Genomic DNA, 57,671 nt, shown 5'->3' with positions numbered 1-57,671 from the left:
GATGTATTAGACCTGATCCAGAAAACCAGCCAGAGCATAGCAGAGTATGAAAAGACATTAACGCCACTTGCTGAGGCCCGTAAAAAATGGGATGACGTTGACAAACAGGCAAAGAATCTTCTTAGCAATATTTACAACCAATACGACCTTGTTGCGCAAGCACTTAAGAAGAACAATGATCAGAACAATGCGTCAGAAGTGCTAACCATTGAAACTAGTTTTTATTCCTTAACGTCTTTTATTGATAGCATTATCACAAAAGGACAACCTATTCCTGTGGATGAGGTCACCTCTAGACTAAATACAGTTATCGAAAAAACAAAAGCATTACAGCTACCTGATAATTTACAAAGCCATCAGCAAAAAATATTAACACTGCTTGATCAATATCGTGAAATGGGCAAGCGTAATCCTGAGGTTACATCCAAGCTTTACTCAGTTAAAGACCAATTGTTAGCCCTATCCAAAAGCATGAATAACAATATTGATGCCATCACTCATCTACAAGAGCAAAAGAGCAAAGCGGATGGTTCTGAAATTAACAGTCTAGTGATTGCCGTCACTGTCATTGCCATTCTCATTGGTATCTTTTTTGCCTTATTGATTCGTCACATGATCACCAAACCTATGAGCACAGTGATTCAAGCGGTCGAAAAAATCTCCAGCGGGGATCTCACTCAACAGCTTCACACTGAAAGAAGGGACGAGCTTGGTAAACTGTTAAATCATATCGGTGATATGAGCAAAACCCTAAACAGCTTGATCTCCGAGGTCGTCTCAGGGGTGATGAACTTAAGCTCAACCAGTGAGCAACTGGAAGCCATTTCGAAGCAAGGGCAATCCATGATGCAGTCACAGCGGGATGAAACGGATCAAGTGGCCACAGCCATTAATGAAATGGCCTCTACGGTCACCGAGGTTGCGCGCAATACTGAAACCGCTGCTGAGGCCTCTACAAAAGCGGATGAAATTGTCGGGCAAGGTAATGTCATGGTCAATAGTGCGGTCAAACTCATTGAGTCTTTAGCGGAAGATCTAAATGTAACCAGCCAAGCGATGGAACAATTAAAATCCCGTACCGATAACGTTGGCAATGTATTGGAAGTCATCAAAGCGGTTGCGGAACAAACTAACCTGCTCGCCCTAAACGCGGCCATTGAAGCCGCTCGGGCTGGGGAGGCTGGACGAGGGTTTGCAGTGGTTGCTGACGAGGTGCGTGGACTGGCCAGTCGCACCCAAAGCTCTGCAAAAGAAATCGAAGATTTGATCATTGAACTGCAAAATGGCGCACAAGAATCTCTAACCAGAATGATAAGTAGTCGCGATATGTCAATGGAAAATGCGGAAAAAGCCAAAGGCGTTCTAACCCTATTCAAAGACATAAATGAACAAGTAGGCTATGCCCAGGACATGAACCAACAAATTGCGACGGCTGCTGAAGAACAATCTCATGTCTCCGAAGAAATCAGCCGAAGCGTTGAAAATGTTCGAGAACTGGCTGATCGCACTAACGAAGGAGCACTAGAGTCTGTTCGAGCGGTTACCAATTTAAGGACCATCAGCCATCAATTAAAAACCTTAACAGACCGCTTTAAGATTTGATCTCACTCTGTTTTCAGCGATGACCCCATCGTCATTAAACAAAAAGCCGCTGTTCGATTACTAGACAGCGGCTTTTTACTGTTAAATCGTTTAACAGGCATCATCATTTATTGTCAGTAGCACTCTACTAATAGACCAACGGCCCATGTTCTTTTGCTAAACGGTGACGCATTCTTTCCTCACATTGATGCCGATGCTCTCTCTTCAGTTTCATATATTCTGCCTTTTGCTCCGGTGTTAATATATGAAGTATTTTGTATTGTCTTTCCAACATCGCAACTTTGCGGTCAATTCGTGTGCTCTCCATTGCAGTAGCAAGTTCCCTTGCAGCCACTTTATCAAACTTATCAGCATTCAATAGACTATTGAGCCTCTTTTCATGGTCTATTTCGATTGCTCTCATCTCTTTTATTTCAGCAAGACGAAACGCTCTCAGTTCCTTTTGTTGAACCTCACTAAAATGCAACTCTCTCATCATATGCGGATCTAACCCAACCATCATATCAGGTCGGCACATTGGCGGCTTGGGGCCTCCCAGGTGTCCTGGAGGAGCCTCGGCAAAAGCACTAGCTGCCCCCATCATGAAAGGTAATGTCACCGTCGCTAATATCAGTTTTTTCGTCAGATTTCCCATACCCTATTACTCCTAACTATAAAGTGGTTAATTTGCTGACGCTATCGTCAACCTGTAGAAGTAGCATAGAATCTGACGAGTAAAGTGGCGTATAGCTAAGGTAAAGCTAAGTAAAAACGTCACCGTTTGATACATTTAACAGTAAAATACGAGTAATCCTATTATTCTTGACACATCATTTTTCAAGGAATAACGATGCCACATATTTTGATCATCGATGACGATACAGAGCTAAGTGACCTACTTAAAGAACTGCTAGCCTTTGAGCATTTTACCGTCACCACCGCTTATGATGGAGAAGAAGGGCTAACACTCATGAACGAATCGGTCGATATGATTCTACTGGATGTCATGATGCCCAAACTGAATGGCTTTGATACCCTCAAAAAGTTACGAGAACAATGGGACATCCCCGTTCTTATGTTAACTGCCAAGGGTGATGAAATAGACCGAGTGATAGGATTAGAACTAGGAGCAGACGATTATTTACCCAAACCCTTTAGTGAGCGTGAATTACTCGCTCGCATTCGGGCTATTTTACGGCGTACCAATGGCAAAAGTGACAAGGAAAAGACTGGCAAAGGCCAAGGTAGCCAAGACAAAATAGAATACGATGATCTTGTCATTTACCCAGGCAAACTAGAAGCGTACCACAAACAAGAACTGATCGACCTTACCAGCACGGAATTCGCACTATTGCACTATTTTTTATTGCATCCTGGACAAGTTGTCACAAAAGAATCTCTCAGTCTTGAAGTGCTGGGAAAACGGCTCGCCGTCTTTGATCGTGCCATCGATATGCATGTCTCTAACTTACGCAAAAAACTGCCAGACTCTGTCGACAACAAACCACGCATTAAAACATTACGTGGACGTGGTTATCTGCTGGTGGCTGAATGATTCGCCTACCGAAAATAACCAACCTTTATGGTCGAATTTTTGCCATTTTTTGGTTTACCATGCTATTGGTATTGCTTACGGTACTATCTTTGCCCCATTTAGACCCTAGAAAAATCCATAATATCGACAGGGAACGGCTAAAGCACCTTCAAGCCATCAAACATCGCCTAGAGAAACGCTTTGCCGCACAAACAGATATCAGTCACATTCTACTCAAAATGGAACCCAAACCACCAAAACGACATCCATCTCCTCCCCCACCACCAGCGCAAAAGGACGATCCACAAGGTGTGGAACATGATTCCAAACACATCAAAAAACCGGAGCACATTAGAGAACAGCCCATTTTATTTATAACCAATCTCAACGGATTGATTTTGTCTCCTATCAAGGGACCCGACTTTATTTTTCGCGCTCTACGAAATTTCATTACTTCGATGGACAGTCCAAGTAATCCGCAACAAAAGCTTTATGGTCGATTGATGCTATCTGGGCCATTATCCATCCATCTGGCAGGCAATGACTATCTGTTGTATGTTGGCCAAGAATGGCACCGTCCACCACCATTATTATTACGTTTATTTGATCATCCGTTACAACTTCTTCTGGCTGTCATGCTCGTCAGTACCCCCTTGTTACTATGGTTAGCTTGGGCTCTTAGTCAGCCAGCTCGGCGTCTAGAGAAAGCCGCACAACGCGTTGCTAGAGGTGAATTTGAAGTGGATCCTACCTTAGAAAGAGGCAGCTCGGAATTTCGTCAAGCTGGTGCCAGTTTTAACAAAATGGTTGAAGCAGTGAATGAAATGATCAGTCGGCAACAACGCCTACTTTCTGATATATCCCATGAACTGCGTTCTCCGCTTACCCGACTTCGTATGGCACAAGCTATTGCTATTCGAAAACAAGGAGAGAGCCATGAGTTAACTCGCATCGATACCGAAGCCCAGCGCCTCGAAATCATGATCGCAAAACTATTAGAATTAGCTCAACAACAAGTGAATAGCCACAATCATTGGGAGGAACACGCACTGGATAGTTTGTGGGAAGCGATGCTCGACGATGCGCAATTTGAAGCAGAACAATTGGGAAAACAGCTAACCTTTACTCCCATTCCAAGCTACCGAATTCGTTGTTATCCAGCATTGCTCATTAGTGCTTTAGAAAACCTTGTGCGCAATGCCATTTATTACAGCCACCATGCCATCCACATCTCAATACACGAACAAAATAGCTCAATACAAATTGTAGTAGAAGACGATGGCGAAGGCGTACCGGAAGGAGAGTTGAGTGCAATATTCCGTCCGTTTTATCGTGTGTCTACTGCCAGAGACAGGCATAGTGGTGGTACGGGGTTAGGGTTGGCAATATGTAAAAATGCCATCATCCAACACAATGGCACGATTAGCGCATCGAAAAGCCCTCTGGGAGGCTTACTGGTCAAGATCCATTTACCAAAGTGAAAGTTCAAATCCTAAGTCGATTAATTCGTCGATGAAACGTCATAGCTCATTGACATCTATACGGCCTTATCAAGGTGATGCTTTGCCAATCAAAGCCTCACTAAACACACCACCATCTACTAAAGTAAACACTTCATTCGACTTAATATGGGTTTGAAAGTACACATGATCACCATAATACTGGTAACCATTCTTCAATACCTTTTTGTTCCACCACTTTTTAAGCATTTTACCAACTCGCGGCTTACTTCTTAGATCATGCATCGTATCAAAAGAGACAACTTTTTCCTTTTGCGTTGCGATATCCAACTGATGGCTATAACAAGAAAACGTGCCAAAAACAGACGTTTCATCAAACCAAGGTGGTAAGGCTGTTTTGGCATGCTCAGGACCATAAGGAAAGGTCTTTGTGTGACGCAGGTGGTTCACATACATTAGTACTCGCTCTGGCGTATGTGTACTTTCACGAATCGCCAATGCCAAGGCATGAGCAGACATAATATGCTCTGGATGCGGGTCGATTTCTGGCTCTGTCACCAATACAGTGGTGGGTTTGATTTGTTCTAATAAGCTAGTCAAATCCATGACTAGGGCTTCCCCTGAACTCTTATTCGACAAATCATTCGGTAAGAAAATGCGATTCCATTGACGACTCACTTGCGGCGTTAACTCCGCCAAGACCGGATCCGTTTGAGGCTCTTTCGCGGTATCATAAAGCGCATTTTTGGTTAGCCCAAAGTAGCCAAGGGAAGATAGCTGCTCTAGAGGAACACCTGCAAGCAGCGGTGTCGTCATACTGTTCCAGGCTCTAATGGCCGCTTTGCGAGCAACTGCCGCATGCATGCTATCGTCCAAACTAGGAATATACTGTTTCTCTAGTTTCTGAACATTTTGCCCGGCATTAATGGTTGTTATCCAAGTCGACTCAGCAAAATCATGATAAAAACCGTAAGCCGCCAACTCCGCATCATCGGCATGTGGGGCTAGAATTAAAATTGGTCCATCACTAAAATCCGGTTTTTTAAACGCCAATAATTTTCCATAATTAGGCATATGGCAATGTTTAAATACCAAGGTCGCCACCGATTTGGCATTATTGTTCAACACCCCACTCAAATTGAGATAACGAACCCCCTCCTCACCCGACTCAAAATACTGAGTATTGAAAACCGACACCACTGAATCATCCGACTCAACAATCGCAATAGAGCCTTGCTTTTTCTTATGAGTCGACTGATAAGAAAACGCTAATAGCCAAGTGAAATCCTCAATATTTAACTCACTAAAGCCTCCGCCATCCGCTAAATTAATAGTGACGCAGTGTTGATGTTTCGATTGGGTGTTTTCCAGTATCACCTCACTTTGCCAATCAGGCTGTAAAGCGTATTGATAATCCGTTTTCTTCATAGCTAACTCGTATCGGTGCAATCATCTCATCGCGTTACAGGGTATTCTCTGTCGCGAAGTAGGCTTGGATATATTGTTCAACAATGTGTGCTTCATCAAACTGCTGTAATGCTTTGGCAATGTCTGCTGTCAACTCTGGGGTTCTCTCTTCTTGTAGCGCCAAGACCATTTTCTCTGCCAAAGACTTCGGTGTTTGCTGCGCTAAAAAATCGCTTAACTTACCTTGCATTATATCGCTCACGCCGCCAGGACAATTTGTCGCCACCACGGATGTGCCACAAGCCAACGCTTCAATCAACACCATCCCTAAACCTTCGCTCGTTGAACTTAATACAAAAAGGTCCGCTTGCTGATACCAAGGAAACGGGTTGTTTTGTTGGCCTTTTAAAAAAACATAATCTTCTAAAGCAAACTGTGTAATGGTCTGTTTGATTTTTTCACGTTCACGGCCTTCCCCAACAATTACCAAATCATGCTGTATTCCATAGTGTTGACGAGCGTAATGATACGCCTCAATCAACAACGGAAAGTTCTTACCCGGCACCAAGCGTCCGAGCCCTAAAATATAGGGTTTTTTATGATAATCCACACCATCAACTAGACGTGCCGCTTCCTGACGAATTTTGTCATAATCATTAGGATTGGTAATCGTGTGAATGCTCTGACAAGGAATCTGGAAAGATTCAATTAAGTCCTCAAAAGACTCACGCGCCCCATCCGACACACACACCATACGACGATGAGAAAACAATAAGGTGAAGATACGTTTAGAATACGCACCAAAATGCACTTTGTTTTGTGTGCTTTCACAGACAAACACGAAACGCTTGTCTTGCAAAGGCCAAACATGACTGAATGTTCCATGCCCTCGAAATACAATCAGATCAAAACGGCCAATACGTTTTTCCAGCCGACTTAGTTTATAAGTAAACACCGCCGCCTCTGCATAAGCAAAAAACATAGCAAACGTCTTACGAAATAGCACATTCAATAAGCGACAGATCACTAGCCAAATGAGACCTATACCACTCAATAACACCCATTTTTTTAAATCAAATAAATGCATCGTCGTATTGGGATGACTGGGGGTAACCTCGACTTGACGATTTTTAAGGTAGATTAGATGAGCATCATGGCCTTGTTTTGCAAACGCATCAGTCAAACTGCAAGCCACCCGTTCCATACCGCCCAATTTTAAAGAATTAACAACTACTGCGACTCTCATCCCACATCCTAAAGATCACTATCATACCAATGCATCCGCTTGCAAGTTTCACTATCACTCTATAGAACACTATAAATTGACCAAAAGAGAGCATAGTTTAGCGGTTTGTCTTGTAGAGATCTAACTTAAATGCGACTCACAAAAAAAGCACGATAGGATCATCGTGCTTTTTCAAGGCAATGTTTATGGCTCAGCTTATATGAGCGGCGTCGACAGCATTAGCCATCCATGGTTATTCCGTTACTAAGTTTCTGTCAGTGGAACGTTTACCAGTAACAATAAAGCTAAATATTAGCATAATCGCGGTTACGCCAACGGTTGCAAAGGTTTCTGGTCGGTAGTCTGGAGAAATACACATATAACCCAAAACCACCGCAATCACACCAATAGTTAACCAAGTTAACCCTGGAAACAGCCACATTTTAAAGGCAGGCGATTTTCCTTCTTTTTCTAGCGCACTACGCATTCTCAACTGAGATACAGCAATAACCAAATAGACAATAAGAGCGATAGCCCCCGTGGTTGATAAAAGGAAGCTAAACACTTCACCAGGGAACACATAACTGGCAAAACAGCCAGCAAATCCTGCCAACGTTGAAGCAATTACGGCCACACGAGGCACACCAGTAGAAGAAAGTGTTGTTGCTACCGCTGGCGCATCACCACGACAGGCCAACGAATAAAACATACGAGAAGCGGTATACAACCCTGAGTTCATACAGCTACATACCGCAGTCAATACGACAATATCAACCAATAATTTTGCATGAGGTAAATGAAGTGAACTGAGAACAAACTGGAAAGAGCCCGCTTTTAATGCAGGATCATTCCAAGCCACCAGAGACACAATGACAAAGATAGACAAGAGATAAAACAGCGCAATTCGATACACAACCAGTTTTGTTGCTTGGCGAATCTTGTCTCCTGGGTTTTTGGATTCTGCCGCCGCAATGGTCACAATTTCCGCTCCGAAGAAAGAAAAGATCGTCACTAATACACCAGCAAGCACGGTGCCAAACCCTTTTGGCATAAAGCCTCCATGAGCATACAGATTCGACACACCGCTAACATTCTCAGCTAATGGCCAAACACCGAAAATCGCCATGCCACCAATAATGATAAACGCAATGATCGCGACTACTTTAATCAGCGCGAACCAAAACTCAAACTCACCATAGCTTTTTACATCCCATAAGTTTGAGATTGTCAGAATCACCATGATCCCTACCGCAAATTCCCATGAAGGAATATGTTGGAACCAAGCATGCAGTATATTCGCCCCAGCAATGGCTTCAACAGGGATAACCAATACCCAGAACCACCAATACAACCAACCAATAGTGAAACCAGCCCATGGACCAATGGCACGGGACGCGTATGTCGAGAAAGACCCTGAATCGGGATTAGAGACCGCCATTTCGCCCAACATACGCATGACAAGCAGTACGAGTACCCCTGTCATCGCATAGGAAATCAGAATAGCAGGCCCTGTGGTTGCAATGGCATTGGCGGAACCAACAAATAGCCCCGCTCCAATGATCCCCGCAATTGAAATCATGGAGACTTGTCGATTTGACAACCCTGCCCCCAAATGCTTTGCATGTGTTTTACTCATAGTTACCCCCAGTGATTTATAATCTATTTATTTTATAAAAGTGGATTCATCCACATGTTTCGGTACACCGCCATTGCTATGTTTACAGACTCCTCAGTGGTTTGAAGCATCTATAATACGGAAATGACAAGGTACTGAAGTGATATCCTTGTTTGTAATCATTAGTAAATTTTTGGAGTGAAAGCCCCTCGAAAAATCGAATAGGAAAGATGTTTCACAAAAAGTACAATCTTCAGTAGTACATTTTTTTTTGATCCATCTCAAGTAACAGCAATGTTAACCACACCATTACACCATCCCAAAAACCAGCATCTTGACGATTTCTTTGTAATTGACTGACTTACATTTGACCGGTGCAAAGCATTCAAAGAAACGAGGGGAGTGTATTCTCTTCTAAAAATTTATATGGACTATTGAATCATGTATAAACAATCAAAAAAGTCTTTTTAAAACAATAAAATAACAGAAAATTTATAAAAAAATATAATGATGTTGAAGACCGTAGCAGAAAAAAGTACTTCAAACACGAAAATACTACCCATTTTTATTGCAAAATAGTCTGGTGAAACTTTCAAAAAAATCTTGCTAGGAGTAACGATTATGGTTAACAAAGAGAAAATTAAGAATGGTTCATTTTTATCTTAGTGAATCGTGGATATATTAAGGATAAGAACTAGAATTTCATTAAATCGTCATAACTGAACAAAATCCAAACAAAATGAATATTGTTCATTTTTTAATAAACAGCCTATTATCTAGAAGACTAGGCAATTATCTTGCAACGCGGCAATCCTAAAGCTCTGCTTTTAATAATCAAGCCACTTATAATGATTTAGGAAACGTGCTAACCAACCACTCTGACGAGGCAAATAGAACGATCCATGATTCCCGCCGCCAAACCTAACAACAACGTTGATAAAAACATGTTAGGTGTTTTTCGATATAGTCAGCGTGCCATTGAACTCGTGTGGCAAACCTCACCTGCTCTTACCATCGGGTTAGCTATTGCCACCTTAATCGCTGGTATTCTTCCTGCCGCCATGGCCTATGTGGGACAACTCATCGTTGATGCCGTGATGAGTGCAATGCATACCTATAAAGAAAGCCAGATTATCCATTATCAGGCCGCATTTAATTATGTGGTGTTGGAAGGGGTTCTGGTACTTACTATTGCTGGTGCACAACGCTCAATCACCGCACAACAAGCGATCTTAAGAACCCTGTTAGGACAAAAGGTCAATATGCTTATTTTAGAAAAAGCACAGACCTTAACCTTAGCTCACTTTGAAGACTCAGAGTTCTACGATAAATTAGTGCGAGCACGCCGCGAAGCCTCTAGTAGGCCTCTCGCCTTAGTCAATAAAACTTTTTCGATCATTCAAAACACCATCTCCTTAGCCAGTTTTGCAGTCTTACTTTGGCAATTTTCTCCTTGGGCCTTGCTTATACTGATTCTCGGGGCTTTTCCTTCGTTTATTGCTGAAGCAAAATTTTCAAGCGATGCCTTTATGATGTTTCGCTGGCGTTCACCAGAAGTGCGCCAACAAAACTACTTAGAAACCTTGCTTGCTCGTGAAGACAACATTAAAGAAGTGCGCCTTTACCAACTAGGGGAGCGCTTTCTAAAGCAGTATGGCAGCATTTTTGCTGTCTTATTTAAAGAAACCAGACAACTTATCCTACGTCGAGAAACCTGGGGGTTTGTACTGGGAATTATTAGCACATTGGTTTTTTATGGCGCTTACGCTTGGATTGTTAGCGATACCATCATTGGCGCGATTAGCCTCGGCCAAATGACCATGTATCTTTTACTTTTTAAACAGGGCCAAGGTTCGGTATCGGCCTCGCTTACCGCCATTAGTGGTATGTATGAAGATAACCTTTACCTCTCCAATCTATACGAATATCTGGAACAACCAACCAATCAACGGCATCAAGGGTTACAGGCTGGCCCAACCCCTAACGACGGTATTCGTTTTGAAAATGTATCTTTCCAATACCCAGGTAGCCACCAGTTCGCTTTATTGAACATAAACTTACATATACGCCCAGGTCATAGTCTAGCAATTGTGGGAGAAAATGGCTCAGGCAAAACCACACTCATTAAATTGCTAACTCGCCTTTATGAACCTAGCAAAGGCCGCATTTTACTGGATGGTCTAGACCTAAACCAATGGGATGAAGCGACGCTACTGCAACGCATCGGCGTCATTTTTCAAGACTTTGTTCGCTACCAATTCACCGTTGGCGAAAATATCGGAGCGGGAGACAATGAGCATTTTAATAATGAAACGGGCTGGCAAATGGCAGCAGAACAGGGCAAAGCCACCGACTTTATCAACCAACTAGATAAAGGCTACCAAACCCAATTAGGACGCTGGTTTAAAGACGGACAAGAGCTCTCTGGCGGTCAATGGCAAAAAATCGCTCTAGCACGAGCATTCATGCGCAAAAGTGCGGATATTTTAGTACTTGATGAACCCACCGCTGCCATGGACGCTCAAGCCGAAGCCTCTATTTTTCAGCACTTCCAGGAACACACCAAAAACAAAATGGCCATCCTCATCTCCCATCGTTTTTCAACAGTACGTCTTGCTAACGAAATCATCCTCATAGAGCATGGTGAAATTAAGGAACGAGGTACACATCAAAGCCTACTAGAGCAACAAGGACGATACGCTCACTTATTTACACTACAAGCTCAAGGCTATCAATAGAATCCATACCAACCTAAGAAGACAACCAGCTATTTTCGATGACGTGCCCCAACATACTCAAACGAGCTGTGTTTAACGCCATATACTCCAAAAGTATCTTTACAAGATATATAGCATTTATTTATAAGCTTAGTAGATAATTACATATAGAAGTAAATGCTAGGACATCCTAATATGTTTAACACAAGCTTAGGCTTGTTTCGTACTTCAACCAATATTAAGGAGAATCTAATGTCTTTACGCATTAACGATACTATTCCAAACCTAGAACTTGAAACGGATCAAGGGACTTTTAAGCTTCATGATTGGATAGGTAACAGTTGGGCAATTTTGTTTAGTCACCCTAAAGACTTCACACCAGTTTGTACTACGGAGTTTGGAGCAGTAGCCCAGTTGTCTTCAGAGTGGGAAAAGCGTGGTACAAAAGTGATTGGTTTATCTGTTGATGGCATTGAAGAACACAAAGAATGGAAAGCCGATATCGAGTCTTTCTCTGGTGCAAAAGCAAGTTTCCCTATTATCGCGGATGAATCTTTAGAAGTCTCTAAAGCATTGGATATGTTACCTGCTGACGCTTACCTTCCCGATGGCAGAACCGCAGCGAATTCAGCCAGTGTTCGAGTCGTTTTTATCATTAGCCCAGACAAAAAAATACAACTATCCATGACATATCCGATGTCAGTTGGTCGTAATTTTGCAGAGGTTTTACGAGCCCTTGATGCGTTACAATCGAGCTATGGTGTACCGATTGCAACGCCTGCAAATTGGGTTGCAGGCCAAGATGTTATTGTTGCTTTGTCTTTAAATGATCAACAGGCGAAAGAAAAATTTGGTGAAGTTAATACTATTTTGCCCTACCTTCGTACCGTTAAGATGCCATCATAATTATTTCTTGCACTGGCGATCCACTCTCTAAGTTCATTATGGACCGCCTTTAGAAAGCTATAAATAAAGCCAGACGACAGACGACGTCAGGCTTTATGCATCATTTTGCCAGTTCAATCCCTCTTCTAGGGTCGGTACTTCAAAATACTTGGTCACTTGATGGAATACCGATTCAGTATCAAACGCCGCTCGCGTGGGCTCTTCTTTGCGTCGCTGCGCAATGCGTTTTAAACACTGCTCATCACTGACATCTAAATAAAAGAATTCATGAGGTGCATTGATTTTTGCGACTAAACTTAAAAACCATTTACGCTGTACAACAGTATTAGCAGGAAAATCCATGACGACATTGGTCCCGGTGGAGAGAATATTCTGAACATGTTCTCTTATTAAGGGTTTTAACCGTGCCGAATAAGTTAAATAGTCCTTAAAAGAAAGAATCAAATTCGGATAAAGTGCCGCTAACCACACATCTTCTGACAGCAAAACCGCATTTCTTTTTTCAGCCATTTGCTTAGCTTGTGTTGACTTACCGGCCCCCATTTTCCCACAGAAAAATACTAAACAGCCCTTTTCTTTCATACCGGCTCCATCCTTATCGCACCTCTTAATATCATCTTTAATCACTATTAAGAGACTAGAACCAAGAAAAGCAAGGCGCAAGATATTTTCACTAGGATCGTCGCATTACGCCTCCTAAAGTTTAGCTATAATCATCAAAATCCCCACCAAAGTCATCAAAACCACCGGCATCGCCAAACCCGCCTTGGTCAAATCCCCCTTGGTCAAACCCACCTAGATTTGAATTAAACCCATCGGGATCCATGCCACCTTGGTCAAAACCAGCTTGCCCAAATCCACCTTGCCCCATACCATTGTCAGCGAAGCCCCCTTGATCCATGCCATTATCAGCAAAGCCATCTTGGTCCATGCCATTATTAGCAAAATCTGATTGCCCCATATCTTGTGGAGGTGTTTCATTAATAATATCGACCATCTCTGTTGGCGAATGGTGACTAAACATATCCATCAACATATTCCCTACAACCAAACCGCCAGCCACGCCTGCCGCTGTTTTTAACGCTCCGCCTAAAAAGCTGCTACCGCCGCCACCGCCAAACATACCACCCGCAGCCGTTCCTCTTGCTCCATTCCCTTGGTAGTTAGCTTGTTGCCCATAAGCCGAACCAGCGCCATAACCCGGTCCCGCTTGTTGTGCACTTCCGCCCCAACCAGCCCCAGAGTTGCCTTGTCTGCTTTCCTGTTCATTTCGAGTGTTTTGGCTTCCACCACCAAATAAGCCGGATAAAAATCCACCAGAACTTGGCTTGCTAGCCACTTCTTTTTCCAGCGCTTCGACCTTCGCTTTTAGCTGTTTTAATCCAGCTTCTTGCATAATAATGGTTTGCGCCATGTAGTAAGGCGCGGATGGGTTATTCACTAGATGTTTATTAATATGAGCTTCAGCGTCCTTATCCCGCTCGCCAGTTTGCTTTTCTGCTTGTGAAATACGTTCAAACAAATTGTCGATTAAACGTTTTGCATCATCACTCATGGCATAGGCCTCTTTGTCTAACAATTCAATTGGATCAGTTTATAAATACAACCCTGTTACCCTCATGATAAGGTCAGCAACAGGACTAACAAGCCATTAAAAAGTCAGGAAAAAGGAAAAAGTTAGTGGTTAAAATCGCTCTTTCATGGCTAAGTAGCCTTCTCGAATATGTTCAATGAGCGCTTGTATGCGTTTAGAGGGCGTCCGAGTGAAGGGGTAGACAGCATAAATACCAACAACTTTCCCAACATGACCTGCTAGTATTTCGACGAGTTCGCCCTTTTGTAGTTCGTCATAGACGAGACAAGTGGGAAGATACGCCACCCCATTACCCGCCAGCATAGCTTTTTTTAATGCGGCGGCATTATTAGAGGCAAAATTTCCCGACACTTTATGAGTGTAAAGGCGATTGTCATGAGAAAACTGCCAGTCAAATGTTCCAGTACTTTGATGGGTATAACCCAAGCAGTTATGCCTTGATAACGCCACAGGCGTTTGAGGAACTCCATTGCGGTCAAGATAAGCAGGCGACGCACAAATCACCCAACGGGAATTGAATATATGTCGAGCAATCAGGCTGGAATCTTCCAGATACCCAGTTCGGATAACCAAATCATAATTTTCCGCCACAAGATCCACAAAATGATTGTCCATGGACATATCCACCGTCAATCCAGGGTGGCGATTACAGAAATCGGAAACGACATTAGCCAATAACAGTTCACCAGAGATAGTTGGTACCGACATCCGTATATGCCCCGACATGGATTCACTGTAACCTGTAATCGCATCAAAGGCAGATTGCGCCACTTGATTAAGATTCTTCGCTCTACGGTTCAGTACTTCTCCCGCTTCAGTAAGAGACAATTTTCGAGTGGTACGATACAGCAATTGAACACCTAGCTCTTTTTCTAACTTGCTGATGCGCTTACTCACTACGGATTTGGTAATACCGTTTAACTCAGCAACCTTACTAAAAGAACCGTGTTCAATAACTTGGGTAAACAGGATTAAATCGTCTATTGCGGGCATGCGAAAGATACTCTTTTATAAGCCGTTTCAGAGTGTTTATCATCGAATGATTATTGATCATCCAAAATAATATAGGTCGCAAAAATGGGACCATGAACTCCGACTACTTTAATTAACTCTATATCCGCCGTCGAGCTTGGCCCTGAAATAAAGTTAATGCAGGATGGCATCCGCTTACCAGCTTTGGCTTTCTCGGTCAGTACTGCTGTCGCCTGAGTTAACCTTGGCACAATGGCACTTTTTGGTACGATAAATACCGACGCCTCAGGCAATAAACTAATCACGCGTCCCTGTTCAGCCTGACTATAGAGTACCATAGTGCCTGATTCTGCTAAGGCTTGTTCTGCAAACACAACCCCCACCTTAGCTCGCTCACAAACACGGATATTGGCGTCGTATCCAAGAGATGAATCCCATACATATAGACTTAACCCTGCTTGAGTAAGCTGGTTAATATCGATGCCGGCCTGTAATCGAACGTCAGCAGATAACACAACATCTTTACCATCATCCGACAATGTATTTTGTTGATAAGCGAGGCAAGCCTCAGACAACACCCGACTCAACTGGGCTTTTGTTGTGACAATGGCCTCAGCACCCAGTGCATTTTCGGTGTAATCCACCAAGCGATCTCTCAGTTGATCTGGCGACCACCCAGCCATAACTTCTTGATGACAGCGGTATTTAAGAGCAGGCCGAACCGGTGCCTGCGTGCGTCTAGGCCGATCTAATACCTTAGCAATGTTCTCCAAAAAAGCGGTACGGTTCTGTAATCGCGCTGGGTTAGTCATGATGATCTCCTGCCTCATTTTTCTGCTGATCCCCTTTTGTTTGATGTCGGTTTTTAAACCAACTTCGGAAAGATTCACCATCGGGTTGAGGCAAATCTCGTGAATCCGTCCAATCTTTTAAGGGCCCCACATTAAAAGGCATTTTACCGTCTTTTATCGTCGCGTTAGCCACTTTGGCACCCGCTTTAACGGTTTTACCCCACAATGCTGGGCGAGCATTTACATAGTTAAAGAACCCTGCTGCGGCACGTTCACCCAGCGGAGTTAATTTACTTTCCGCCATAACTCTACGATGCTTGAGCAATAAATCGGATAAAGGAATTTTCACAGGACAGATGTCATTACAGGACTGGCATAAACTACACGCATAAGGCAATTCTTTAAAATCTTCATAACCCCCTAATAGCGGTGACAACACCGCCCCAACCGGACCTGAATAAATGGAACCATAGGATTGACCACCAATGTGGCGATAGGCTGGGCAAGTATTCACACACGCCGCACACCTTATACAACGCAGAATGTCTTTAAACTCAGAACCTAAAATGGCGGAACGTCCATTATCGACTATCACCAAGTGGAATTCCTCTGGTCCATCACATTGATCACTCTCTCTTGGGCCAGTCAGGGCCGTCACGTAACCTGTTAACGGCAATCCCACTGCACTTCGGCATAACAAGCTCACCACAATATCCAATTCTTCAAAAGTGGGTACCAGACGCTCCATGCCCATCACCGCAATATGTGTTTTCGGTAAACTGGTAGCCAATCGTGCATTACCTTCATTCGTCACTAAACTGACCGTGCCCGTTTCTGCCACGGCAAAGTTACAGCCTGTAATACCGATATCAGCTTCTAAAAAATCATGACGAATATGTTGACGTACAAAGCGCGTCATCTCTTCAGGGTCATTTGTCCCTTGATACCCCACTTTCTCTTTGAAAATATCGCGAATCTGAGTACGGTTTTTATGTAATGCAGGCACCACAATATGGGAAGGCGGATCGCAATCATCTACTTGTAGAATATACTCACCAAGATCCGTTTCAATGACTTCGCAGCCAAGGCCTATAATAGCCTTATTTAGATCAATTTCTTCGGTCACCATGGATTTGGATTTAACGATTTTTTTTGCTTTTTTCTCTTTGAGAACGCCTTCAATGTAACCTCTAGCCTCTTCGGCCGTGCTAGCAAAAAACACATTGCCACCGTTTTCCACGACCTTGTCACTCAATTGTTCTAAATAGTAATCAAGATTCTCCAAAACATGCTGACGAATCTCTTTCCCCATTTCTCGCCATTGCTCCCAATTACCTAATGCCTCGGCGGCTTTAGCACGGTTAGTGAACATTCGCTCTTGAGCATTGGCAACAGATTGGCGCATATAATCATCTTGCATCTGAATATCAATGCGCTCTTTAAACGTCGCATGACTGGTTTTCATCGACATGTCTATCCCCTTATCAACTAACGGCTCGCCAACACTTCTGCAATGTGCATAACCTTGATCGCCTTCCCTTCACGATGAAGACGTCCTCCTATGTTCATCAAACAACTGATGTCGGCACCAATCAAATAATCGGGTGTAACCTCACTCATATGGCGCACTTTTTCTTTAACCATCTCTCCAGAAATCTCACCCATTTTGACAGAGAAGGTTCCCCCAAAACCGCAACAGGTTTCTTGATTATCAATGGGTAATAACGTCAGACCTTCTACCTCGGCCAACAAGGACAAAGGTTCATCCCGTACACCTAACTTACGGATTAAACTACAAGAAGGATGGTAAACGGCCGTTCCTACCAGCTTCGCTCCCAGCTGCACTACCCCTAATTCGCGAACCACAAATTGGGTTAATTCAAAAAGACGGTCGGCAACGGCTTGTGCGCGCTTGGCCCATTCTGGCTCGTTTCTTAAATATTCAGGATAGGCCTTGACCATGGCTGCACAAGAACCCGCTGGGGTAACGATGGGATAATCATTGCACTCGAAGGCACGAATAAACGACTTCATTGCTGGTTTACTGCTTTCTACATAACCACTGTTTATGGATGGCTGGCCACAACAGCTTTGGGCCTCAGGAAAAATCACCTCGCAGCCTAACTGTTCTAATAGGGCGACGGTGCGCTTCGCGACATTGGCTTTCACTGTGTCACATAAACAGGTGACAAAAAAATTAACCTTCATACTGGCTCCTAGGGCCTTGTTATTAGAAGGCCCTAACATAAAGTGATGGTATAAGAATTACCTTATAATGGCGCTTTATGGCAAAAAGTATAGAAGCAGATTTGTCTTCAAAAGCGGATAGAAAACAATAAAAGCCAGCAAGAAAACTTATCTCACTATTTTTTTGATAAAATTCAATACGTTAAAATTAAAAGGAAAAACAGGACAATTTTAATTACATCACTTTAAGAAACAATCTATCGTCACATGCGAAATAATGAGAAATGTAGCGGTTATATGGCTTATTTTTCGCCCCCCTTAAGGCGACCTTGTACAGCATCTAAGGCAATGGCCATTTGCTCCAATCCATCGAACAAGCGAGTTGAGGCCCTCATAGCTAAAGCATCCATAATAACAAAGCGATTTTCTTTCACTGCAGCCATATTACGCGTATAAGGATTACTTTTAAGAAACGCAATCTTCGTTTTATAGTCATCCGCAGCCCAACGACGGCGATTCATTTTCGCCAGCACAATAACAGAAGGGTTCGCCCTAGAAATGGCTATCCAATCCATAAGGGGCCATTCCTCATCAGAATGTGCAATGTTCTCTATCCCTAAAGCATTCAAGATGTAGCCAGCCGGGCTATTTCGACCAGCAACATAAGCAGGGCCATCCAGCTTCGGACTAGAATACCAAAACACCGCTGACACATTATTTAACTCATCCTTTTTCGCCCGCGCAATTGCATTCGCTTCTCTTTCTTTTAAAGAAGCAATAAACATGGCTCCTCTTTCCTGCTTATCAAAAATCTTAGAAAGTTCTTTAATCCCCTGATACAGGGAGTCGGTATTGAATATATTGGCCCGAGTTCCATCGTTACCAACAGCATTATCTTTGTTAATACAGTCTGTCGGCAATACATAGGCGGCAATGCCATGAGACGCAAACAGCTCTCGAGTGCCTATTACCCCCTCCTTACCAACATACCACTCAAATTGTGAGCCAATAAAATCTGGCTTTTGCTGCAAAATGGATTCAAGGGTTGGCGTATTATCTGATAAGCGAGGAACGATTTTATCTAGCTGTGCAAATTGCGGAGCAACGTCATTCAACCAGACACCTGTGCCGACCATTTTGTCCCATACACCCAGCTGATAGAGGGTTTCAGTGACATCCTGACCAATTGATACCACCGCCTTGGGGGCTTCTAGATAAGTATGTTTATATCCACAATTATCTATTGTTAATGGATATTGAGTCTGCGCAAAAGACGACGCACTCACTAAACCAACCATTAAGCTCATAACAACACAGAATGAATGACGCAAAAGAGGCCTCCTTCGTTTTAAAACGCTTTAAAACGCTCACTTGAGACCTTTTCATGATGTCATGAGTCCAGACAAAACAAGGCAAAAACAGACGACAAAGTGGAGTTTATGGGTGATATAAGAGCATTTTAAGTCTGTTTTCCACAAAGTATTGACGAAAGCAGTCGTCATGCAAAGATCTCTATTTACAGAAACGCATGCTTCTTCCCCAAAAGTCACCAATGTGAGACCCATTCTAAGTATTGTCTAGATTCTGGTAACCATCATGCTCATTTTTTCTCCCTACTTCATGAAATATAGACCGCTATTTAATAAATATTAGATTTTTTGGCATTATTTTTTCGTCTGTTATCGAACTATGATTCCTAATATGCCCTCTTTTTAGAAACTAGGTTGCATAGGACTTAAAAAAAACACATCATTTGAAAAAATTCCCTAAAAAAAAACACAAAAAGAGAACAAAATGACTTTAGATAACATAGATATGCAACTTCTTGCCTTAATTCAAAGTAATGATAGTATTTCTAATGATGCTCTTGCTAAGCAAGTTGGGCTCTCAAAAACCCCATGCTGGCGCCGCATTCAAAAGCTCGAAAACGCTGGCTATATTAAACGACGAGTGGCGTTATTGGATGCAGACAAACTTGAGCTTGCGGTATCAGTGTTTGTCCAAGTGAAAACGAATCAACACGACGTAAATTGGGCCACGAACTTTTCTCAAATTGTGGCGGAATTTCCAGAAGTGGTGGAGTTTTACCGCATGGCAGGAGAATACGATTATTTATTACGAGTGGTGGTAAAAGACATCCCCGCTTACGACCGATTTTATAAACGCTTAATCAGCGCAACCGCTCTGACTGACGTGACCTCAAATTTTGCGATGGAACAGATTAAGTATACAACGGAACTGCCTTTATCTATCTAAAAGCAGGCCATTATCGCAGCAAAAATAGAGAGATCCGTCACAGGTAAAACATTTATTAATAAAGGCAATCTCGAATGCAATCTACTGTCAAAACCACTCCTCAAAAAATGACAACAAACGCCACTATAAAGACTAAAGAGAAAGAGGCACTACTCGAACGTATTCGACAAGGCATCATTGGCAAAGAGACGTTGATCGACACCCCGTTTGGAACGCGTAGGCTGACTTACGCAGATTACACCGCCTCCGGACGCAGTTTGCAATTTATCGAAGATGCCATCCTGCAGCATGTTATGCCCTACTATGCCAACACCCATACGGAAGCCAATGCCACAGGCCAACAAACGACGAGCTATCGTGAACAAGCTCGTGAACAAATACGACAAGCGGTCAATGCCAGTAGCGATGACCTTGTTTTATTTTGTGGTAGTGGTGCAACCAGTGCAGTGAACACCTTGATCACCCAGTTGGGGCTAAGAGACCTTACCACTCAAGAAAAGCACAATACCATCATTTTTATCGGTCCCTATGAGCACCATTCGAACGAATTACCATGGCGTGAGCTAGGCCTAAAAGTGATTCGCATTCCCCAAGCGGAGGAAGGAGGCGTGTGCATCAAAACACTGGAAAATCAGTTGCAAGAACATCATGGTAAACGCCTTATTGGATCATTCAGCGCCGCTTCCAATGTCACAGGCATATTATGCGACCAAAACGCCATTACCGATTGCCTACATCGTTACAAGGCCTTGTCTTTTTGGGATTTTGCCGCCGCTGCACCTTATATTGATATTGATATGAACCCCCAACAGAATAAGCAACTAGCCAAAGACGCCCTCTTTTTCTCGACACACAAGCTGGTTGGCGGTCCAGGCACACCGGGGATACTCGTGGTCAAGCGCGCCTGCATTAAAAACCAAAAGCCAAGCCATATTGGTGGTGGTACGGTCTCTTTCGTCACCCCAGACTCCCATACTTTTTTACCGATTGGCGAACGCCGTGAAGAAGGTGGCACCCCCGCCATCATAGAATCCATTCGTGCTGGCCTCGTCTTCCAACTCAAACAAGCGGTTGGCGTCGATACGATCCTCAACAAAGAACACGCCTGGGTGCAAAAAATACAGTCTCGTTGGAGTCATTCTTCAGCAGTTGAACGCTTAGGTCATGCCGATGCCCCCAGCCTTTCCATCACAGCGTTCCGTATCCGCACTGACTATGGCTATTTGCATCATGGTTTTGTTACCTCTTTATTGAACGATTTATTTGGCATCCAAGTTCGTGGCGGTTGTTCGTGCGCGGGTCCATATGGGCACCAACTATTAGGAATAAATGAAGCTCAGTCCAAGCGCATTCAAGAAGCCATGGCGAAGGGCGAAAAACTCGTCAAACCAGGCTGGGTACGCTTTAATCTCAATTACTTTTTAGAAGAAAGCGAGGTTGATTTTATTCTTGATGCAATTGATTTTGTCGCGGAACATGGGCTCGCTTTATTACCCTATTACGCCTATCTCCCTGAAAGTGACTTATGGCGTTTTCAAGGCAAAGTGGCAGCCACGACCAACGACCTTAACACTTTATTATCGGCAACGTTATCGACCGCCCCTCAAGAGTCTTCTCTACAAACGTCGACGCTAGATAAGAAGCAAGATTGGATGAACCGATCAAGTTATTTCGCAGCGGCATTAGACATCATTTCAGATTGTCAAAGCGGCCATTATGCTCGTCAGCAACAAGCTTTTAATGAACAATATAAAGACATCAAAACATTCGTTTTGGCTGAAGATTTGCCACTCTCTTAAATATTTCAAGGCTTTACTTAAGTCCATATAATCAATGGTAAAGCCTTCTTTTTCTGACATATAATGGACAATCAATTGCTTCATCGTCTCACACGGACAAGCTTACTTGTATTTTCAATATAACGATGTTTGCTTCTAATCATTATTTTTTTTCGGAGAATTACTAAAAAACATTACATGAAACACGACAATCTACATGACTTTAGCCAGTACATCAGGTTATATAGAGCAATAGAAGTACGTTATTTTTCACAAATAGAAGTACGTCAGGAGACGAAACATGGCAAATGAGGCTAATACAAAGCTCAAGCCGTTGAAACAATTAGGCTTTCGCCTAAATTTAGTTCTTTTAAGTGTTCTTAGCTTCTATGTTCTGACAACAGGTTACAGCCTCTTTACCTTACGAGAACAGTCCCAAGAGTTTGAAGCATTGTCTAACTCCTATTTTGACCGAGCAATGCATGCAGCAGAATTATCTCGAGAAGCAGAAGTCATTGCCTCTGACACTCTAGTCAATATGCTCAACCAAAGCTATGACGACACATACATTCAAACTCCAACCATTGGCCTGCCTGAACAAAACAAAAATATTGTCAATAATGTTTCATTTGAAAGTTCCTTTGAAGATATTCGTCAGCAATTAACCGCTAACACACCACATGAACAAGCCTTAATTGACAAGATAGATAGGTTAAAAAAACCCTACTTCGACACTATTCGTATCTTAAATAACTATCTGATTGAAAAAAGAAATATCACCCAGTTACAACGTAATATTGAGTCTCGTCTGCTAAGCCTACAAAAGAAAATCTACCTCCTCCCACAAACAACAGAACATCAAAAAAACCTTGTTGATGAGCTTATCAAAACCATCAATCTAAGTGTTCTGACATTGCACTCGACAACTTTCAATCAACTGATTACTCAGATGAACAGCATTTCCTCATTAATCTCAAACATGTCATATCAAGATAACTTGACATCATCTGAATGGCAAAACATTAGTCTTATCAGCAAGTTATCTAAGCAGGTATTCAACACAACACTTAAACGACAAATGCAACTCTCAGCCACGTTAATAGCAGTAAACAAAACGCGCATGGAAGCAAAAAAACTCAGCAATGCATGTTACGATCTTTATGTGTTATTAAAACAATCAACGCAAAAAGCCTCTTCGGCACACAAAGCATTTATCAGTAAAGTGATGCTAAAAATCGGCTTATTTAGTGTTATCTTTCTGTTACTAACAGGCATTGCATACTGGTTTATCCATCACTACCTGATTCGTCGTTTGAACCGATTAAATAGCGTGATGCTAGAACATGTCGAAGGCATAAAAACAAACATACCTCAGTCAGGTAATGATGAAATAGCAATGATGGGGAAAGCATTTTCTATTTTTGTCGAGGCGACCAATAAAGCGCAACAAGACTCCCACGAAGCTCAAAAGCGCACCGAAGAGGCCAATCAAAAGCTGACTCAGCTCAATCAGTCACTACAGCAATTAAGCCATACCGACGAACTTACTCAAATGGCAAATCGCCGACATTTCTTCCACGAGCTCACGAACATATGGCAACTCGCCTGTGAGAAACAAATCAGCATAAGCATCATCATGCTTGATTTAGACTGGTTTAAAAACTTCAATGATTACTATGGTCACCAAGCTGGAGATAAATGTTTATTTCAAGTGGCACAATTGATTCTAGCGGAAGTAAAAAGTACACAGGGTATCGCTGCCCGCTACGGAGGTGAAGAGTTCATCATTCTACTGCCCTATTTTGACCTAGACCGAGCAATGGTGTTCGCCAAAAAACTACAAAGCAAACTCTACGAAGAAGAGATCGAACATCATAAGTCGCCTAAAAAATACATTACGCTCAGCCAAGGCATCACCAGCCATATACCAAAGGAGGGGGACAAATTTGACCACCTCATCCATCTCGCAGACCAAGCCTTATATAGGGCAAAAAACAATGGACGAGATCAAATTATCGCTCAAGCGAATGAGGAGTATGCTCCATTAAGAACCTTACCCAGCCCATCCGACTCCCTATAGGGTGCAGATCGGTGACCATTTAATAAGATAAGTCATTACTGACGATAAAAGGCATACCCGTCTTTAAAATCCCTGTGCTTAACACATTCGCTCTTAACCCGCCACGATGCACCCAAGCTTTAACCACTTGTGGTGGCGATAGAGAATCATTGGCAAGCAACTGTCCCAAAAATGCACAAGGTTCACACAACTCCACTCCGTAAAAGCGCACATCGCCAATCATAAACTCTTTTCCAACTAAATGATTTAATCGCACTCCCTCCGTCACAATGTTTCGACGCGTGGCTGACAGTCCAATTTGTTGCTTAAAGTTCGTATTAAAAGCATCAATTTCTTCGCTTTCTACAAAGGTGATATTCTGACCTTCCTCTTGTCGTTTAGCATAGTTTCGATCACCGACAATGCCTTTTCCAGCATCCACTTTAACAGCTTCAATTTCAATCTGGGGCTTTTTCGACTTTTTGGCGACAAATATGTTTTTGATCATCCTCTTTTCCTTTTTTAATCAAACCGGCCTAAAACGATTCTCTTCAAACCACAGTAAGCAATGGATCTTTTCGTCGTGTTTTATTCATAACAATACGGCACCTCAGGCTTCTATGCTAACCATACCGCTCAATCTTACGCCACATCTTTAACACATATTTTTTAATTGTTTTTTACACAAAATAGACAAAACGCTGCTAAATTAAAAATGCGTTGTAAAACAATAATTATAAATAAGGAGATTACCGTGTCTAACCCCAAATCAAATGCTGAAAGATACTGGCAAGCTAACCTAAGACTCATACTAGGTTGCTTAATCGTCTGGGCATTAGCCTCTTATGGCTGCGCTATTTTACTACGCCCACTTCTATCAGGTATACACGTTGGAGGAACCGACCTTGGCTTCTGGTTTGCCCAACAAGGATCCATTCTTGTTTTTATCGCAATCACCTTTTTCTATGCTTGGAGAATGAACAAGTTAGACAAAGCATTTGGCCTAGAGGAGTAATGCTATGAGTCAATTTGTCATTAACTTCCTATTCGTCGGGGCTTCCTTTGCTCTTTATATTGGTATTGCTATTTGGGCAAGGGCAGGCTCAACCAAAGAGTTTTATGTCGCTGGTGGTGGCGTTCACCCAGTCTTAAATGGCATGGCAACCGCTGCAGATTGGATGTCTGCGGCCTCTTTTATCTCCATGGCGGGTTTAATAGCCGCAGGCGGCTATGCCAATTCCTCTTTCTTAATGGGCTGGACAGGAGGCTATGTTTTACTCGCCATGCTGTTAGCTCCCTATTTACGCAAATTTGGTAAATACACGGTACCTGATTTTATTGGTGATCGCTTTTATAGTAGCGGCGCAAGATTAGTGGCCGTTGCTTGCTTAATCATCGCCTCTACTACCTATGTTATTGGCCAGATGACAGGCGCTGGAGTGGCCTTCTCACGTTTCTTAGAAGTCAGTAATGACATCGGCTTACTTATCGCCGCCGTGGTAGTGTTTTTGTATGCAGTACTGGGTGGTATGAAGGGCATAACTTATACACAAGTCGCTCAGTATGTGGTGTTGATTATCGCTTACACGATACCCGCTATTTTCATTTCTCTGCAACTCACCGACACTTTCCTGCCCCCCATAGGCTTATTTTCAGACCACGTGGAATCCGGCATTCCGCTATTAGAAAAGCTTGATCAAGTTGTTCGTGAGTTAGGTTTTAGAGATTATACTGCAGACGTTGATAACAAACTCAATATGGTTCTATTCACTCTGTCTCTGATGATTGGTACCGCAGGTTTACCACACGTTATTATTCGATTTTTCACCGTACCAAAGGTGGCGGATGCACGTTGGTCAGCGGGTTGGGCTCTAGTCTTCATTGCATTATTGTATTTAACCGCTCCTGCCGTTGCTTCCATGGCTCGCTTGAACTTGTTAACCACCATTTACCCAAATGGCCCCACTGAACAACCAATAGAGTACGCTGAGCGGCCTGATTGGATCAAGAATTGGGAAACCACAGGTTTGATCAAGTTCCAAGATAAAAATGGCGACGGTCGCATCGAACTCTACAACGATTCGCCAGCTTTTGCAGCCACGGCAGCAGAACGAGGCTGGAATGGGAACGAATTAAGTGTCAACAACGACATTCTTGTATTGGCAAACCCAGAAATAGCCAACTTACCAGGTTGGGTTGTAGGACTGATCGCAGCAGGAGGATTAGCAGCAGCCCTGTCTACCGCTGCGGGTTTATTGCTCGCCATCTCGTCGGCCGTCAGCCACGATTTAATTAAAGGCACCATTAACCCTAATATTTCTGATAGAGGCGAATTACTCGCGGCTAGGATCTCTATGGGGGTCGCCATTGCCGTAGCAACCTATTTAGGCATGCATCCGCCGGGCTTTGCCGCCCAAGTCGTCGCCTTAGCTTTCGGCATTGCGGCTGCGTCTATTTTCCCTGCTTTAATGATGGGAATTTTCTCCAAACGCATCAACAATAAGGGAGCCATTGCGGGTATGCTGGCAGGTTTAGGCTGCACCCTAGTCTATATCTTCCTATTCTTAGGATGGTTCTTTATTCCAGGCACAGCCTCGTACACTAATACACCGGATAACTGGCTCTTCGGTATCTCTCCATTATCATTTGGAGCCATCGGCGCAGCCATTAACTTTATCGTTGCATTCATGGTCTCTTATATGACAGAAGAACCACCAAAATCCATTCAAGATCTGGTGGAAAGTGTGCGTTACCCACAAGGTGCTGGTCATGCTGTCGGCCATTAAGGCATCAAGCTCTATCCAATATTGAGGTTCAGGTAATATTGAAGTGCAAGGAACAAGAAACCGAACACGACAATCGTGTTCGGTTTCTTTGTTTATAGCAACTTCCTGTATGATGCTCACCAATCTAAAAAGAGTAAGAGAGAAACCATGTTTTGGGAATTCATTTCGACCATCTTTGCAGGACTAGGAGGGGCAGGCATTGCCCTTTTAATACGCCATTTGACAAAGAAAAAAGCCCCCGTCTGGTTTATTCCTGCCTTTGCAGGTTTCACCATGTTAAGCTTTCAAATACTGGGAGAATACGATTGGTATCCACATCAAGCCAGCTTATTACCAAAAGGCGTTGTCGTTGTAAAAACCGTGCAAGAGAAAACCCTGTGGCGCCCTTGGAGTTATATCTACCCTCAAACCGTGCGCTTTATCGCAGCAGATGTGGGTCATTCAGCCATCAATCAGCGCCACCCCAGTTGGGTATTAGTTGATCTCTATTTCTTTGAACGGCACCATAGTGCAAAACGCGTCACGCAAGTGATCGACTGTAAAAACGATGCTCGTTCCAACTTTTTCAAAACTGCGCAAGATTCCACCTTTGCGTGGCATAAACTAAAAAGTGATGACCCTATACTCACCACCGTGTGTGCAGGTATCGATACTGCCCACTAATTCCCACCATACAACGTAATGAATAAAAAACACCAAAATGAAAATTACCCAAGAAGAACGCGATGCCGTCTATAAAACCATTTTCGCCCGTCGGGATGTGCGTAAAGAATTTATAGATAACCCCATCCCTGATGACGTATTAGAGCGTATATTGATCGCAGCGCATCATGCCCCAAGTGTTGGTTTTATGCAGCCTTGGGACTTTATTGTGGTCCAAAACCCACACACCAAACGAAAAATAAAACAAGGTTTTCTCACCGCCCATGCGGAAGCCACAAACTTGTTTGAAGGGGAACGTAAAGAAAAATATCAAAGTTTAAAACTTGAAGGCATCGAAGAGGCACCACTGGGCATCTGTGTAACCTGTGATCGTAGTAGAACAGGTTCCGTCGTATTAGGACGCACAGCGAAACCAGAAATGGATTTATTCAGTGCCGTCTGTGCGGTACAAAACCTATGGTTGGCAGCGCGGAAAACATCGGGGTTGGTTGGGTCAGTATCGTTCACGACCATGTGATTCGAGAGGCCCTTCACATTCCAGAGAACATCGATATCATCGCTTATCTCTATGTTGGTTACGTTGACCATTTTCAGACCACCCCCGATCTAGAACGTTTTGGCTGGTTACCAAGAAGGGAAGCCAAAAGCGCCATCCACTTTGAGTCTTGGTCTCATCCAATAAAAGAGTAAACTAGCGTTTATACTGACATCACACTCATCGGCAAGTAAAAAAACAGCTCTATTTTACAGCTGTTTTTTTACATCAAACGCTTTACCCTCCACTTCGTCATAAAGCTTCTTACTCGTAAATCAAAATAGTTGAGTTTAATTCATCAATAAGGATAGAAAACATCGTTTGTTATTTAGACAGCCGCCCTCTAATATTATCCTTGTAGTCAGAAAGTTGAATCAATTAAAGACTACATGATCTAAATAAGCTACTAGCTACTAAATGGAAAGAGGAATACATTATGAAAGCTCAAAAACCTATTGAAGAATTACTTGCTGGTGTCGATACTAAATATCTCTCTGAAAGTGAAAAAGCGACTTTAATTGCTCGTGTAAAAAGCACTGAGTACGCTTTAGATCTTGTCTTTGCTGCTGCCGCTTCTATGAAAAAAGTCGTCAGTAAATTTAACGTGTACGCATCTAAACTTGCGCACCTTGCTTAACTGTCACGTCAATAAAACATATTTCTAAGAGCAACTGAGCAAGCATTAATAACAGGCCTCTCATCCTAACATGGTCTTTTAAAAATGACTTACTCTTCGGGATCACGCGCTAGAATAACAATAAGCGCCAGCTCTCCCGCTTTATTTTCCCTCCTAATATTTTCATCCCTTTTTCTATTGCCTTCCTTATGATCAGACATAGCGTATTTTATTATCTATATGCTTCTAATCTGACGCTGACTTAATATCTTGCTCTAACGTTTTTTGCATCCCTAACAAAAAAAGAACTTCTACCAACACAAATAATGGCCCCACAATCAATCCTACAATATCGTCAATAAAAGCAGGTTTTCGACCTTCATAGTAGTGGCCCACAAACTGACACATCCAACCGACAACAAATAAACCAATACCACTTACCAGCCAAGAGAATGTACCGAGATTAGCTACTTTATCCCCAATCCATAGGGCCATGAGCAACAATACACACATCAAGACGCCTAACACTCGATCAAGCCGTAAATAGAAAACGCCTGATAACACGGCAAGGAAAACAGCAGGTGATATAAACAGCCCGACTAACTCCCATTGGGGGCGAGACAACAAAATAGCGACGGCCACAACAATCATAGGTATTCCCACAAAATGTGTTGCAACATTTCGTCTATCTCGATGATAAGCAGCATATTGAGAAAGATGTTCGACGAGCGTTTTCATGATGACGTTCTCCTTGTGTTCTTATTGTTATAAGACCTAAGTAAAACGCATTTAAAAAACAAATCAAGCTAAATGACTATCAAATAATCGCGAAACGGCGCTGTAGGTCGTGAAAGCCACCGATATATTCATCGTCTAAAAATATCTGTGGTAAAGTATAAATATCGTGACCAATCAGCCTAGACAACGTCACTCTGGTCAAATTCTCACCCTTTATATCCACATAGTGATAAAGAACATTATTGTCCTCCAAGACTTGCTTCGCCCGGCGACAAAACAAACAGTCATCGTGCCCATACAATAAGTATTTTTTCATAGCCACCTTACCTCATAAAAAATCCACTCTATAAGAGTCACGAGGCTATATATAATCAATTGATTTTATTAAGTATATTGTAAAAAACTATTCGATATTGCGGATCATAACCGTAAACAAGCCAACATAATGCCGCCCTATTTTATTACGAGTGTACTTTGAGATAATATGTGCAACGCTCATTTTTAGCGCTGGCAAAACCTCTTCTTCAAACCAAGGGTTTTGCTTTAGCCAACGGTTATTACGAGGACTTGGGTGAGGTAAAGGCAGCTTGCCTTGAGCTAAATATTCTTTCCAATGTTTTACTTGTTCTGTCACCGATGCTTTCCCTTTCACACCTAGATGATAGGCTTGGGCATAAGAACCCAGCACGATAACTAATTCAATGCTTTTAAGTTCAGCCAGTAATGGTGCCCGCCATAAATCCGCACACTCTTTCCTTGGAGGCAAATCCCCAGATTTCCCCGTCCCAGGAAAGCAAAAACCCATGGGAATCAGTGCTATCTGCTTAGCATCATAAAAAACGTCTTTTGATACTCCCAGCCATTGACGTAGTCGATCACCACTTGGATCATCAAAGGGTCGTCCTGCTTCATGAGCTTTTTGCCCAGGAGCTTGCCCTGCAATCAAAATTTTTGCATCAGGATGGATTTGTAGAATGGGCTTTGGGGGCAAAGGAAGACAAGCTGCGCAATGCTGACAACCAAGAATCGCTGTTTTTAGCTCAATAAAAGAGGAATGGATCATCATCGACTCAAAGCGTTATCCAATACCGAGCAACAGGTTTCGGAAAAACCTTTCCTAGCCTAATATTTTCTAACTCGCCACCATTCGCTTCAATCACTTTTCGGGATGGCCAATTGTCTTCATCTGCTGTAATCAGAGCACGTTTAATCCCTAATGCTTTCGCCTTTGGTAAGGCTAAACACAACATGGTTTTTCCATACCCTTGACCGCGATATGAAGGCGCAATGTCATAACCAATATGACCACCCTCTACCTCTAAGAATTCACTCGCTATATTGTGGCGGATACGAATTGCGCCAATAATGGTGTTATCATTTTTCATAAACCAAAAACAGCTGCATGGCACATAACCATCTTTTAAGTTAATTCCTTTAACATTATCGCAAAGACGCTGAATATAATCAGAAAAACTCACTCGACCTTCAAAATAATACTGACCATTTTCAACATCATATTGTTCATAATCATTACAAAACGCAAAAAAGGCATCCTCCAGCTCTAATGAAGGAACAACTAACCTCATAAATACTCCTTAGTCCTCTTTATGGATAAATTAGTCATTTTGAGGGAAGATCACACATTATGACGCTGCGAGCGACAAAAGCATAGAAACAAAATCCTCTTCTTCCTCTATTATCACATAGCCAAGGCCTTGATAAAATTGAATCGCGTTTGCGTTACATTTAAAAGAGGATAAGGTCACGGCAGTACAACCATTTTCCCTAGCCTTTTTTTGAACAAAAGCCATGATAGAGGTGCCAATATTTCGTTGCCGCCACTCGGGGAATACAATTAGCCAATGAACATGACAGAAAGCATTATGACGCTTGTAACACAGTACACCAACGCGATCTTTTTCTACTTTTACCCAATAGAACCAATCTAGGGAATACTCATTCTCTAAGCGCTGACGCTGAAATGTATCCTCCCAGCCAAATACCGCATCAACATATGGAAAGATACCTTCCTTAATACGAACAAACAAATCCTCAAATTCGCTTTCTACTATGGGCTCTAACACGAGCTTCATACCACTGCCTTACCCTATTCTGCCTTAAGACTGACCTTAGAATGCTTCTTTTTAAATGGCAATAAAAAGATTCTTTTATACAACTGGCAGCAATGAGAAGCTTTCACAGGGAAACAGGTTAGAGCCTATTTTGGCTATCGAATGCTTTTCTAATTAGCTCGACCTAAAAAGGTGTCCATGCTTCTGTTTGTTCGCTTAGCAACAATGTGTGCGCCAAATCCAGCGCCTCGTCCTTGGTGGCAACCATGAACATAGGATAGCCCCAGAATTTCTCATAAATAATAGCGAACGCTTTAGTTGCCAGCCTTTTGGCTGTATTCGGCTCGATGTAGATGGTAGCTTTAACGAAGGATCTCAATTCACTCTTATGACGTTTCATCCAAAGTGATGTTTGCTTCATTTCTTCCGGTGAATGTTCGTGATCACCTTTATCAAGCCCCTCGCTGTTGAGCAAAACAAAGACTTCTTTGCGAGCGAGCAATGTCTCAAACTCGGCAAAAGATGAAGCCTCGGAATCGGTACCCGGCGTATTTAGTTGTATCCAAACTAGAGGGAACTGCGAAGTGTCAATTAACATGTCAATACTCCTTATGAATATAAGAAAAATCGCTAGCGGTCACACCTCGCCAGAAAAATGTTCCTCTTTTTTGGAGGTGCCATGCTCTGATAGAGCAAAACAGCTAGCATGGTTAATCTCACAATACCTTAGGAATAACTGGACGTCATTTCATAATTTGGCCATAATATTTTTCAATTAGGCCAGAGCATTCTACCTTCAATCCGAGGTTCAGCACTTACTATGTCGAACATTGCCATCACAGATCTGAACGTAACCCGAGACGTTGATAACGTCCCTCGGCCCGTTGTCGCTTTAGGTGCTACATCGGTAACTAAGGATTGGGAACATGCGCGCCATCAGCACCATAAGGCACAGCTACTTTACTCCGTTCGAGGTATTCTCAACTGTGAAATCGAAGACGGTGTCTGGATCGTGCCACCGCAATGCGCGATATGGATACCGGGAAATTTACCCCACTCGGCCTGTGGGTCGGGTGAAACAGAGTGTTATTGCCTATTCGTCGAGCCCGATGCCGCACCCGATCTGCCAAAAACCTGTTGTACAATCTCTGTATCTCCGCTGTTACGTGAGCTACTTCTGAAGGTGTCAGGAGTTCCCGAGCTATATGCTCTGGGGGGGCGAGAAGAGCGACTGATTGCCACATTACTGGATGAGTTGGCGGCAGCGCCAGTGGAAGACCTTCATCTGCCAATGCCGCGCGACCCGCGATTGCGCCGCCTAGCAGAAATGCTATTGGCCGATCCTACAGACAAAACGTCAAAGGGCGATTGGGCTATCCGTCTAGGCATGAGCGAGAGAAACATGAGTCGGCTCCTGCTGCACGAAATAGGTATGAGCTTCGGACGCTGGCGTCGACAACTGCATGTGATCCTTGCACTGCAACGCTTGACCAAAGGGGAAAGCGTGCAAACGGTAGCATTAGAGTTGGGGTACGAAAATGCCAGTGGGTTCGTCACCATGTTCCGCAAGGCGGTTGGTAAGCCTCCAGCACGATACCTCTCGGATCGAACGATGGACACAGAGCCTGCCACTATACCCGGCATCATCATCACCGAGCAAATTTCCCTCTGAGTACGGTGCTAGCGTTATTTTGACATAAAAAAACGGCCCTGATACCAGAAGCCGCCTTTTTTGCGTGTTATGTTGATTCAGCTTACGCCTAGTTCTAGTGGTGATGACCACCTTCACCATGAACATGCCCATGTTCTAGTTCTTCAGCTAAGGCCTCACGAACATCGACAATTTCAACATCAAAGTTCAATGTTTTACCCGCTAATGGATGATTGCCATCTAACATTACACCATCTTCTTCCACACCAATGACCGTTACAGGTTGCTGACCACCTGGTGTTTGAGCCATAAACTGCATGCCAACTTGAATGTCATCAACGCCTTGGAAATTCTCGTGCGGTACTTTCTGAATCAATTCTTGATGTACTTCACCGTAGCCATCGGCAGGCGCTACTTCTACATTTAATTTATCACCCGCCACTTTGCCTTGAATCGCTTTATCTAAACCATCAATAATGTTCTGAGCACCGCTCAGGAAGACGAGAGGTTCTTGACCGATAGACGAATCCAGTTGCTGACCTTGGTCATCAGTCAATGTGTAGTGCATGCTTACTACGGCGTTTTCAGAAATTTGCATTGTCTTCTCCTAATTAAAAGTGAATAAGGGAACGAGTGCTTGATACAAGCAAACAGACTTTGCGTAACACCGCCACAACACGAACCCAGACTGTAGTAGTTTGTCCAACTATGATAACGCGACATAGATTGAATAACTACCGTATAAGCAATCAAGTTTGGGACGTTCAATCATTTTTCTAGGGGGACTTAAAAAAACTTTTAATACGAAGCAAAAAATACGCTTAACACTGAAAACATAAGCATTTTTTTATTGTGAACAATATCCTTAACTCGCATCGAACTGAGAAATATCCAACTTATGGGCATGACCTAACCAAATTACACCTTGAGTATGATCAAAATAATCATCACCCGTTACCGGATGAACAAACACATCAAGGGATTGACGATTCAGCATCAACCAGGGAATAAGGTCTGTAAATGTTTTGACAGCAAACGATAATTGACAGCTCCAAAGCGGGTGAGGGCCGACAGGCTGTCTATGAAAACGACCGACCTGTACTTCAAACAAATTGCTCACCTGCTGTGCGACCTGCTTTGCCAATTCAAGGCCGGACTCATCTCGATAATACAGATGAGCATGATAAGCCTTGATATCTGATGCCTCTACAGTCCGTCTATTTTGTTTCATAGAGAGTCTTCTACTTCTATATAATGTCAGGCCTTCTGAAAAATATAAGGCCTTATAAATAGCAAAAGGCCAAAAAACAACCCCCTGTTTAAGGGAATTCTCCATCAGCCTTATACCATTGTTACAACCAAGATAAGCAGTCGATCAGGCCACCTGAGATTGCGGTAAACTCAAGCCAACACCTTGTAAAATAATGCTACTGACGGTGTCACCCACACGCTTTAGATCCACTTCATCCTGAGCCTCTTTATGAGACAGTGCCAGTATTTGAGCCTCAAAATCTGCATAGTGCTGAGTCGTTGCCCAAATCATAAATATCAAACTGGTTGGATCAACAGAGCGCATTTTTCCACTATCAATCCACGCTTGAATAACAGCCGTTCGAGAGTGAAACCAAGGACTTAACTCTTCCTTTAAATAGTCACGAATATGATTCGCACCACTAATGACTTCCATAGCAAAAATACGTGAAGACCGGCCTTGTTCGAAACTTTGCTTTAGCTTTATACGAATAAAACTATCCAGCACTTGCGCTGGATCATCCTCCACCGTAGCGCGATCAAACAGATCATTCCAGCTGCGCACAATTTTATTCAGCACTTGTTTGTACAAGTTTTCCTTCGACTGAAAGTAATAGACAATATTCGGTTTTGGTAATTCGGCACGATCAGCAATATGTTGCAAACTGGCACCATTAAACCCCTTCAAGCCAAATTCCACTTCAGCCGCGTCTAAAATACGAGTAAAAATTTCTTCACGGTTACTTTGACGCTTACTCATTACTTTCATAAATCCTTGTTAACTGCTCTCTACATAAACCCTATGTTACTTAGTTCGTCACCCTATTCAGCCTAAGCATTAAAGTGCAACGAAAATTTCACAATAAAAATAATGAAAATCGTCCATACCTTTTAATAAAGCACACTATCATCAATGACATGGTCGTTTTTGAACTGTTGAATAAAGTTCACTTTCTCTGGGTCTAAACGAACCAAGTAAAAATCTTTCTGGGCAACTAACGTCGTCACTGTCTCGCCAAAGCGCTCAGTTAACAGCTGAATCCCTGTTGCCCACTCTTCACTATCTTGCTCAATAAACTCTGCGGTTACATCATATTGAACACGAGGACGTAGGTAAGGATTATTCGACTCGGACTCTTTTTGAACAATCATCACACAACCAATCGGATTATTATGCAAATGATGAGTGTGAGGAGAAAGCTCACTCACTAATAAATAAAAGCAGTTCTCACCCAAAGCATAGGGAGCGTAAGAAGAGAAAGGACGGTTCTGCAAAGATAGCGTCGCCAACTGTAACGCTGTGGCATTTTCTAAAATGGTTTTAATTTGATTGGATATTTTCGATGTATCGGTAGACATTGTCATGGTGTACTCCTTTTAAAGATGACACCTCATCCTACCACAGCCTTTATTAGCCGCATTAGATAGATATCATCTTTGTTAGTTAATCATCTAAAAAATACGCTTGCCTTTAAAAAAGTATTACCTTGTACTGTGCTTTGCCTTCTGACAAGTACAAACACGCAAAGCACTGAAGTTGTGCCAAACCTAGCAGCCTACTTTGTACTGGTAAACTATTCCAAAAGTGCTTTTAATTCTTGAGCAGTCGATAGTTTGCCTTCATCCTCGATATTTGGGAATACAGCAATCGTAATATTGTCCTGCATTAGGCTGGGTAACCATTGGCCTGTAAAGGTTGAAAGTTCAACCGCAACAGGGTCACAGTCATCCCAGTCTTCTACCGCCCATTGGCTAGCAAACTCTGCGTCAGGCCAAACCATAACACAATCACCATCATCTGTTTCAACCATAACGAATCCTTCTTCGTTACTAAGACTCCAAACGGTTTGTGTTTGTTTCGCTTGCTCGACAAAATACGCTAAACGTTCACTGTCTGGCGCAATCAGCAATTGGACACGTTCGTCCATCGTCAACTCTTTACTCATTTGAATTCTCTCTTACTCAATGATGGAACATGGCACTTATTAATTGATCGCTAATCCTATTTCAACCGCTCTCTATGAAACAAGTAGACAGATACAGGTTTAAAAATACGCCACTTCGTCTTTTGTCAGCTCACGAAACTCACCTGGTTGCAGACCCTCATCCAATACCAAAGGGCCAATTTGATCACGGTGTAAGGTTTCAACTCGGTTTCCCACCGCCGCTAACATACGCTTGACCTGATGGTATTTTCCTTCCTGAATCGTCAAAAAAATCTCTGCCTCAGCAATACGCTGCGCTTTAGCGGGTAAGGTTGGAACCTGTTCACCATTGAGCATCACGCCTTCTTCTAATTGTTTAAGGGCATGATCATCAATCGGCTCAGCCAACGTCATACGATAACGCTTTTGACACACACTTTTTGGAGAGGTTATACGATGTAACCATTGTCCATCGGTCGTTAACAGCAATAACCCTGTTGTATCCTTGTCTAAACGCCCTACGACTTTCAAGGGCTGGCCTAAATGTGTCCCCAATAAATCAATAACAATGGGATGATCAGCATCTTGGGTCGCACAAACATAGCCCAACGGCTTGTTCATTAAATAATAGCCTTCAGAAGGCCAAGCCAGAGGTCGTGCATCCAAACAAACGACATCCTTCTCTTCTACTGGATGGTTGGCTTTTTTAATCACCTCACCATTGACCGTTACACGGCTTTTAGCGATCGCTACTTTAGACGCTTTACGAGCGAGGTTTGTCACATGGGATAAATAAAAATCAAGTCTCAAAAGATCGCCTATGGCTATGGGTGAATATACACTTACGAGAATACTTCGTGTGTGGGTTCAATTTCTTTATAAAAAAAAGTGGCATTGTGTAACGCACCATTGGCACTACGAGTGTAGCCAGGTACTTCTCCAAAGGGAATATAACCAAGTTTGATGTACATGTCATGGGCCACATCATCACTGCGCACTTCCAATATCAGCAATTGACGCTGCATGGCCGCCGCAACGCGCTCCACCCCTTTCATCAGCATGCTTCCCAAGCCATGTTCGCGAGCTTGAGTATGCACCATCAACTTTTCAACATCGCAGCGATGTAAAGCATTGGCTTTAGGCGACATACCAATTTGTACGCTACCGACGATTTTATGATCCTCACGAACCAGTAAAACTTGCTTCAGATTTACTTTTAAATCGTCATTCACGGTTAACCAATAAGACTTGGCCTCCAACTCACTCATAGGAGGTAAAAAACCGATGGGAGCCCCAGAATCAACTGCATCACACAGCAATTCAATTAGGTCATTAAGGTAAGGTTTAAGATCATCAACTTTGAGCAGCTCCAAACCAAGTTTCCTTCTTTTATCACAATGCTTCTATAATACCTGAGCGCGACCACATAGGAAATCGTCGCGCTCGTTTATTAAAAAAAACAAAATGAAATGGCTTTAGCGCGCTCAGTGCAAATAGCCGACTAAGCAGAGACATTCCCCAAATAGCGACCTGGTTTGTGATTCACTGCGATGATCATATTTAAAGCAACGGCACCAATAATCGATATGGCCACCAGAGACATATCAACAATAAACAGTGAAGACGTCAAAATGGTCAAGTCAACCAGCATCTGAAACTTACCAATAGACCAGCCATATTTATCCGCCAAGAAGCGTGACAATATATTAATGCCTCCCAAGCTCGCATCATGACGAAACAGCATCAAAAAACCGACGCCCATCAAAAAGCCACCAACCGCCGCCGCATACACTGGCTGAACACTCGAAAAAGAAACAAGCCGAGGCGTCACTTCAGAAAAAAAAGACAAGCAAAAAACCGACGCAAAGGTCTTTAACGTAAATTCCCAACCGATGTGCCGAATGGCAATCACATAAAAGGGAATATTGATCAAAAAAAACGCCTCACCAAAATTCAACGAAGTAGTGTAATTTAATAGAAAAGCAATACCTGCTGTACTGCCTGTTAGCAAACCCGCCTGAGCAAATAAATTGACACCCAGCGAAATAATTAAGGTGCCAATCAGAACTGCTAGAACGTCTTCTAGGCGGGTATGGCGTTTAGTTGAAGCAGAAGCAACCGTAGAACGAGACATAGTTTTCTCTATTTAAGTCACATAATAAAAGGGGAAAATGAGGAGCGGATTTTAGTGAATACAACCAAAGAGACCAAGAGAGCGGAACAAGACAAAATCGCTTGATTTTTAAAAAGCGTACAGTTTTTTGTACACCCCTCTCAGGCGAGATGCTAACAGAAACCTCGTCATCCATCGGCCTATTTCATAGAATTCGCACATATGCGAAAAACAACTTTGCCCAGTACACGCCGAGGGGAAACCCAACCAATACGCTCTGATTCTAAACTAGTCGGGTGCTCTCCAATCAGCCATAACTGACCGTCTGGCGCAATATGACGTATTTTTTTTATGATAATGCCATACAAAAAGTGATCAACTACGACAACATCTCCTACGCGACACGAGAGAAACAACCGACTTGTTAAAACAAAGTCATTATGGTGCAAGTAAGGCGCCATACTTTGCCCCTCGATTTTCATTAAGCGAAACATGAATAACCTCCTCTCTCACCATGTTTATAGTCCAACTCTATGACAAAAGGTGTTATTTAGCGGCAACAATCCTTGTCACTTCGCCTGACAAAAAGAAGATTGGCTCTGTATACGATAGCGTCTCTGTGCCGCCTGTATGGCCATGTCCGAGACCGTAATACGATGTGCTTTAGCGGTTTTAAAACCAATCACTTTATCTAACAAACAAATCACCCCATGCAACATACTCTATGACTCCTTTTTTGTTGGTGAAACCCATGCTTTTTTCCACGATGTTTGCGGCCTCGAATACACTGTTTATAGACAACACCAGAGACAATAAAAGCCCCGACAAGACACACTAAAAAATCATGCAGCAACGATGCCCATTGCCCTGTTTGTCCATGATCTAATGCAAAAGACAAAGAGCTAAATCCCAGCATAAAGAGAAATAGGATGCCTTTTTCTCTACTCAAATCACTTCGCCTTTTCATATCATTCTCCTAATGGAAGGTGGTTGTTAACGCGGGAGGGGCTGCGTGGGAAAGTGGGCGTAACGAAACAGGATATTTAACCACTACCTCCTTTCCACAACTTTGTGTGAACAGCTCCCATTCAAAACGAATATGGTTCATTGTCTGCAAGATAAGATCACGCTGCTCCAAAGCTAAACCAGGACGTGCAATCACGTCTTGTAAAAAGTCAATGGCCTTCTCAAATTGTCTATTGGCAGCAACCACATCTCCTAAGCCTGTATAAGATTCTGCTATACTCAAGTAACTGACCGCCATTGCCGCCACGGCAGATTCGGGATCCAAACAGAAGTCATCCTCAAAACCTTTTAATATCTGATCAAGCGCTTGTTGATTAAAATCCACCGCTTCTAAAAAAGCATGATTAGAATAGGCTTGATTCGCTTGTCTTGTTAGTTTTTCCCAGTACCGCATCGTCTTCCCCACCTGTCACTTAAGATGAATGTATCAAAACACTTAATGAGAATAATTATCATTTAAAAGTTAAGATAAATCCAGCTCTATTTGATAATAAATCTCATTTATTTTTGCTATCAGGAGCGAAACAAATCATCAAACACACCAATAATCAGATGTGTTTTTTAAGACGCATGTGTGCACGCAGGTGCTTAAAGCATGTAAGACAACGGATATAGATAAGTAAGATACTTTAGATAGGAAGGTAGTCCGTGAATAAGGCTCAGACCTTGTTCACGGACTCAGGCGATAGGGTCATGCACAAAAGTGCTACCACTCAATGCCGGCTTGCGCTTTTACCCCATTGGCAAATGCATGACGCTCATTGGCAATTTTACTGTGCGTGTCCACACTGTCTAACAAGGCTCTTGGTGCCGTACGACCTGTCATCATCACATTTTGATGCTGAGGACGATTTTTCAACACCTCAATGAGGTCAGCATCATCCAAGTAACCATATTTGTACATATAAGTAATTTCATCTAATAGAACAAAATGAATATCCGGATTCGATAACACGCCTTTCGCCAATTGCCACGCTTGCTCTGCCGCTTCTTTTTCCAGTTCAGGGTTGCGAGTTTCCCATGTGAAACCATGGCCCATCACATGAAATTCGACGCTAGGATGAGCCCCGAAAAACAGCTGCTCACCTGTGGCTTTGCGGCCTTTAATAAATTGAATTACGGCACAGCGCTGTCCATGCCCCAAAGCACGAGCCATCGTGCCAAACGCGCTGGAACTTTTGCCTTTACCATTCCCGGTTAACAAGATCGTGACACCACGCTCCTGTGTGGCCGCTGCAATACGCTTATCAACCACCTCTTTCTTTTTTAACAACCGCGCTTCATTTTTGGCCGCTTGCTCGTCGGTATGGGCCGATGGTTTCTCTTGCTCTGACATAATTGGTCTCTTTTTGATTCGCATTATTTCTTTTTATAAAGTAGCCAACTTGGGTAATACAACCCTTTGTGAATAGCAAACAGCCTCAGTATAAAGATCAAAGACGCCGCGTAAATCGAGTTATATTCATGATGAGGAATGTTTTTCTGCAAGATAACAAACAAAAACGAGCCTAAGAAAGCGGGCGTAGCGTAAAACTCACGACCTAATATCAAAGGTGGACGATGACTCAATACATCACGAATAATGCCACCAGCCACCCCAGTAATCACTCCCATGGTAATCGCAATCATCGGAGAAAAACCAAGAGCAAGAACGCGCTGCGTCGCAATCACTGTAAATAAAGCCAAACCAAAAGAGTCTGCATAATGGAAAACCTGTTGGCGATCTTCAATGATACGAACCGCAAAAAAAGCAAAGGCAGAAGACAAAAAGGCCACCCATAAATAGGAGGGATCTTTTACCCAATAAACCTCATCAACCCCTAAGATCACATCCCGAATTGTCCCACCACCAAGGGATGTCACCATGCCAATCAGTGCTACACTGAATAAATCCATATCGCGCTTCCCAGAGGAAATCACGCCCGTGATGGCAAAAGCGGCGATGCCCACCATGCCTAAAATATATAGCAACATTGCTTTTTTAGTCTCTATAAAATATTCACTGGCTGGCAAGCGCAGACCAATGTTCGTTTCAAACAAATGGTGTGACTAATGAGGCACCCAATCACCTGCCCCTAAACGGTTAAGGGTAATAAACTCTCCACGAATGGTTAATTCCGTCACACTGTTAAAGCCCACATCAATACGGTGACACTGAGCTAATGGCCACTGACACAATAAACTGACAAGTACCTTAATGACCCCTGAATGGGTCACCGCAATACAAACGTCCAGCTCTTTATCCTGAACCGATTGCCACCAACCCGCGACTCGCTTCGCTAAGGATTGAAGTGACTCCCCTTGATAGGGGGCGGATTGAACCATGTCTTCCATCCATGAATCGATTGCTTCTTTAGATATCGTGTGCCAAGACTGATTTTCCCATTCACCAAAATCCAGCTCTTTCAAAGCATCCACACAAGAAGATGTGCCTCGGCTTAACAGTTGACTCAACTCCGCCGCTCGACTTAACGGACTGTGATAAAAGGCCACCTTCTTATGCGCTAAACGGTCATCAAGGTAGGACTGCAATATGCGACTCTGCTCTTGCCAACCTTCCAATAGCGGCACATCGGTCGCACCATAACACAGCCCCGTTGGTACATCCGGCTTAGGGTGACGAATCAACAACAGCTTCACACAAACACTCCTAACACACATAGCAGAAGAATAACTTCGCCTATCTGCTCCGTCGCCCCCAATGTATCGCCATTAAAACCGCCAATTTTCTTTTTCAAATAAAAATGCGCGCCGAGGGTAAATAGAGCTAAGATGCAAATCGCTTTCAGCAGGTAAGCAAAATCAAACAACACCAGCAGAATACAAGGTAGAAATACAATCCCCCATTCCTTCCCTTGTAGCGTTGCAATCATCGTCTGCGCCTTACTCTGTCCAGTGGACACATAGTCCAGCGAATTCATGAGCACAATCGGCACCACTCGTGCCATTGTATGTGCAGCAATCCAAATCAATAAGCTAGACCATGCCCCATCATGCAAAGAGGTGATCGTCGATAAAATTTGTGTTAACAACAGCCATTTCAGCATCATAACAAACCAAATGGCGAGAGCTGCATAGCTACCAATACGTGAATCCTTCATGATGGAAAGACGCTGTTCCTGAGTCCAGCCTCCAATCAGACCATCGCAAGCATCCATCAAACCATCTTCATGAAACCCGCCGGTCAACAGCACAGCGCTAAGTAACATGAACAAGGCCTGTAATGAGGCACTTAACCCATCAAACAACAACGGCCAAGCACTTAATACCGCTACCAATACCCCAACCCACGGTAAAAAGCACACCGCTGGAGTGTGCTCTTTATCATCCCAATCCACCTTAAGTGGCAGGCGTGTGTAGGTAACAATGCTGCGTTTAAGCCCTTCTAAATAAGGAGTGAATTGACTCACGCACCGTCTCCTATAGACAATTTCTCTTACTGGTATGGTTACGTTTAAATGTCACACATTGACACGTAAACGCTAGGATTTACTACTGACACCAGCACTTTCAAAGCTTGCCATCTGATTCAAAAAGACAGTGGCGCTTTGAATCAAAGGATAAGCAAGAATGGCACCAGAGCCTTCACCTAAACGTAAATCCAAGGATAAAATGGGTTCAACCTTTAGCTGTTCCAGTAACAATCGATGGGCTTTTTCATTCGATTGATGCGCAAACATCGCGTAGTGACGCACATTAGGTTCAACTTTTTGAGCGAATAAGAACGCCACAGTACAAATAAAACCATCCACCACAAACGCCGTTTGTCTATGGGCAGCTTGTAGCATAGCGCTTGCCATGGCAATGATTTCGAAACCACCAAGCTGCTCAGCTAAGGTTTGTGGACTCCACTCTACCGCAGCCATGCCTGTTTCTTCTTGTGCACGCTTAATAGATGCCTCAATGACTCGCGCCTTATGCGACACGCCCGCCTCATCCAGCCCCGTTCCCCGACCAGAACATTGACTCGCTGACAGGCCAGTCATTGCACTCATCAAACAAGAGGAGACACAGGTATTACCAATACCCATTTCACCGAACATAAGCAGATTACAGCCCGCATCAATTGCTAAATCAGCTTCATCCACTCCTGCGCTGATCGTTCTTACTAGCTCTTGGGAGGTCATCGCAGCTTGTTGGCTAAAGTCTTTCGAGCCAAACGCCACTTTGCGCTGACCAAGCAAAGGGTGATCATCAATGCTTGACTTAACGCCCACATCAACCACTCGCAGAGGCACACCATGCTGTTGACAAAACACACTGACTGCAGCCCCACCCATTAAGAAGTTCATTACCATTTGCGGTGTCACTTCTTGTGGAAACAAACTGATCCCCTGATCAACGACGCCATGGTCAGCTGCGAATACGATCATTTGGGGTCTTGAGACATCCGGTGTCAGGCTATTTTGAATCGTCCCCAATTGAAAAGCGATGCTTTCCAACTCCCCCAACGCCCCAACGGGTTTGGTTTTGGAATCGATTTTATGTTGTAAAGCTGCCTTTAACTCCAACGAAGGCAACGAAATATCAAATTGCTCGAACACCGAACAGTCTCCTTAAGCCAGCGCTTTCAAAGCGCGTTGACGAACCACTTCATATAAACAAACCCCCGTTGCCACAGAGACATTCAAGCTTGACACCACACCGGCCATTGGTAGTTTCACCAGATAATCACACTGTTCACGGGTCAGACGTCGCATGCCTTCTCCTTCTGCCCCCATCACAATGGCCGTCGGAATCGTCAAGTCTTGCTCATAAATTGTTTGCGTCGCTTCACCAGCGGTACCAAATATCCACACCCCTTGGTCTTGTAGCTTTTTCATGGTACGAGCAAGGTTGGTAACCGCAAAAACAGGAATGCTTTCAGCGGCCCCACAGGCAACTTTACTCACGGTAGCATTCATCGGAGCAGAGTTGTCTTTTGGCATAACCACCGCATGAGCCCCGGCGGCGTCGGCGCTACGTAAGCACGCCCCTAAATTATGAGGATCGGTCACACCGTCTAAAATAATAATCAACGGATTTTCATCTAAGCCAGCAACTAAGCTATGCAGATCCGCCTCATTGCCCGCTTTGGTCAGAGTTGTATAGGCCACAACCCCTTGATGAACCACTCGCTCTTTGGTCTTCGTAAACAACTGATCTAACTCACGACGAGCCACCAAGCTGTAACGTACTTTATGTGTTTTACACAATTGGACAAGACGCTGTGTCTTTTTATCATCTCGGCCTTCTTGAAAACGCACTTCTTTGACCCGTTCAGGCTGTTGTAACAAAGCATTTTCAACAGCGTGAATACCATAGATCCATTCTAAATCAGACATTTTTACCTTTTACTCGATCAATCAATTAATCACGCGCACGTGGCTTAGCATTGTTCTTTTTGACTTTTTTTTTGGCTTTCTTCGGTTTTTTCACCGCAGAGGTGGTGGACTTTGCCGCGGCAGCCGACGACGATTTTTTCTGACGAACACGTTTGCCTTTAGATGGCGTGCGGCGCTTTTTCGATTTTGCCTGCACACCGTCTTTCTCCCCTTTACCTTTACTCTCTTTAGAAGAGGCGATCTTCTCGTCCTTGGGAAGATTTTTTGGTTTACCGCGGCCACCTAATTCTATTGGCGGCAACTGGGCAAGCTGCATTTCCAACTCAGTTAAATCATTACGCTCTACTTTTTGACGTTGACGTGGCTTAGTTTCATCTAGGCTTAAATCAATCTTACGTTGCTCAAGGTTGACACTGGATACACGCACTTTTAATGTATCACCAAGACGGAATACCCGACCAGTCCGTTCACCAATGATCGCCTGATGCTCGATATCATGAACAAAGTAGTCCTGACCGAGCCCAGAAATATGCACCAACCCATCAACGAACAAACCTTGTAATTCCACAAACAAACCAAATGAGGTAACGGCCGTCACTACCCCTTCAAATGCATCACCTAAATGCTGCTCAACGTATTGGCATTTTAACCAGGCTTCCACATCGCGAGTGGCTTCGTCTGCGCGACGCTCTGTCATCGAACAGGAGTCACCTAAACCATCCATATCCGCATGGTCATAACCATAGATTTTGCGCTCTTTAATCGTTGGGCTACCTGCCACACGATGTGCTTGACGCACCACAGGGCGACCTTCGCCACGAATCAAGTAACGAATGGCACGATGGGTCAACAAATCAGGATAACGACGAATCGGCGAGGTAAAATGGGTATAAGCAGGGTAATTCAGACCAAAGTGGCCCATGTTATCCGCTTGATATACCGCTTGGGACATAGAACGCAGCATCATGGTTTGAATACTACGAGCATCCGCCCGATCTTTAATCTGTTCTGCTAACTTGGCGTAATCATCCGGAGTTGGCTTCAGACCACCCGTTAATTCCAAGCCAAGCAAACCAAGATAAGTACGCAGGGTTAATAGCCGCTCTTCTTTTGGTCCCTCGTGGACACGAAACAAGGCAGGCAAATCCGCTTTGATCAATAACTCTGCGGCAGCCACATTGGCACACAACATACATTCTTCGATCAATTTATGGGCATCGTTACGCTCTACCGGAACAATGTGCTCAATCTTAGAATCCTCATCGAATACCATACGCGTTTCAATGGTATCGAACTCCATCGCCCCCCGCTCATCACGTGCTTCTTTCAACACATGATACAAGCCGCTTAAATCATCAATATGTGACACGATGGAGGCATAACGCTCACGCAGCTCTATACCTTGTTCACCGGGCTCTGATGAAATCATTTTCGCGACCTTGGTATAGGTCAAACGGGCATGGGAGCGAATCAAACCTTCGTAAAACTTATAGCCACGCATCTTACCGCGAGACGTCAACGAAATTTCCGCCACCATCGCCAAACGATCTACATCTGGATTCAAAGAACACAGACCGTTCGACAAAATCTCCGGCAGCATAGGAATCACACGACCTGGGAAATATACCGAGTTGCCACGCACAATCGCCTCTTCATCCAAGGCTGTGTCTTTTTTCACATAGTGGGACACATCGGCAATCGCCACCAGTAGCTTCCAACCACCAGGCGTCTTTTCACAATAAACGGCATCGTCAAAATCCCGCGCGTCTTCGCCATCAATAGTGACAAATGGAGTATCACGGAGATCCACACGATGCGCTTTGTCTTCTTCGGCTACTTCGCTACTAAAATGCTTAATCTGCTGTTCCACGGCAGCAGGCCACTCGTTAGGGATTTCATAACGATGCATTGCCACTTCAATTTCGACCCCTGGTGCCATAAAGTCACCGAGAATCTTCTTCACTATGCCTTGTGCTGGTTTGCCGCGCTCTGCATAACTGACAATTTCTGCCAACACATATTGTCCGTGAGAGGGAGTTAAACCAGAATCTTTGGTAATGAGAATATCTTGAGAAATGCGCGGGTTTTCTGGAGTGACAAAAGCCGTACGACTTTCCTCGCCATTTTTTTCTAGATAATAGCGTCCAACCAGCTGACTGTGCTTACGTTCTAATATCTCAACCACAACACCATCTAAACGGCCTTTTACACTTCGGCCAGACAGGCGCACTTTCACCTTATCGCCATCCATCACATTTTGCATCTGACGGGCCGATAAGAAGATATCATCGTCACTAGGGCGCAATAAGAAGCCATGTCCCTCTTTATTACCTTGCACATAACCTTCAATCAGGTCGCTTTCTAAAATAGGGGTGTATTCATCTTGCTGATTACTAACTAGTTGACTATCGCGGCACATGGCGATCAAGCGACGGCGAAGGGCTTCTATTTCATCTTCCCCTGTCAGACCAAAGGCTTTGCACAGGTCAAAATGACCAAGGCTTGTGTTCTGGGTCGCCAGAAACTCTAGAATAAACTCTCGGCTCGGTACCGGATTATCGTATTTAGAGGCTTCGCGCTGCTGATGTGGGTCGTTAATTTTTTTATTACTCAATGTATTTTTATCCTTGATTTGTTCAATAAGATGCAGCCTTATGAAAATATGGGTATTGGCATCTTATACTCTGCAGCGCCCTGTTCCTCTATAGTCTTATGCCGTCTAGTGTTTCTTCTAGTTAGCCGCTTAACAAGTCGCTGACCTGTCTAGGGAAGGTACAAACAAGTCCTCCTGTCTCGGTAATTGCTCCTGCATTGCGATGCTTCGAAAGCTACACTCCTCAACATCACGCCTTAATTGACCATCTTTCTGAAAGCCTGAGTCTTAGACAACTTATTCGCACCTTCCCTGATAAGGCATTATTATAGAGTATTCTCCGCCAATACTCTTTAGCTTAACGCACTTGTTCACATAAACTGCACAAGCAGCTCGAAATAGCCAACCTCACGTTATTGCTCTATGTGTAATTTCACAACAAAACGCACTCATTCGCTAATCTTAAGGGTTTTTATACCGATTGATTGTGATAGTTTTAAGGTGACGTCGCACCTTTTTGCGTCAAATCCAGTTAAATAACCCACAAAAAACAAGAACCCATCGAATAAGTTGATAGGTTTTTCAACAAAACTCACTGTCTATGACGCACCAAATGCATTTCGGCCATTACTTTGGCGGAAATTTCTTCCACCGATAACCGCGTAGAATTCAAGAAAGGAATCCGTTCTTGTCGATATAAAGACTCCACTTCTTCTAATTCATAACGACACTGACGTGGCGAAGCATACTTACTAGATGCCATGCGTCCTGTACGAATTTCGTGCAATCTATCGGGATCAATGGTTAAACCAAACAACTTTTTCTTATGAGGACGAAGCACTTTTGGCAAGCCTGGCGCGGAAAAGTCATCTTCTGTAATCGGATAATTCGCCGCCTTAATACTGTACTGCATGGCAAGGTACAAACTGGTGGGGGTTTTCCCGGACCGAGATACACCCAATAAAATGATATCCGCTTGATCGAAATTTTTGATCGATGCGCCATCATCATTCGCTAAGGCGTAGTTAATCGCCTCGATGCGAGCATCATAGACCCCCGCTTTCATACCATGGGCCTTTTGAGCCGTCGGCAGGGCTTTCACTCCCAAGGCTTTTTCAATGGGTAACAGCAAGTCACCAAACACGTTATAACAGTGAGCATCACAAGATTGAATAATCTCACGGATTAAGATGTCAGAAATCGTATAAAACACCAGTGGAGCATTGCCATTCACCACTTCTAAATTGATTTGTCTTTTTAAACCATTGGCTTGGTCATTGGTATTTACAAAAGGCACACTTTGCATTTCGATTGGGATATCAAAAAAGGACAATATCGCAGAACCGAACACTTCAGCCGTAATCGCCGTTCCATCGGAAACAAAATATACTTTCATCATTTTTTTCTCTTTTTTGTTGTTATACAACAACATTGAATTTTTAAATTGAAATAAAACAACATCGAATAATCGATTTTATTCCTCAGCACTCCTCTACATACAATGATCTCATTCGCTGCACTTTGACAAGCGCAGGCTAGAAAAATCTTCCGGCAGTCTTGTCTTGATATCTCAGCGATGTCGAACAGCACGATGATATGAAAGACACAATAAAAAGAGCTTTTACGTTTAACAATTTCTGGAGTGCCTTGTGAGCAAATTTATTAAGTGGTTTAAAGATCTTCGTTTAGAAGATGTCGGTGAAGTCGGCGGTAAAAACGCATCTTTAGGTGAAATGATTTCCAACCTGACGGACCTTGGTATTCAAGTACCAAATGGTTTTGCAACCACTGCCTATGCTTATCAAAGCTTTCTAGAAGAAAGTGGCTTGGATTCAAAAATCCATGAAACCCTAGACAGCTTAGATGTCGATGACGTTCATGCTCTTGCGGAAGCGGGTGTGCAAATTCGAAGCTGGATTGAAAATGCGTCTTTCTCGGCTGAGTTTGATCAAGAAATCAAAGACGCCTTTGCTGTACTTTGCGATGACAACCCTAGCGATACGTCTTTCGCTGTTCGCTCTTCGGCAACCGCTGAAGATCTACCAGATGCGTCTTTCGCAGGACAGCAAGAAACCTACTTAAACGTCAAAGGCTTGGCAGATATTAAAGCCTCCATTAAACGCGTCTTTGCTTCACTATTTAATGATCGCGCGATCTCATACCGTGTGCATCAAGGCTTTGAACACAAAGGGGTGGCACTGTCTGCAGGCATTCAAAAGATGGTTCGCAGTGACATTGGCGCCTCCGGCGTACTGTTCACATTAGACACCGAATCAGGCTTCAACGAAGTGGTCTTCATCACAGCCGCTTACGGTCTCGGTGAAATGGTCGTACAAGGCACCGTCAACCCAGATGAGTATTACGTACATAAAACCACATTGGCCGCTAACCGCCCTGCGGTTGTGCGTAAGTCTCTTGGTTCTAAAGCGCAAAAAATGCAATACGCGGAAGCTGGCAGCGAAGAATTCGTCGAAATTGTTCCTGTCGAGTTGAATGACCAAAACCGCTTCGCACTGAGCAATGAAGAAATCGAAGATTTGGCACGCCAAGCTTGCATCATTGAACAACATTACCAACGCCCGATGGACATAGAATGGGCAAAAGATGGGGTAGATGGAAAACTTTACATTGTTCAAGCCCGCCCAGAAACCGTCCGTAGTCAAAGCAATGCACAAAGCATGGAACGTTATTCTTTGAAAGAAACCTCATCCGTGCTCATCACAGGCCGCGCGATTGGTCATAAGGTTGGCACAGGCGAAGTCAAAGTCTTGTCGTCTATTACCGAGATGGATCGTATTCAACCGGGTGACATTCTCGTGACTGACATCACGGATCCCGATTGGGAGCCCATTATGAAACGTGCCTCGGCCATCGTCACCAATCGTGGTGGACGTACCTGTCATGCTGCGATTATTGCTCGAGAACTGGGCATTCCCGCTGTCGTCGGTTGTGGTGATGCCACAGAGGTTTTAAAAGATGGACAATCCGTCACGGTTTCTTGTGCCCAAGGGGATATGGGCTTTGTCTACCAAGGTCAGCTCAAGTTCGATGTGATCACCTCCGAAGTGGGCAACATGCCTAACCTACCAGTGAAAATCATGATGAACGTGGGCAACCCAAACCGTGCGTTTGATTTTGCCATGTTGCCTAATGCTGGTATCGGATTGGCTCGTCTTGAGTTCATTATTAACCGTATGATTGGCATTCACCCGAAAGCGCTATTGAATTACGATCAAATGGATGCCTCTCTGCAAGAAGAGATCAACCATCGTATCGCGGGCTACTCGGGCCCTGTGGAATTCTATGTCGACAAGCTGGTAGAAGGGATCGCCACGTTGGCTTGTTCTTTCTCTAAAAAGCCCGTCATTGTTCGTTTATCTGACTTTAAGTCAAACGAGTACCACAACCTCGTTGGTGGTCCATTGTTCGAACCAGATGAAGAGAACCCAATGCTAGGCTTCCGTGGAGCGGCTCGCTATATCGACGATTCGTTCCGTGATTGCTTTGCATTGGAATGTGAGGCCATTCGCCAAGTACGTAACGAAATGGGCTTAACAAATGTTCAGATTATGATCCCATTTGTGCGCACACTCGAAGAAGCTCAACAAGTCACCGAACTATTGGCAGAACAAGGCCTAGCACGCGGAGAAAATGGCCTGAAAGTCATCATGATGTGTGAACTTCCATCCAATGCCTTACTTGCTGATAAGTTCTTAGAATACTTTGACGGCTTCTCTATTGGTTCAAACGATCTAACCCAGTTAACCCTTGGATTAGACCGAGACTCCGGTCTCATCGCGGATAAGTTCGATGAACGCAATCCTGCGGTGAAAAAATTATTGAAGATGGCAATTACCGCCTGTCGTAATAAAGGAAAATACGTAGGGATTTGTGGCCAAGGGCCTTCGGATCATGCGGATTTTGCAGACTGGCTGGTCGGTCAAGGTATTGAGAGCATGTCTCTTAACCCGGATACTGTCATCGAAACCTGGCTGCATCTTAATGACGTGTTGGAAAACTCATCATTAAGTCAGAATGCCGTTTAACGACGGCGCGTTACGTTTATTGTAGCGTCACTTTCTAGTTTGATAGCCCTGCTTTGCAGGGCTTTTTTTTGCTAGCTAACAAATGATCTCGCCCAATGGGCCTAAATACAGTTAATCTAAAGGAAAAGCTTGGTCGTTCTCCATCAATTCATCCTGCATACTTTCCACGTATTCAGCGACCTCATCTGGCGAAGAAAAATGAGCAATGTGATACATCGCATCCCCTTCTTGAACCAGTGGAATGTTTTGCTTACCAATGATGATGCCACCCTTTTTACACACCACCTCATCCAGCACTTCCCCATAAGGATCTTTAATTTGAGCCAGCAACTCGTTGTTTTCAACAAGATCACCCAAGGCTTTCAAATGCGTTGTAAAACCACTATCGGTTGCTCTAATCCAACTGCTGCTTCTGGCAATTCTGGGCTCTGGCAATGACTTTTTACGACGAGATTTCGATAGCATACCAAGGTGTCGCATCACACCAATAATCCCTTTTACCCCCGCTCGGATAGATAATTCATCGAAACGTAGGGCCTCACCCGCCTCATACAAGATCACTTTTGCACCGACATCATTTGCACACTCTCGCAAAGAACCGTCCCGAGAATTAGAGTTTAAGATAACAGGGACGCCAAAGGCCTTTGCCATCCCTAAAATGTCTTGATCATCCAAGTTGCCACGTATCTGCGGTAAATTAGAACGATGCAAACTCCCAGTGTGCAAATCAATTCCATAATCCGCTTTTGACACCACTTCCGTTAAAAACCGATCCGCCACTCGTCCAGCCAAAGAGCCACGTTTGGAGCCTGGAAAGCTACGATTCAAATCCCGTCTATCTGGCAAATAGCGGCTTTGGCTGAGTACACCATAGCCATTGACCACCGGTACGGCAATTAAAGTGCCACGAATTTTATCCATATACTTACTATTAATCAGGCGGCTAATGATCTCAATACCGTTCAGTTCATCGCCATGAATCGCAGCACTGACAAAAAGCGTCGGGCCAGGACGCTTACCACGTCGAATATAAATCGGCATGGACATGTTCGTATCGGTATACAGCTTAATAATTGGCAACTCAATTTTAATGGTTTCGCCAAGTGAAATATCAATTCCATCTATCGATAAAATATCATTACTCATCAACCCTTCCCTTTCGTCTTCGTCGTCCCGGTAATCGATGCTTTTTCCAAGTATTGAATAATCATTTTAGCCACATCTTTTTTGGTTGCAGACTCAATACCTTCAAGACCCGGGGATGAGTTAACTTCCATGATCAAAGGGCCATTATTAGAGCGCAATATATCGACGCCGCACATATTCAGCCCCATTACTTTCGCCGCATCAATGGCCGTTTTACGCTCCTCTGGCGACAACTTAACGAGAGTAGCCGTTCCACCACGATGCAAATTAGAGCGAAACTCCCCCTCTGCACCTTGCCGTTTCATCGCAGCCACCACTTTGCCACCAACGACCAAACAACGAATATCCGCACCGCCAGCTTCTTTGATGTATTCCTGCACCAAAATATTAGCCTTTAACCCCATAAAGGCCTCGATAATGGATTCAGCGGTTTTATTAGATTCCGCCAACACCACGCCAATCCCCTGTGTACCCTCTAACAATTTAATCACCACCGGTGCCCCGCCAACATTTTTTAGCAAGTCGCCAATTTTATCTGGATGGTGAGCGAACCCTGTTTTGGGTAAACCAAGACCTTTACGGGACATTAACTGTAAAGAGCGTAACTTATCTCTTGAGCGACTAATCGCCACAGATTCATTAATACTGTAAGTGCCCATCATCTCAAACTGACGGACCACGGCCGTACCATAAAAAGTAACAGAAGCACCGATCCTTGGAATAACAGCATCGTACATAGGCAAAGGCTGACCATCGTAACGAACCGACGGGCTGCTACTGGTAATGTCCATATAACAGTGCATCGTGTCTATCACATCCACCTCATGGCCCAGTTCTCGACCAGCTTCCACTAAACGTCGAGTAGAATAAAGGTTGGGATTGCGCGATAAAATAGCGATTTTCATAGGTATTCCTTGGACAAAAAATAAAGCCGCTTTGATCAAAAACAACAGAAAAAAATATGGTGGTACCACGAGCGCGAGAATAGAGAATAACCTCATACGAGGGAAGCGATATTTGATCTAAAACACAAAATATTCATCGTCATCACAAGTGACAAAAATACATCAGTATTCCCTCTTTCCCGTTTCTAACACTCGCTTTAGCAAAAGAGAAGAAAAACCGTGCATTTACTGATGAACAGACAAAAAAAGGTAGGCCTTCAAGGCCTACCTTTTTTGTCAATAAATCTACGAGCAAGCCGAGTTATGCACTTAGCTTCGCAGCAATTTCCGCTACATGCTTACCTTGGAAGCGTGCCATCGCCACTTCTTTCTGAGATGGCTGGCGACTACCGTCGGCGCCTGCAACCGTACCAGCCCCCAATGGAGAGCCCCCTTTTACTTCACTCACATCCGCCAACTCTGGGCAAGAATAAGGCAAACCAACCACAACAAAACCATGGTGAAATAGCGTTGTATGAAAAGATTGAACCGTTGTCTCATTACCACCACCAGTACCAGTAGACGTGAATACACTGCCAACCTTACCGACTAACTTACCTTTGGCCCATAATCCCCCCGTCATATCCAGAAAATTTCTCATCTGAGCGGCCATATTGCCAAAGCGAGTGGGTGAACCAAAAATAACGGCATCATACTCTTCCAAGTCTTCAGGCTTGGCGATAGGAGCCGCCTGATCAAGCTTTATTCCCGCGTTTTTTGCCACATCCTCTGGCATCAACTCGGGTACTCGCTTAATGTCAACCTGAGCACCTGTGCTTCGCGCTCCTTCAGCTACTTCATTCGCCATCGTTTCTATATGACCATAACTTGAATAGTACAGTACTAATACTTTTGCCATCTCCGTCTCCTTCCTTTGTTATTCAACCATTAATGCTAGTACTTAAATCTGAGAATAAAAGGCATACAGATAAGACTACAAAATTCTTTGAATTTTTTTGGATAATATTGCAACCATACTTATAGGTTATTGGTTCTATTTCATATTTCCAATATATGCTAATTTGCCGACAGACCTTGCCATCGGCTGTAATTTATAACAATAGTGAGAAGTTTTGCGTTTAATTCTCGCAGATGCATTGAGCCTAAAAAACAGTGAGAGAACCTGAAAGAGTACGCTTTCGATGAGTAAACGGCGGATGGGATCCCTTGATCTAACGCTCTATCTTTGAAAAGATCTATACAAATCAATCGTCACCTTGCTATTAGATTTGCGCAGATGCGTTGAGTCTTCGAAACAGGAGCAAGCGAATACGATGGCAAGGTGGCATCTGCTTGTCTGTCATAAAGTGCCCCTCACGTCCATAAGCGATGGTGATTTCCCATAACGAAAAAACCCTACCCTACCCTACTTAGCAGGATAGAGTTTCTCTTAATAAAATATTGATAACGACCTACTCACACATGATAAAAAGATTAACTCAGATCAATCGTCACCTTGCTATTGGATTCGCGCAGACGCGTTGAGCCTGCGAAACAGGCGCAAGCGAATACAATGGCAAGGTGACAATCTAAAATGGCTTGTTTTTTGGTCGAAATAAAATCATTTAATGAGAGAGAGGCATCTATTACAACACCTTGTCAGACACACTTAATTGAGACGGTATGGGATCAGGTGGTTCAACCCAGCTGATGGTCTACAACATTTCTTGAGACGAAAAAAAGCCCTGACAGCATAGCTATCAGGGCTTTCTCAAATTAAATCTTGATAACGACCTACTCTCACATGGGATCTCCCACACTACCATCGGCGATGGCACTTTTCACTTCTGAGTTCGGGATGGGATCAGGTGGTTCAATGCCTCTATGATCATCAAGAAAACTGGCTTGCATTTGTTATGGCGGCTTTGTGTTTTCCTCTCCATAACTCGCAAATTCGTTCACTTGTCTCTTTTAACAATTCATTTTTGAAATAGCGATAACCAAGGTCAAACCAGTGTCTATCGTAACCTGTAAAACCACTTTGGTGTTATATGGTCAAGCCTCACGAGCAATTAGTATTGGTTAGCTCAATGCCTCACAGCACTTACACACCCAACCTATCAACGTCCTCGTCTCGAACGGCTCTTTAGGGGACTTATGTCCCAGTGAGATCTTATCTTAAGGGAGGCTTCCCGCTTAGATGCTTTCAGCGGTTATCCCGTCCGAACATAGCTACCCGGCAATGCCACTGGCGTGACAACCGGAACACCAGAGGTTCGTCCACTCCGGTCCTCTCGTACTAGGAGCAGCTCCTCTCAAATCTCAAACGTCCACGGCAGATAGGGACCGAACTGTCTCACGACGTTCTAAACCCAGCTCGCGTACCACTTTAAATGGCGAACAGCCATACCCTTGGGACCGGCTTCAGCCCCAGGATGTGATGAGCCGACATCGAGGTGCCAAACACCGCCGTCGATGTGAACTCTTGGGCGGTATCAGCCTGTTATCCCCGGAGTACCTTTTATCCGTTGAGCGATGGCCCTTCCATACAGAACCACCGGATCACTAAGACCTACTTTCGTACCTGCTCGACGTGTCTGTCTCGCAGTTAAGCGTGCTTTTGCCTTTACACTCTATGCATGATTTCCGACCATGCTGAGCACACCTTCGTGCTCCTCCGTTACTCTTTGGGAGGAGACCGCCCCAGTCAAACTACCCACCACACAGTGTCCTCGATCCGGATTACGGACCTGAGTTAGAACCTCAAACATACCAGGGTGGTATTTCAAGATTGGCTCCAATAGAACTGGCGTCCTATCTTCAAAGCCTCCCACCTATCCTACACAAGTAGGTTCAAAGTTCACTGTGAAGCTATAGTAAAGGTTCACGGGGTCTTTCCGTCTAGCCGCGGATACACAGCATCTTCACTGCGATTTCAATTTCACTGAGTCTCGGGTGGAGACAGTGCCGCCATCATTACGCCATTCGTGCAGGTCGGAACTTACCCGACAAGGAATTTCGCTACCTTAGGACCGTTATAGTTACGGCCGCCGTTTACTTGGGCTTCGATCAAGAGCTTCGCTTACGCTAACCCCATCAATTAACCTTCAAGCACCGGGCAGGCGTCACACCCTATACGTCCACTTTCGTGTTTGCAGAGTGCTGTGTTTTTAATAAACAGTTGCAGCGGCCTGGTATCTTCGACCGACTAGTGCTTACGGAGCAAGTCCTTCACACCGGCCGGCGTACCTTCTCCCGAAGTTACGGTACCATTTTGCCTAGTTCCTTCACCCGAGTTCTCTCAAGCGCCTTGGTATTCTCTACCTGACCACCTGTGTCGGTTTGGGGTACGGTTCATGTATATCTGAAGCTTAGAAGTTTTTCCTGGAAGCATGGCATCAACCACTTCACCCAAAAGAGGGCTCGTCATCAATTCTCGGCATTCTCTCTTAAAGAGTGACCCGGATTTGCCTAAGTCACTTGCCTACTACCTTAAACACAGACAACCATCGCTGTGCTGGCCTAGCCTTCTCCGTCTCTCCATCGCAATATACATAAGTACAGGAATATTAACCTGTTTCCCATCGACTACGCATTTCTGCCTCGCCTTAGGGGCCGACTCACCCTGCCCTGATTAACATGGGACAGGAAACCTTGGTCTTCCGGCGGGGGAGGTTTTCACTCCCCTTATCGTTACTCATGTCAACATTCGCACTTCTGATACCTCCAGCCTGCCTTACAGCTTGACCTTCAACGGCTTACAGAACGCTCCTCTACCGCTCATCCTAAGATGAACCCGTAGCTTCGGTGTACAGTTTGAGCCCCGTTATATCTTCCGCGCAGGCCGACTCGACTAGTGAGCTATTACGCTTTCTTTAAAGGATGGCTGCTTCTAAGCCAACCTCCTAGCTGTCTAAGCCTTCCCACATCGTTTCCCACTTAACTGTAACTTTGGGACCTTAGCTGACGGTCTGGGTTGTTTCCCTTTTCACGACGGACGTTAGCACCCGCCGTGTGTCTCCCGTGCTCATACTCATTGGTATTCGGAGTTTGCATGGGGTTGGTAAGTCGGGATGACCCCCTAGCCCAAACAGTGCTCTACCCCCAATGGCAATACACGAGGCGCTACCTAAATAGCTTTCGAGGAGAACCAGCTATCTCCGAGCTTGATTAGCCTTTCACTCCTATCCACAAGTCATCCCCAGCCTTTTCAACGGATG

Annotated in this window: 57 protein-coding genes and 2 rRNA genes (2 of these 59 only partly in view); 16 read left to right on the top strand and 43 right to left on the bottom strand. The window is 43.8% G+C overall.

Annotated elements, in window-relative coordinates; translation table 11 throughout:
- Nucleotides 1-1,602, top strand: partial view of a HAMP domain-containing methyl-accepting chemotaxis protein gene (locus AC0VYI_RS06615; protein WP_475448137.1) — the 3' portion only. It extends 297 nt beyond the left edge of the window; only the last 1,602 of its 1,899 coding nucleotides appear in the window; its start codon lies off the left edge, out of view; the stop codon is at nucleotides 1,600-1,602.
- 127 nt (nucleotides 1,603-1,729) lie between these two features.
- Here AC0VYI_RS06615 and AC0VYI_RS06610 read toward each other — a convergent pair whose 3' ends face one another.
- Nucleotides 1,730-2,236, bottom strand: a complete 507-nt coding sequence (locus AC0VYI_RS06610; RefSeq protein WP_475448135.1) for a Spy/CpxP family protein refolding chaperone — start codon at nucleotides 2,234-2,236, stop codon at nucleotides 1,730-1,732.
- A 195-nt stretch (nucleotides 2,237-2,431) separates the two neighbouring features.
- Between AC0VYI_RS06610 and AC0VYI_RS06605 the strand changes: the two genes are divergently transcribed.
- Both AC0VYI_RS06605 and cpxA read left to right on the top strand, forming a co-directional pair.
- Complete coding sequence (locus AC0VYI_RS06605; protein ID WP_199477327.1) at nucleotides 2,432-3,136, top strand: response regulator; 705 nt, start codon at nucleotides 2,432-2,434, stop codon at nucleotides 3,134-3,136.
- Nucleotides 3,133-4,596 (top strand): envelope stress sensor histidine kinase CpxA, encoded by a 1,464-nt coding sequence (cpxA, locus tag AC0VYI_RS06600; RefSeq protein WP_475448133.1) that lies wholly within the window; start codon nucleotides 3,133-3,135, stop codon nucleotides 4,594-4,596. The genes AC0VYI_RS06605 and cpxA overlap by 4 nt, the downstream gene beginning before the upstream one ends.
- Nucleotides 4,597-4,665: 69 nt before the next feature.
- Here the strand turns inward: cpxA and AC0VYI_RS06595 are convergent, their stop codons facing one another.
- The 3 genes from AC0VYI_RS06595 to AC0VYI_RS06585 form a co-directional block, all read right to left on the bottom strand.
- On the bottom strand, nucleotides 4,666-6,003 hold the full coding sequence (locus AC0VYI_RS06595) for a hypothetical protein (RefSeq protein WP_475448131.1): 1,338 nt from the start codon (nucleotides 6,001-6,003) through the stop codon (nucleotides 4,666-4,668).
- Between the two features lie 34 nt (nucleotides 6,004-6,037).
- Entirely contained in the window at nucleotides 6,038-7,228 is a 1,191-nt protein-coding gene (locus tag AC0VYI_RS06590) for a glycosyltransferase (RefSeq protein WP_475448129.1), read from the bottom strand.
- Between the two features lie 232 nt (nucleotides 7,229-7,460).
- On the bottom strand, nucleotides 7,461-8,843 hold the full coding sequence (locus AC0VYI_RS06585) for an amino acid permease (protein ID WP_475448126.1): 1,383 nt from the start codon (nucleotides 8,841-8,843) through the stop codon (nucleotides 7,461-7,463).
- Nucleotides 8,844-9,724: 881 nt separating this feature from the next.
- Between AC0VYI_RS06585 and AC0VYI_RS06580 the strand changes: the two genes are divergently transcribed.
- Together AC0VYI_RS06580 and AC0VYI_RS06575 are read left to right on the top strand one after the other, a co-directional pair.
- A complete protein-coding gene (locus AC0VYI_RS06580) occupies nucleotides 9,725-11,560 on the top strand; it encodes an ABC transporter ATP-binding protein (RefSeq protein WP_475448124.1) in 1,836 nt (611 codons plus the stop codon).
- 231 nt (nucleotides 11,561-11,791) lie between these two features.
- Complete coding sequence (locus AC0VYI_RS06575) at nucleotides 11,792-12,445, top strand: peroxiredoxin (RefSeq protein ID WP_199477322.1); 654 nt, start codon at nucleotides 11,792-11,794, stop codon at nucleotides 12,443-12,445.
- A 93-nt stretch (nucleotides 12,446-12,538) separates the two neighbouring features.
- Here the strand turns inward: AC0VYI_RS06575 and AC0VYI_RS06570 are convergent, their stop codons facing one another.
- The 7 genes from AC0VYI_RS06570 to AC0VYI_RS06540 all read right to left on the bottom strand — a co-directional run bounded on the left by AC0VYI_RS06570 (nucleotide 12,539) and on the right by AC0VYI_RS06540 (nucleotide 19,320).
- A complete protein-coding gene (locus AC0VYI_RS06570) occupies nucleotides 12,539-13,027 on the bottom strand; it encodes a P-loop nucleotide/nucleoside kinase family protein (RefSeq protein ID WP_475448122.1) in 489 nt (162 codons plus the stop codon).
- Nucleotides 13,028-13,148: 121 nt separating this feature from the next.
- Nucleotides 13,149-14,000 (bottom strand): DUF2076 domain-containing protein, encoded by an 852-nt coding sequence (locus tag AC0VYI_RS06565; protein WP_475448120.1) that lies wholly within the window; start codon nucleotides 13,998-14,000, stop codon nucleotides 13,149-13,151.
- 129 nt (nucleotides 14,001-14,129) lie between these two features.
- Nucleotides 14,130-15,032: a LysR family transcriptional regulator gene (locus tag AC0VYI_RS06560; RefSeq protein ID WP_199477319.1), complete on the bottom strand. Its 903-nt coding sequence runs from the start codon at nucleotides 15,030-15,032 to the stop codon at nucleotides 14,130-14,132.
- A 50-nt stretch (nucleotides 15,033-15,082) separates the two neighbouring features.
- Nucleotides 15,083-15,823 carry a LutC/YkgG family protein gene (locus tag AC0VYI_RS06555; protein ID WP_475448118.1) on the bottom strand — a complete coding sequence of 247 codons (741 nt, stop codon included), beginning with the start codon at nucleotides 15,821-15,823 and terminating at the stop codon, nucleotides 15,083-15,085.
- Nucleotides 15,816-17,273 (bottom strand): LutB/LldF family L-lactate oxidation iron-sulfur protein, encoded by a 1,458-nt coding sequence (locus AC0VYI_RS06550; protein ID WP_475448116.1) that lies wholly within the window; start codon nucleotides 17,271-17,273, stop codon nucleotides 15,816-15,818. Before AC0VYI_RS06550 ends, AC0VYI_RS06555 begins: the two co-directional genes overlap by 8 nt.
- Before the next feature lie 17 nt (nucleotides 17,274-17,290).
- Complete coding sequence (locus tag AC0VYI_RS06545) at nucleotides 17,291-18,010, bottom strand: (Fe-S)-binding protein (protein ID WP_475448114.1); 720 nt, start codon at nucleotides 18,008-18,010, stop codon at nucleotides 17,291-17,293.
- A 281-nt stretch (nucleotides 18,011-18,291) separates the two neighbouring features.
- Nucleotides 18,292-19,320, bottom strand: a complete 1,029-nt coding sequence (locus AC0VYI_RS06540) for an ABC transporter substrate-binding protein (RefSeq protein WP_475448112.1) — start codon at nucleotides 19,318-19,320, stop codon at nucleotides 18,292-18,294.
- Between the two features lie 463 nt (nucleotides 19,321-19,783).
- Here AC0VYI_RS06540 and AC0VYI_RS06535 point away from each other — a divergent pair, with 463 nt between their 5' ends.
- From AC0VYI_RS06535 to AC0VYI_RS06525, 3 genes are all read left to right on the top strand, one after another.
- Nucleotides 19,784-20,245 (top strand): Lrp/AsnC family transcriptional regulator, encoded by a 462-nt coding sequence (locus AC0VYI_RS06535; RefSeq protein WP_199477314.1) that lies wholly within the window; start codon nucleotides 19,784-19,786, stop codon nucleotides 20,243-20,245.
- Between the two features lie 74 nt (nucleotides 20,246-20,319).
- Nucleotides 20,320-22,044: an aminotransferase class V-fold PLP-dependent enzyme gene (locus AC0VYI_RS06530; RefSeq protein ID WP_475448110.1), complete on the top strand. Its 1,725-nt coding sequence runs from the start codon at nucleotides 20,320-20,322 to the stop codon at nucleotides 22,042-22,044.
- 280 nt (nucleotides 22,045-22,324) lie between these two features.
- Nucleotides 22,325-24,103, top strand: a complete 1,779-nt coding sequence (locus tag AC0VYI_RS06525) for a diguanylate cyclase domain-containing protein (RefSeq protein ID WP_475448108.1) — start codon at nucleotides 22,325-22,327, stop codon at nucleotides 24,101-24,103.
- 19 nt (nucleotides 24,104-24,122) lie between these two features.
- Here AC0VYI_RS06525 and AC0VYI_RS06520 read toward each other — a convergent pair whose 3' ends face one another.
- The gene (locus AC0VYI_RS06520) at nucleotides 24,123-24,590 is read right to left on the bottom strand and encodes an MOSC domain-containing protein (RefSeq protein ID WP_475448106.1); all 468 of its coding nucleotides are present in this window, start codon (nucleotides 24,588-24,590) and stop codon (nucleotides 24,123-24,125) included.
- Between the two features lie 246 nt (nucleotides 24,591-24,836).
- On the opposite strand from AC0VYI_RS06520, the gene AC0VYI_RS06515 reads away from it, so the two are divergent.
- The 6 genes from AC0VYI_RS06515 (at nucleotide 24,837) to AC0VYI_RS06490 (ending at nucleotide 28,703) form a co-directional block, all read left to right on the top strand.
- Nucleotides 24,837-25,097: a DUF4212 domain-containing protein gene (locus AC0VYI_RS06515; protein WP_199477311.1), complete on the top strand. Its 261-nt coding sequence runs from the start codon at nucleotides 24,837-24,839 to the stop codon at nucleotides 25,095-25,097.
- A gap of 4 nt (nucleotides 25,098-25,101) precedes the next feature.
- A complete protein-coding gene (locus AC0VYI_RS06510) occupies nucleotides 25,102-26,868 on the top strand; it encodes a sodium:solute symporter family protein (RefSeq protein ID WP_475448104.1) in 1,767 nt (588 codons plus the stop codon).
- Nucleotides 26,869-27,015: 147 nt separating this feature from the next.
- On the top strand, nucleotides 27,016-27,531 hold the full coding sequence (locus tag AC0VYI_RS06505) for a hypothetical protein (RefSeq protein ID WP_475448102.1): 516 nt from the start codon (nucleotides 27,016-27,018) through the stop codon (nucleotides 27,529-27,531).
- A 37-nt stretch (nucleotides 27,532-27,568) separates the two neighbouring features.
- Nucleotides 27,569-28,048 (top strand): 5,6-dimethylbenzimidazole synthase, encoded by a 480-nt coding sequence (gene bluB, locus AC0VYI_RS06500; protein ID WP_475448100.1) that lies wholly within the window; start codon nucleotides 27,569-27,571, stop codon nucleotides 28,046-28,048.
- On the top strand, nucleotides 28,045-28,221 hold the full coding sequence (locus AC0VYI_RS06495; protein ID WP_475448098.1) for a hypothetical protein: 177 nt from the start codon (nucleotides 28,045-28,047) through the stop codon (nucleotides 28,219-28,221). The genes bluB and AC0VYI_RS06495 overlap by 4 nt, the downstream gene beginning before the upstream one ends.
- A gap of 281 nt (nucleotides 28,222-28,502) precedes the next feature.
- Nucleotides 28,503-28,703, top strand: a complete 201-nt coding sequence (locus tag AC0VYI_RS06490; protein WP_199477307.1) for a hypothetical protein — start codon at nucleotides 28,503-28,505, stop codon at nucleotides 28,701-28,703.
- Between the two features lie 225 nt (nucleotides 28,704-28,928).
- Here AC0VYI_RS06490 and AC0VYI_RS06485 read toward each other — a convergent pair whose 3' ends face one another.
- From AC0VYI_RS06485 to AC0VYI_RS06460, 6 genes are all read right to left on the bottom strand, one after another.
- Nucleotides 28,929-29,420: an Mpo1 family 2-hydroxy fatty acid dioxygenase gene (locus AC0VYI_RS06485; RefSeq protein WP_475448096.1), complete on the bottom strand. Its 492-nt coding sequence runs from the start codon at nucleotides 29,418-29,420 to the stop codon at nucleotides 28,929-28,931.
- A 79-nt stretch (nucleotides 29,421-29,499) separates the two neighbouring features.
- Nucleotides 29,500-29,736, bottom strand: a complete 237-nt coding sequence (locus AC0VYI_RS06480) for a glutaredoxin domain-containing protein (RefSeq protein ID WP_475448093.1) — start codon at nucleotides 29,734-29,736, stop codon at nucleotides 29,500-29,502.
- A gap of 87 nt (nucleotides 29,737-29,823) precedes the next feature.
- Nucleotides 29,824-30,486: a uracil-DNA glycosylase family protein gene (locus tag AC0VYI_RS06475; protein WP_475448090.1), complete on the bottom strand. Its 663-nt coding sequence runs from the start codon at nucleotides 30,484-30,486 to the stop codon at nucleotides 29,824-29,826.
- A 4-nt stretch (nucleotides 30,487-30,490) separates the two neighbouring features.
- Nucleotides 30,491-31,006, bottom strand: a complete 516-nt coding sequence (locus AC0VYI_RS06470; protein ID WP_199477304.1) for a GNAT family N-acetyltransferase — start codon at nucleotides 31,004-31,006, stop codon at nucleotides 30,491-30,493.
- A gap of 57 nt (nucleotides 31,007-31,063) precedes the next feature.
- Nucleotides 31,064-31,513: a GNAT family N-acetyltransferase gene (locus AC0VYI_RS06465; protein WP_475448088.1), complete on the bottom strand. Its 450-nt coding sequence runs from the start codon at nucleotides 31,511-31,513 to the stop codon at nucleotides 31,064-31,066.
- Nucleotides 31,514-31,676: 163 nt separating this feature from the next.
- Complete coding sequence (locus tag AC0VYI_RS06460) at nucleotides 31,677-32,090, bottom strand: hypothetical protein (RefSeq protein ID WP_475448086.1); 414 nt, start codon at nucleotides 32,088-32,090, stop codon at nucleotides 31,677-31,679.
- Nucleotides 32,091-32,312: 222 nt separating this feature from the next.
- On the opposite strand from AC0VYI_RS06460, the gene AC0VYI_RS06455 reads away from it, so the two are divergent.
- Nucleotides 32,313-33,164, top strand: coding sequence for an AraC family transcriptional regulator (locus tag AC0VYI_RS06455; protein ID WP_199477301.1), 852 nt, complete (start codon nucleotides 32,313-32,315; stop codon nucleotides 33,162-33,164).
- A 94-nt stretch (nucleotides 33,165-33,258) separates the two neighbouring features.
- Here AC0VYI_RS06455 and AC0VYI_RS06450 read toward each other — a convergent pair whose 3' ends face one another.
- The 20 genes from AC0VYI_RS06450 to AC0VYI_RS06355 form a co-directional block, all read right to left on the bottom strand.
- Nucleotides 33,259-33,741: an FKBP-type peptidyl-prolyl cis-trans isomerase gene (locus AC0VYI_RS06450; protein WP_199477300.1), complete on the bottom strand. Its 483-nt coding sequence runs from the start codon at nucleotides 33,739-33,741 to the stop codon at nucleotides 33,259-33,261.
- A 267-nt stretch (nucleotides 33,742-34,008) separates the two neighbouring features.
- Nucleotides 34,009-34,374: a DOPA 4,5-dioxygenase family protein gene (locus AC0VYI_RS06445; protein ID WP_475448083.1), complete on the bottom strand. Its 366-nt coding sequence runs from the start codon at nucleotides 34,372-34,374 to the stop codon at nucleotides 34,009-34,011.
- 144 nt (nucleotides 34,375-34,518) lie between these two features.
- Complete coding sequence (locus AC0VYI_RS06440; protein WP_199477298.1) at nucleotides 34,519-35,154, bottom strand: TetR family transcriptional regulator C-terminal domain-containing protein; 636 nt, start codon at nucleotides 35,152-35,154, stop codon at nucleotides 34,519-34,521.
- 131 nt (nucleotides 35,155-35,285) lie between these two features.
- The gene (locus tag AC0VYI_RS06435) at nucleotides 35,286-35,759 is read right to left on the bottom strand and encodes a HugZ family pyridoxamine 5'-phosphate oxidase (RefSeq protein WP_199477297.1); all 474 of its coding nucleotides are present in this window, start codon (nucleotides 35,757-35,759) and stop codon (nucleotides 35,286-35,288) included.
- Nucleotides 35,760-35,968: 209 nt separating this feature from the next.
- Complete coding sequence (locus AC0VYI_RS06430; RefSeq protein WP_475448081.1) at nucleotides 35,969-36,340, bottom strand: DUF2750 domain-containing protein; 372 nt, start codon at nucleotides 36,338-36,340, stop codon at nucleotides 35,969-35,971.
- A 99-nt stretch (nucleotides 36,341-36,439) separates the two neighbouring features.
- A complete protein-coding gene (locus tag AC0VYI_RS06425; RefSeq protein WP_475448079.1) occupies nucleotides 36,440-37,129 on the bottom strand; it encodes a pseudouridine synthase in 690 nt (229 codons plus the stop codon).
- A 32-nt stretch (nucleotides 37,130-37,161) separates the two neighbouring features.
- Nucleotides 37,162-37,692, bottom strand: a complete 531-nt coding sequence (locus AC0VYI_RS06420; protein ID WP_475448077.1) for a GNAT family N-acetyltransferase — start codon at nucleotides 37,690-37,692, stop codon at nucleotides 37,162-37,164.
- A 128-nt stretch (nucleotides 37,693-37,820) separates the two neighbouring features.
- Entirely contained in the window at nucleotides 37,821-38,453 is a 633-nt protein-coding gene (locus tag AC0VYI_RS06415; protein WP_475448075.1) for a YitT family protein, read from the bottom strand.
- Nucleotides 38,454-38,632: 179 nt separating this feature from the next.
- Nucleotides 38,633-38,926, bottom strand: coding sequence for a S24/S26 family peptidase (locus AC0VYI_RS06410; protein ID WP_199477292.1), 294 nt, complete (start codon nucleotides 38,924-38,926; stop codon nucleotides 38,633-38,635).
- Nucleotides 38,927-39,001: 75 nt separating this feature from the next.
- Nucleotides 39,002-39,151 (bottom strand): hypothetical protein, encoded by a 150-nt coding sequence (locus AC0VYI_RS06405; protein WP_199477291.1) that lies wholly within the window; start codon nucleotides 39,149-39,151, stop codon nucleotides 39,002-39,004.
- A complete protein-coding gene (locus tag AC0VYI_RS06400; RefSeq protein ID WP_475448072.1) occupies nucleotides 39,136-39,399 on the bottom strand; it encodes a hypothetical protein in 264 nt (87 codons plus the stop codon). The genes AC0VYI_RS06405 and AC0VYI_RS06400 overlap by 16 nt, the downstream gene beginning before the upstream one ends.
- A gap of 9 nt (nucleotides 39,400-39,408) precedes the next feature.
- Nucleotides 39,409-39,852 (bottom strand): tetratricopeptide repeat protein, encoded by a 444-nt coding sequence (locus tag AC0VYI_RS06395; RefSeq protein ID WP_475448069.1) that lies wholly within the window; start codon nucleotides 39,850-39,852, stop codon nucleotides 39,409-39,411.
- Between the two features lie 312 nt (nucleotides 39,853-40,164).
- Nucleotides 40,165-40,794 carry a cob(I)yrinic acid a,c-diamide adenosyltransferase gene (gene cobO, locus AC0VYI_RS06390; RefSeq protein WP_475448066.1) on the bottom strand — a complete coding sequence of 210 codons (630 nt, stop codon included), beginning with the start codon at nucleotides 40,792-40,794 and terminating at the stop codon, nucleotides 40,165-40,167.
- Nucleotides 40,795-40,817: 23 nt separating this feature from the next.
- Nucleotides 40,818-41,432 carry a trimeric intracellular cation channel family protein gene (locus AC0VYI_RS06385; protein ID WP_475448063.1) on the bottom strand — a complete coding sequence of 205 codons (615 nt, stop codon included), beginning with the start codon at nucleotides 41,430-41,432 and terminating at the stop codon, nucleotides 40,818-40,820.
- Between the two features lie 75 nt (nucleotides 41,433-41,507).
- The gene (locus AC0VYI_RS06380; RefSeq protein ID WP_475448061.1) at nucleotides 41,508-42,098 is read right to left on the bottom strand and encodes a histidine phosphatase family protein; all 591 of its coding nucleotides are present in this window, start codon (nucleotides 42,096-42,098) and stop codon (nucleotides 41,508-41,510) included.
- On the bottom strand, nucleotides 42,095-42,868 hold the full coding sequence (locus AC0VYI_RS06375; protein WP_475448059.1) for an adenosylcobinamide-GDP ribazoletransferase: 774 nt from the start codon (nucleotides 42,866-42,868) through the stop codon (nucleotides 42,095-42,097). Before AC0VYI_RS06375 ends, AC0VYI_RS06380 begins: the two co-directional genes overlap by 4 nt.
- Nucleotides 42,869-42,940: 72 nt before the next feature.
- On the bottom strand, nucleotides 42,941-44,002 hold the full coding sequence (gene cobT, locus AC0VYI_RS06370) for a nicotinate-nucleotide--dimethylbenzimidazole phosphoribosyltransferase (protein ID WP_475448057.1): 1,062 nt from the start codon (nucleotides 44,000-44,002) through the stop codon (nucleotides 42,941-42,943).
- Nucleotides 44,003-44,014: 12 nt separating this feature from the next.
- A complete protein-coding gene (rlmB, locus tag AC0VYI_RS06365) occupies nucleotides 44,015-44,782 on the bottom strand; it encodes a 23S rRNA (guanosine(2251)-2'-O)-methyltransferase RlmB (protein ID WP_475448055.1) in 768 nt (255 codons plus the stop codon).
- Nucleotides 44,783-44,807: 25 nt separating this feature from the next.
- Nucleotides 44,808-47,396 carry a ribonuclease R gene (gene rnr, locus AC0VYI_RS06360; RefSeq protein ID WP_475448053.1) on the bottom strand — a complete coding sequence of 863 codons (2,589 nt, stop codon included), beginning with the start codon at nucleotides 47,394-47,396 and terminating at the stop codon, nucleotides 44,808-44,810.
- A 571-nt stretch (nucleotides 47,397-47,967) separates the two neighbouring features.
- Nucleotides 47,968-48,774, bottom strand: coding sequence for a pyruvate, water dikinase regulatory protein (locus AC0VYI_RS06355; RefSeq protein WP_325097305.1), 807 nt, complete (start codon nucleotides 48,772-48,774; stop codon nucleotides 47,968-47,970).
- Between the two features lie 250 nt (nucleotides 48,775-49,024).
- Here AC0VYI_RS06355 and ppsA point away from each other — a divergent pair, with 250 nt between their 5' ends.
- The gene (gene ppsA / locus AC0VYI_RS06350) at nucleotides 49,025-51,421 is read left to right on the top strand and encodes a phosphoenolpyruvate synthase (protein WP_475448051.1); all 2,397 of its coding nucleotides are present in this window, start codon (nucleotides 49,025-49,027) and stop codon (nucleotides 51,419-51,421) included.
- Nucleotides 51,422-51,532: 111 nt separating this feature from the next.
- On the opposite strand, the gene AC0VYI_RS06345 is transcribed toward ppsA, so the two are convergent.
- The 5 genes from AC0VYI_RS06345 to AC0VYI_RS06325 all read right to left on the bottom strand — a co-directional run.
- The gene (locus tag AC0VYI_RS06345) at nucleotides 51,533-52,567 is read right to left on the bottom strand and encodes a succinylglutamate desuccinylase/aspartoacylase family protein (RefSeq protein WP_199477281.1); all 1,035 of its coding nucleotides are present in this window, start codon (nucleotides 52,565-52,567) and stop codon (nucleotides 51,533-51,535) included.
- A complete protein-coding gene (gene rimK / locus AC0VYI_RS06340; protein WP_199477280.1) occupies nucleotides 52,567-53,472 on the bottom strand; it encodes a 30S ribosomal protein S6--L-glutamate ligase in 906 nt (301 codons plus the stop codon). Before rimK ends, AC0VYI_RS06345 begins: the two co-directional genes overlap by 1 nt.
- A 301-nt stretch (nucleotides 53,473-53,773) precedes the next feature.
- Nucleotides 53,774-54,370, bottom strand: coding sequence for an NAD(P)H:quinone oxidoreductase (gene wrbA / locus AC0VYI_RS06335; RefSeq protein ID WP_475448049.1), 597 nt, complete (start codon nucleotides 54,368-54,370; stop codon nucleotides 53,774-53,776).
- An 862-nt stretch (nucleotides 54,371-55,232) separates the two neighbouring features.
- Nucleotides 55,233-55,347: ribosomal RNA gene (rrf, locus tag AC0VYI_RS06330) — 5S ribosomal RNA — on the bottom strand.
- Nucleotides 55,348-55,502: 155 nt separating this feature from the next.
- Nucleotides 55,503-57,671 (bottom strand): 23S ribosomal RNA (locus AC0VYI_RS06325); it runs 725 nt beyond the window's last position.

The sequence above is a fragment of the Marinomonas sp. 63XJN7_9_ISO-PGPR-S23-217 genome, from assembly GCF_056173515.1.
Note: the sequence above shows the minus strand (reverse complement) of the source record. Positions and strands in the feature narration are given on the sequence as shown.

Excerpts from the sequence above, each read along its gene's own strand:
- AC0VYI_RS06405 (WP_199477291.1), bottom strand. The coding sequence starts at position 39,151 with ATGTTGCATGGGGTGATTTGTTTGTTAGATAAAGTGATTGGTTTTAAA.
- AC0VYI_RS06590 (WP_475448129.1), bottom strand. The coding sequence starts at position 7,228 with ATGAGAGTCGCAGTAGTTGTTAATTCTTTAAAATTGGGCGGTATGGAA.
- AC0VYI_RS06560 (WP_199477319.1), bottom strand. The coding sequence starts at position 15,032 with ATGCCCGCAATAGACGATTTAATCCTGTTTACCCAAGTTATTGAACAC.
- AC0VYI_RS06480 (WP_475448093.1), bottom strand. The coding sequence starts at position 29,736 with ATGAAAAAATACTTATTGTATGGGCACGATGACTGTTTGTTTTGTCGC.
- AC0VYI_RS06430 (WP_475448081.1), bottom strand. The coding sequence starts at position 36,340 with ATGAGTAAAGAGTTGACGATGGACGAACGTGTCCAATTGCTGATTGCG.
- AC0VYI_RS06400 (WP_475448072.1), bottom strand. The coding sequence starts at position 39,399 with ATGAAAAGGCGAAGTGATTTGAGTAGAGAAAAAGGCATCCTATTTCTC.
- AC0VYI_RS06580 (WP_475448124.1), top strand. The coding sequence starts at position 9,725 with ATGATTCCCGCCGCCAAACCTAACAACAACGTTGATAAAAACATGTTA.
- AC0VYI_RS06440 (WP_199477298.1), bottom strand. The coding sequence starts at position 35,154 with ATGAGTAAGCGTCAAAGTAACCGTGAAGAAATTTTTACTCGTATTTTA.
- AC0VYI_RS06545 (WP_475448114.1), bottom strand. The coding sequence starts at position 18,010 with ATGAAGGTTAATTTTTTTGTCACCTGTTTATGTGACACAGTGAAAGCC.
- AC0VYI_RS06555 (WP_475448118.1), bottom strand. The coding sequence starts at position 15,823 with ATGACTAACCCAGCGCGATTACAGAACCGTACCGCTTTTTTGGAGAAC.
- AC0VYI_RS06385 (WP_475448063.1), bottom strand. The coding sequence starts at position 41,432 with ATGTTGCTATATATTTTAGGCATGGTGGGCATCGCCGCTTTTGCCATC.
- AC0VYI_RS06460 (WP_475448086.1), bottom strand. The coding sequence starts at position 32,090 with ATGTTAATTGACACTTCGCAGTTCCCTCTAGTTTGGATACAACTAAAT.
- rimK (WP_199477280.1), bottom strand. The coding sequence starts at position 53,472 with ATGAAAATCGCTATTTTATCGCGCAATCCCAACCTTTATTCTACTCGA.
- AC0VYI_RS06525 (WP_475448108.1), top strand. The coding sequence starts at position 22,325 with ATGGCAAATGAGGCTAATACAAAGCTCAAGCCGTTGAAACAATTAGGC.
- AC0VYI_RS06445 (WP_475448083.1), bottom strand. The coding sequence starts at position 34,374 with ATGAAACAAAATAGACGGACTGTAGAGGCATCAGATATCAAGGCTTAT.
- AC0VYI_RS06485 (WP_475448096.1), bottom strand. The coding sequence starts at position 29,420 with ATGAAAACGCTCGTCGAACATCTTTCTCAATATGCTGCTTATCATCGA.
- AC0VYI_RS06450 (WP_199477300.1), bottom strand. The coding sequence starts at position 33,741 with ATGCAAATTTCTGAAAACGCCGTAGTAAGCATGCACTACACATTGACT.
- AC0VYI_RS06415 (WP_475448075.1), bottom strand. The coding sequence starts at position 38,453 with ATGTCTCGTTCTACGGTTGCTTCTGCTTCAACTAAACGCCATACCCGC.
- cpxA (WP_475448133.1), top strand. The coding sequence starts at position 3,133 with ATGATTCGCCTACCGAAAATAACCAACCTTTATGGTCGAATTTTTGCC.
- AC0VYI_RS06410 (WP_199477292.1), bottom strand. The coding sequence starts at position 38,926 with ATGTTTCGCTTAATGAAAATCGAGGGGCAAAGTATGGCGCCTTACTTG.
- AC0VYI_RS06490 (WP_199477307.1), top strand. The coding sequence starts at position 28,503 with ATGAAAGCTCAAAAACCTATTGAAGAATTACTTGCTGGTGTCGATACT.
- wrbA (WP_475448049.1), bottom strand. The coding sequence starts at position 54,370 with ATGGCAAAAGTATTAGTACTGTACTATTCAAGTTATGGTCATATAGAA.
- AC0VYI_RS06470 (WP_199477304.1), bottom strand. The coding sequence starts at position 31,006 with ATGAGGTTAGTTGTTCCTTCATTAGAGCTGGAGGATGCCTTTTTTGCG.
- AC0VYI_RS06610 (WP_475448135.1), bottom strand. The coding sequence starts at position 2,236 with ATGGGAAATCTGACGAAAAAACTGATATTAGCGACGGTGACATTACCT.
- AC0VYI_RS06550 (WP_475448116.1), bottom strand. The coding sequence starts at position 17,273 with ATGTCGATGAAAACCAGTCATGCGACGTTTAAAGAGCGCATTGATATT.
- cobO (WP_475448066.1), bottom strand. The coding sequence starts at position 40,794 with ATGTCAGAGCAAGAGAAACCATCGGCCCATACCGACGAGCAAGCGGCC.
- AC0VYI_RS06520 (WP_475448106.1), bottom strand. The coding sequence starts at position 24,590 with ATGATCAAAAACATATTTGTCGCCAAAAAGTCGAAAAAGCCCCAGATT.
- AC0VYI_RS06605 (WP_199477327.1), top strand. The coding sequence starts at position 2,432 with ATGCCACATATTTTGATCATCGATGACGATACAGAGCTAAGTGACCTA.
- AC0VYI_RS06345 (WP_199477281.1), bottom strand. The coding sequence starts at position 52,567 with ATGAGTAATGATATTTTATCGATAGATGGAATTGATATTTCACTTGGC.
- bluB (WP_475448100.1), top strand. The coding sequence starts at position 27,569 with ATGAAAATTACCCAAGAAGAACGCGATGCCGTCTATAAAACCATTTTC.
- AC0VYI_RS06570 (WP_475448122.1), bottom strand. The coding sequence starts at position 13,027 with ATGAAAGAAAAGGGCTGTTTAGTATTTTTCTGTGGGAAAATGGGGGCC.
- AC0VYI_RS06355 (WP_325097305.1), bottom strand. The coding sequence starts at position 48,774 with ATGATGAAAGTATATTTTGTTTCCGATGGAACGGCGATTACGGCTGAA.
- AC0VYI_RS06395 (WP_475448069.1), bottom strand. The coding sequence starts at position 39,852 with ATGCGGTACTGGGAAAAACTAACAAGACAAGCGAATCAAGCCTATTCT.
- AC0VYI_RS06575 (WP_199477322.1), top strand. The coding sequence starts at position 11,792 with ATGTCTTTACGCATTAACGATACTATTCCAAACCTAGAACTTGAAACG.
- AC0VYI_RS06475 (WP_475448090.1), bottom strand. The coding sequence starts at position 30,486 with ATGATGATCCATTCCTCTTTTATTGAGCTAAAAACAGCGATTCTTGGT.
- AC0VYI_RS06465 (WP_475448088.1), bottom strand. The coding sequence starts at position 31,513 with ATGAAGCTCGTGTTAGAGCCCATAGTAGAAAGCGAATTTGAGGATTTG.
- AC0VYI_RS06530 (WP_475448110.1), top strand. The coding sequence starts at position 20,320 with ATGCAATCTACTGTCAAAACCACTCCTCAAAAAATGACAACAAACGCC.
- rlmB (WP_475448055.1), bottom strand. The coding sequence starts at position 44,782 with ATGTCTGATTTAGAATGGATCTATGGTATTCACGCTGTTGAAAATGCT.
- AC0VYI_RS06535 (WP_199477314.1), top strand. The coding sequence starts at position 19,784 with ATGACTTTAGATAACATAGATATGCAACTTCTTGCCTTAATTCAAAGT.
- AC0VYI_RS06505 (WP_475448102.1), top strand. The coding sequence starts at position 27,016 with ATGTTTTGGGAATTCATTTCGACCATCTTTGCAGGACTAGGAGGGGCA.
- AC0VYI_RS06565 (WP_475448120.1), bottom strand. The coding sequence starts at position 14,000 with ATGAGTGATGATGCAAAACGTTTAATCGACAATTTGTTTGAACGTATT.
- AC0VYI_RS06435 (WP_199477297.1), bottom strand. The coding sequence starts at position 35,759 with ATGACAATGTCTACCGATACATCGAAAATATCCAATCAAATTAAAACC.
- AC0VYI_RS06585 (WP_475448126.1), bottom strand. The coding sequence starts at position 8,843 with ATGAGTAAAACACATGCAAAGCATTTGGGGGCAGGGTTGTCAAATCGA.
- AC0VYI_RS06510 (WP_475448104.1), top strand. The coding sequence starts at position 25,102 with ATGAGTCAATTTGTCATTAACTTCCTATTCGTCGGGGCTTCCTTTGCT.
- AC0VYI_RS06455 (WP_199477301.1), top strand. The coding sequence starts at position 32,313 with ATGTCGAACATTGCCATCACAGATCTGAACGTAACCCGAGACGTTGAT.
- AC0VYI_RS06595 (WP_475448131.1), bottom strand. The coding sequence starts at position 6,003 with ATGAAGAAAACGGATTATCAATACGCTTTACAGCCTGATTGGCAAAGT.